This window comes from Micromonospora halophytica (genome assembly GCF_900090245.1).
Lineage (GTDB): Bacteria > Actinomycetota > Actinomycetes > Mycobacteriales > Micromonosporaceae > Micromonospora > Micromonospora halophytica.
Genome location: NZ_FMDN01000017.1, coordinates 1 through 55688 on the forward strand (window position 1 = coordinate 1; position 55688 = coordinate 55688).

At 71.4% G+C, this 55688-nt stretch carries 54 protein-coding genes and 4 pseudogenes (1 of these 58 running past the window's edge); 26 read left to right on the top strand and 32 right to left on the bottom strand.

Features of this window, described 5'->3' with window-relative positions:
• Positions 1-276, bottom strand: a 276-nt coding sequence (locus GA0070560_RS28300; RefSeq protein WP_139131546.1) for a transposase, incomplete at its 3' end; no start/stop codon positions are given.
• A 62-nt stretch (positions 277-338) separates the two neighbouring features.
• Between GA0070560_RS28300 and GA0070560_RS20150 the strand changes: the two genes are divergently transcribed.
• The 5 genes and pseudogenes from GA0070560_RS20150 to GA0070560_RS29940 form a co-directional block, all read left to right on the top strand.
• Positions 339-3101 carry a helix-turn-helix transcriptional regulator gene (locus GA0070560_RS20150; RefSeq protein ID WP_139131547.1) on the top strand — a complete coding sequence of 921 codons (2763 nt, stop codon included), beginning with the start codon at positions 339-341 and terminating at the stop codon, positions 3099-3101.
• A gap of 148 nt (positions 3102-3249) precedes the next feature.
• A complete protein-coding gene (locus GA0070560_RS20155; RefSeq protein ID WP_170839502.1) occupies positions 3250-4056 on the top strand; it encodes an LPXTG cell wall anchor domain-containing protein in 807 nt (268 codons plus the stop codon).
• A gap of 14 nt (positions 4057-4070) precedes the next feature.
• A complete protein-coding gene (locus GA0070560_RS20160) occupies positions 4071-4631 on the top strand; it encodes a DUF3558 family protein (RefSeq protein WP_139131548.1) in 561 nt (186 codons plus the stop codon).
• A gap of 28 nt (positions 4632-4659) precedes the next feature.
• Positions 4660-6906, top strand: coding sequence for a S8 family serine peptidase (locus tag GA0070560_RS20165; RefSeq protein WP_091300167.1), 2247 nt, complete (start codon positions 4660-4662; stop codon positions 6904-6906).
• Positions 6907-7113: 207 nt separating this feature from the next.
• Positions 7114-7326, top strand: a pseudogene (locus GA0070560_RS29940) (hypothetical protein); the annotation flags it as partial.
• 211 nt (positions 7327-7537) lie between these two features.
• On the opposite strand, the pseudogene GA0070560_RS29945 reads toward GA0070560_RS29940, so the two are convergent.
• The 3 genes and pseudogenes from GA0070560_RS29945 to GA0070560_RS20185 all read right to left on the bottom strand — a co-directional run.
• Positions 7538-8023: pseudogene (locus GA0070560_RS29945) on the bottom strand (GTP-binding protein); the annotation flags it as partial.
• Positions 8024-8109: 86 nt separating this feature from the next.
• Positions 8110-8544 (bottom strand): MerR family transcriptional regulator, encoded by a 435-nt coding sequence (locus GA0070560_RS20180; RefSeq protein ID WP_245675615.1) that lies wholly within the window; start codon positions 8542-8544, stop codon positions 8110-8112.
• A 138-nt stretch (positions 8545-8682) separates the two neighbouring features.
• Positions 8683-9825, bottom strand: a complete 1143-nt coding sequence (locus GA0070560_RS20185; RefSeq protein WP_091300174.1) for an FUSC family protein — start codon at positions 9823-9825, stop codon at positions 8683-8685.
• A gap of 747 nt (positions 9826-10572) precedes the next feature.
• Here GA0070560_RS20185 and GA0070560_RS20190 point away from each other — a divergent pair.
• Together GA0070560_RS20190 and GA0070560_RS20195 are read left to right on the top strand one after the other, a co-directional pair.
• Positions 10573-12072: a SulP family inorganic anion transporter gene (locus GA0070560_RS20190; RefSeq protein WP_091300177.1), complete on the top strand. Its 1500-nt coding sequence runs from the start codon at positions 10573-10575 to the stop codon at positions 12070-12072.
• The gene (locus GA0070560_RS20195) at positions 12072-12518 is read left to right on the top strand and encodes a MerR family transcriptional regulator (protein ID WP_091300181.1); all 447 of its coding nucleotides are present in this window, start codon (positions 12072-12074) and stop codon (positions 12516-12518) included. Before GA0070560_RS20190 ends, GA0070560_RS20195 begins: the two co-directional genes overlap by 1 nt.
• Before the next feature lie 44 nt (positions 12519-12562).
• Here the strand turns inward: GA0070560_RS20195 and GA0070560_RS29135 are convergent, their stop codons facing one another.
• From GA0070560_RS29135 to GA0070560_RS29540, 4 genes and pseudogenes are all read right to left on the bottom strand, one after another.
• Positions 12563-12871: a hypothetical protein gene (locus GA0070560_RS29135; protein WP_211565935.1), complete on the bottom strand. Its 309-nt coding sequence runs from the start codon at positions 12869-12871 to the stop codon at positions 12563-12565.
• Between the two features lie 16 nt (positions 12872-12887).
• Positions 12888-13319, bottom strand: a complete 432-nt coding sequence (locus GA0070560_RS29140; RefSeq protein ID WP_342670429.1) for a class I SAM-dependent methyltransferase — start codon at positions 13317-13319, stop codon at positions 12888-12890.
• Positions 13276-14187, bottom strand: a complete 912-nt coding sequence (locus GA0070560_RS20205) for an aminoglycoside phosphotransferase family protein (protein ID WP_245675616.1) — start codon at positions 14185-14187, stop codon at positions 13276-13278. Before GA0070560_RS20205 ends, GA0070560_RS29140 begins: the two co-directional genes overlap by 44 nt.
• A 33-nt stretch (positions 14188-14220) precedes the next feature.
• Positions 14221-14800: pseudogene (locus tag GA0070560_RS29540) on the bottom strand (transposase).
• A 425-nt stretch (positions 14801-15225) separates the two neighbouring features.
• On the opposite strand from GA0070560_RS29540, the gene GA0070560_RS20215 reads away from it, so the two are divergent.
• Positions 15226-15843 (top strand): GNAT family N-acetyltransferase, encoded by a 618-nt coding sequence (locus GA0070560_RS20215; RefSeq protein ID WP_211565939.1) that lies wholly within the window; start codon positions 15226-15228, stop codon positions 15841-15843.
• A 316-nt stretch (positions 15844-16159) separates the two neighbouring features.
• Here GA0070560_RS20215 and GA0070560_RS20225 read toward each other — a convergent pair whose 3' ends face one another.
• Genes GA0070560_RS20225 through GA0070560_RS20235 form a run of 3 tightly spaced genes read right to left on the bottom strand, consistent with a single transcriptional unit; the run spans position 16160 to position 19409 of the window.
• Complete coding sequence (locus GA0070560_RS20225; protein ID WP_091300194.1) at positions 16160-16813, bottom strand: response regulator; 654 nt, start codon at positions 16811-16813, stop codon at positions 16160-16162.
• Positions 16810-17916, bottom strand: a complete 1107-nt coding sequence (locus tag GA0070560_RS20230) for a sensor histidine kinase (protein ID WP_170839504.1) — start codon at positions 17914-17916, stop codon at positions 16810-16812. The genes GA0070560_RS20225 and GA0070560_RS20230 overlap by 4 nt, the downstream gene beginning before the upstream one ends.
• A 2-nt stretch (positions 17917-17918) precedes the next feature.
• Positions 17919-19409 (bottom strand): serine hydrolase domain-containing protein, encoded by a 1491-nt coding sequence (locus tag GA0070560_RS20235; protein ID WP_091300202.1) that lies wholly within the window; start codon positions 19407-19409, stop codon positions 17919-17921.
• A 576-nt stretch (positions 19410-19985) separates the two neighbouring features.
• Between GA0070560_RS20235 and GA0070560_RS20240 the strand changes: the two genes are divergently transcribed.
• A complete protein-coding gene (locus GA0070560_RS20240) occupies positions 19986-22304 on the top strand; it encodes a M4 family metallopeptidase (protein ID WP_091300206.1) in 2319 nt (772 codons plus the stop codon).
• A 267-nt stretch (positions 22305-22571) separates the two neighbouring features.
• Here GA0070560_RS20240 and GA0070560_RS20245 read toward each other — a convergent pair whose 3' ends face one another.
• Entirely contained in the window at positions 22572-23831 is a 1260-nt protein-coding gene (locus tag GA0070560_RS20245; RefSeq protein ID WP_091300209.1) for a CE1 family esterase, read from the bottom strand.
• Positions 23832-24664: 833 nt separating this feature from the next.
• On the opposite strand from GA0070560_RS20245, the gene GA0070560_RS20250 reads away from it, so the two are divergent.
• From GA0070560_RS20250 to GA0070560_RS20265, 3 genes are all read left to right on the top strand, one after another.
• Complete coding sequence (locus tag GA0070560_RS20250) at positions 24665-26188, top strand: non-reducing end alpha-L-arabinofuranosidase family hydrolase (RefSeq protein WP_091300213.1); 1524 nt, start codon at positions 24665-24667, stop codon at positions 26186-26188.
• Between the two features lie 527 nt (positions 26189-26715).
• On the top strand, positions 26716-27966 hold the full coding sequence (locus GA0070560_RS20260; protein WP_245675617.1) for a sensor histidine kinase: 1251 nt from the start codon (positions 26716-26718) through the stop codon (positions 27964-27966).
• Entirely contained in the window at positions 27963-28670 is a 708-nt protein-coding gene (locus GA0070560_RS20265) for a LuxR C-terminal-related transcriptional regulator (RefSeq protein ID WP_091300219.1), read from the top strand. The genes GA0070560_RS20260 and GA0070560_RS20265 overlap by 4 nt, the downstream gene beginning before the upstream one ends.
• A gap of 98 nt (positions 28671-28768) precedes the next feature.
• Here GA0070560_RS20265 and GA0070560_RS20270 read toward each other — a convergent pair whose 3' ends face one another.
• The 4 genes from GA0070560_RS20270 to GA0070560_RS20285 form a co-directional block, all read right to left on the bottom strand.
• Positions 28769-30061, bottom strand: coding sequence for an FG-GAP-like repeat-containing protein (locus GA0070560_RS20270; RefSeq protein WP_211565940.1), 1293 nt, complete (start codon positions 30059-30061; stop codon positions 28769-28771).
• A gap of 251 nt (positions 30062-30312) precedes the next feature.
• Entirely contained in the window at positions 30313-31233 is a 921-nt protein-coding gene (locus GA0070560_RS20275) for a potassium channel family protein (RefSeq protein WP_139131550.1), read from the bottom strand.
• Between the two features lie 151 nt (positions 31234-31384).
• Entirely contained in the window at positions 31385-32113 is a 729-nt protein-coding gene (locus GA0070560_RS20280; RefSeq protein ID WP_245675618.1) for a DUF4386 domain-containing protein, read from the bottom strand.
• Positions 32110-32841 carry an NAD(P)-dependent oxidoreductase gene (locus tag GA0070560_RS20285; RefSeq protein WP_281184677.1) on the bottom strand — a complete coding sequence of 244 codons (732 nt, stop codon included), beginning with the start codon at positions 32839-32841 and terminating at the stop codon, positions 32110-32112. The genes GA0070560_RS20280 and GA0070560_RS20285 overlap by 4 nt, the downstream gene beginning before the upstream one ends.
• Positions 32842-32943: 102 nt before the next feature.
• Here GA0070560_RS20285 and GA0070560_RS20290 point away from each other — a divergent pair, with 102 nt between their 5' ends.
• Together GA0070560_RS20290 and GA0070560_RS28310 are read left to right on the top strand one after the other, a co-directional pair.
• Positions 32944-33624 carry a TetR/AcrR family transcriptional regulator gene (locus tag GA0070560_RS20290; protein WP_091300225.1) on the top strand — a complete coding sequence of 227 codons (681 nt, stop codon included), beginning with the start codon at positions 32944-32946 and terminating at the stop codon, positions 33622-33624.
• Between the two features lie 184 nt (positions 33625-33808).
• On the top strand, positions 33809-34000 hold the full coding sequence (locus GA0070560_RS28310; RefSeq protein ID WP_139131551.1) for a hypothetical protein: 192 nt from the start codon (positions 33809-33811) through the stop codon (positions 33998-34000).
• 105 nt (positions 34001-34105) lie between these two features.
• On the opposite strand, the gene GA0070560_RS20295 is transcribed toward GA0070560_RS28310, so the two are convergent.
• From GA0070560_RS20295 to GA0070560_RS29825, 3 genes are all read right to left on the bottom strand, one after another.
• Positions 34106-35149 (bottom strand): fatty acid desaturase family protein, encoded by a 1044-nt coding sequence (locus GA0070560_RS20295; RefSeq protein WP_091300227.1) that lies wholly within the window; start codon positions 35147-35149, stop codon positions 34106-34108.
• 34 nt (positions 35150-35183) lie between these two features.
• Positions 35184-35333 carry a hypothetical protein gene (locus GA0070560_RS28830; RefSeq protein WP_170839500.1) on the bottom strand — a complete coding sequence of 50 codons (150 nt, stop codon included), beginning with the start codon at positions 35331-35333 and terminating at the stop codon, positions 35184-35186.
• A gap of 76 nt (positions 35334-35409) precedes the next feature.
• On the bottom strand, positions 35410-35532 hold the full coding sequence (locus GA0070560_RS29825) for a hypothetical protein (RefSeq protein ID WP_281184679.1): 123 nt from the start codon (positions 35530-35532) through the stop codon (positions 35410-35412).
• A gap of 348 nt (positions 35533-35880) precedes the next feature.
• On the opposite strand from GA0070560_RS29825, the gene GA0070560_RS20300 reads away from it, so the two are divergent.
• A complete protein-coding gene (locus tag GA0070560_RS20300; protein ID WP_245675619.1) occupies positions 35881-36627 on the top strand; it encodes a hypothetical protein in 747 nt (248 codons plus the stop codon).
• A gap of 61 nt (positions 36628-36688) precedes the next feature.
• Here the strand turns inward: GA0070560_RS20300 and GA0070560_RS20305 are convergent, their stop codons facing one another.
• Complete coding sequence (locus tag GA0070560_RS20305; protein WP_091300231.1) at positions 36689-38815, bottom strand: cellulase family glycosylhydrolase; 2127 nt, start codon at positions 38813-38815, stop codon at positions 36689-36691.
• A gap of 282 nt (positions 38816-39097) precedes the next feature.
• Here GA0070560_RS20305 and GA0070560_RS20310 point away from each other — a divergent pair, with 282 nt between their 5' ends.
• Complete coding sequence (locus GA0070560_RS20310) at positions 39098-39832, top strand: FkbM family methyltransferase (RefSeq protein WP_091300234.1); 735 nt, start codon at positions 39098-39100, stop codon at positions 39830-39832.
• Positions 39833-39910: 78 nt separating this feature from the next.
• On the opposite strand, the gene GA0070560_RS20315 is transcribed toward GA0070560_RS20310, so the two are convergent.
• The 3 genes from GA0070560_RS20315 to GA0070560_RS20325 form a co-directional block, all read right to left on the bottom strand.
• The gene (locus GA0070560_RS20315) at positions 39911-40246 is read right to left on the bottom strand and encodes a YnfA family protein (RefSeq protein WP_091300237.1); all 336 of its coding nucleotides are present in this window, start codon (positions 40244-40246) and stop codon (positions 39911-39913) included.
• A 156-nt stretch (positions 40247-40402) separates the two neighbouring features.
• Positions 40403-40732: a hypothetical protein gene (locus tag GA0070560_RS20320; RefSeq protein WP_091300239.1), complete on the bottom strand. Its 330-nt coding sequence runs from the start codon at positions 40730-40732 to the stop codon at positions 40403-40405.
• 92 nt (positions 40733-40824) lie between these two features.
• Entirely contained in the window at positions 40825-41094 is a 270-nt protein-coding gene (locus GA0070560_RS20325) for a GlsB/YeaQ/YmgE family stress response membrane protein (protein ID WP_091300241.1), read from the bottom strand.
• A gap of 164 nt (positions 41095-41258) precedes the next feature.
• On the opposite strand from GA0070560_RS20325, the gene GA0070560_RS20330 reads away from it, so the two are divergent.
• The 4 genes and pseudogenes from GA0070560_RS20330 to GA0070560_RS29545 form a co-directional block, all read left to right on the top strand.
• On the top strand, positions 41259-41666 hold the full coding sequence (locus tag GA0070560_RS20330; RefSeq protein ID WP_091300244.1) for an STAS domain-containing protein: 408 nt from the start codon (positions 41259-41261) through the stop codon (positions 41664-41666).
• Between the two features lie 118 nt (positions 41667-41784).
• Positions 41785-42390, top strand: coding sequence for an STAS domain-containing protein (locus GA0070560_RS20335; RefSeq protein ID WP_091300247.1), 606 nt, complete (start codon positions 41785-41787; stop codon positions 42388-42390).
• 163 nt (positions 42391-42553) lie between these two features.
• Complete coding sequence (locus GA0070560_RS20340; RefSeq protein WP_091300249.1) at positions 42554-42982, top strand: ATP-binding protein; 429 nt, start codon at positions 42554-42556, stop codon at positions 42980-42982.
• 305 nt (positions 42983-43287) lie between these two features.
• A pseudogene (locus GA0070560_RS29545) lies at positions 43288-43584 on the top strand (SpoIIE family protein phosphatase); the annotation flags it as partial.
• Between the two features lie 253 nt (positions 43585-43837).
• Here GA0070560_RS29545 and GA0070560_RS20350 read toward each other — a convergent pair.
• Positions 43838-44722, bottom strand: a complete 885-nt coding sequence (locus GA0070560_RS20350; protein WP_245675620.1) for a DUF3152 domain-containing protein — start codon at positions 44720-44722, stop codon at positions 43838-43840.
• Positions 44723-44883: 161 nt separating this feature from the next.
• On the opposite strand from GA0070560_RS20350, the gene GA0070560_RS20355 reads away from it, so the two are divergent.
• From GA0070560_RS20355 to GA0070560_RS20370, 4 genes are all read left to right on the top strand, one after another.
• Positions 44884-46119 (top strand): DUF2786 domain-containing protein, encoded by a 1236-nt coding sequence (locus tag GA0070560_RS20355; protein ID WP_091300252.1) that lies wholly within the window; start codon positions 44884-44886, stop codon positions 46117-46119.
• A 101-nt stretch (positions 46120-46220) separates the two neighbouring features.
• Positions 46221-46580 carry a YciI family protein gene (locus GA0070560_RS20360; RefSeq protein WP_245675626.1) on the top strand — a complete coding sequence of 120 codons (360 nt, stop codon included), beginning with the start codon at positions 46221-46223 and terminating at the stop codon, positions 46578-46580.
• A complete protein-coding gene (locus GA0070560_RS20365) occupies positions 46577-47821 on the top strand; it encodes an RNA polymerase sigma factor (RefSeq protein WP_091300258.1) in 1245 nt (414 codons plus the stop codon). Before GA0070560_RS20360 ends, GA0070560_RS20365 begins: the two co-directional genes overlap by 4 nt.
• Positions 47822-47850: 29 nt before the next feature.
• Positions 47851-48537, top strand: coding sequence for a dihydrofolate reductase family protein (locus GA0070560_RS20370; RefSeq protein ID WP_091300259.1), 687 nt, complete (start codon positions 47851-47853; stop codon positions 48535-48537).
• Here GA0070560_RS20370 and GA0070560_RS20375 read toward each other — a convergent pair.
• The 5 genes from GA0070560_RS20375 to GA0070560_RS20395 form a co-directional block, all read right to left on the bottom strand.
• Positions 48528-49025 (bottom strand): hypothetical protein, encoded by a 498-nt coding sequence (locus GA0070560_RS20375; RefSeq protein ID WP_091300262.1) that lies wholly within the window; start codon positions 49023-49025, stop codon positions 48528-48530. The two genes, GA0070560_RS20370 and GA0070560_RS20375, sit on opposite strands and share 10 nt — an antisense overlap.
• Before the next feature lie 260 nt (positions 49026-49285).
• Positions 49286-49459, bottom strand: coding sequence for a CsbD family protein (locus GA0070560_RS20380; protein WP_091300265.1), 174 nt, complete (start codon positions 49457-49459; stop codon positions 49286-49288).
• 142 nt (positions 49460-49601) lie between these two features.
• Positions 49602-51860, bottom strand: coding sequence for a heavy metal translocating P-type ATPase (locus GA0070560_RS20385; RefSeq protein WP_091300267.1), 2259 nt, complete (start codon positions 51858-51860; stop codon positions 49602-49604).
• A gap of 14 nt (positions 51861-51874) precedes the next feature.
• The gene (locus tag GA0070560_RS20390; protein WP_091300270.1) at positions 51875-52849 is read right to left on the bottom strand and encodes a hypothetical protein; all 975 of its coding nucleotides are present in this window, start codon (positions 52847-52849) and stop codon (positions 51875-51877) included.
• A 34-nt stretch (positions 52850-52883) separates the two neighbouring features.
• Entirely contained in the window at positions 52884-53093 is a 210-nt protein-coding gene (locus GA0070560_RS20395) for a heavy-metal-associated domain-containing protein (RefSeq protein ID WP_091300273.1), read from the bottom strand.
• Positions 53094-53190: 97 nt separating this feature from the next.
• Here GA0070560_RS20395 and GA0070560_RS20400 point away from each other — a divergent pair, with 97 nt between their 5' ends.
• Positions 53191-53490 carry a metal-sensitive transcriptional regulator gene (locus GA0070560_RS20400; RefSeq protein ID WP_091300276.1) on the top strand — a complete coding sequence of 100 codons (300 nt, stop codon included), beginning with the start codon at positions 53191-53193 and terminating at the stop codon, positions 53488-53490.
• Between the two features lie 127 nt (positions 53491-53617).
• Positions 53618-53842 (top strand): SHOCT domain-containing protein, encoded by a 225-nt coding sequence (locus GA0070560_RS20405; protein WP_091300279.1) that lies wholly within the window; start codon positions 53618-53620, stop codon positions 53840-53842.
• A gap of 96 nt (positions 53843-53938) precedes the next feature.
• Here the strand turns inward: GA0070560_RS20405 and GA0070560_RS20410 are convergent, their stop codons facing one another.
• The 3 genes from GA0070560_RS20410 to GA0070560_RS20420 all read right to left on the bottom strand — a co-directional run.
• A complete protein-coding gene (locus GA0070560_RS20410) occupies positions 53939-54565 on the bottom strand; it encodes a DUF305 domain-containing protein (RefSeq protein WP_091300282.1) in 627 nt (208 codons plus the stop codon).
• A 68-nt stretch (positions 54566-54633) separates the two neighbouring features.
• Positions 54634-55284 carry a hypothetical protein gene (locus tag GA0070560_RS20415; RefSeq protein ID WP_091300285.1) on the bottom strand — a complete coding sequence of 217 codons (651 nt, stop codon included), beginning with the start codon at positions 55282-55284 and terminating at the stop codon, positions 54634-54636.
• 29 nt (positions 55285-55313) lie between these two features.
• Positions 55314-55688, bottom strand: the 3' portion of a protein-coding gene (locus GA0070560_RS20420; protein ID WP_091300288.1) for a heavy metal translocating P-type ATPase. It continues 1650 nt past the right edge of the window; only the last 375 of its 2025 coding nucleotides appear in the window; its start codon lies off the right edge, out of view — the gene reads right to left on this strand; the stop codon is at positions 55314-55316.

Below are 55688 nucleotides of genomic sequence, written 5' to 3' on the forward strand. Positions count from 1 at the left end.
ATCTCCCGCGGTGTCCGCGTCGGCCTGCAGCATCGCCTCGATCCGCGCCCAGGTCCCGTCCTCCTGCCAGCGGGTGAACCGCTTGTACAGCGTCTTCCACGATCCGTATCGCTCCGGCACGTCACGCCACGGCACCCCGGTCCGCACCCGGTACACGATCCCGTTGATCACCTGCCGGTGATCACGCCACCGCCCACCACGCTGCGGCGTCATCGCCGGCAGCAACGGCGCGATCCGCGCGTACTCGACATCGCTCAGCTCAAACCGTCCACCCACAACAGAGATGAATAGTCGAGCCACGCCCCAAGATCCAGGAGACACGCCCTAGTGTGCCGACCATGGCCCGGCCGGTGCAGGAGTCGCCGCTGATCGGTCGTGAGCTGGAGCTGGCCACGGCGGTCGAGTCGCTGCGTGCCTCGGACGGACCGGGCGCGCTGATCGCCGGATCAGCCGGCGTCGGCAAGAGCCGGCTCGCCCGCGAGGCGGTCGGACACGTTGCCATCACACGGGTACGCGGCGCGCGAACCCTCGCTGTCCATGGCACCGCCGACTCCGCCGAGCTGGTGCTCGGCGCGTTGGCCGGTCTGCTTGGCCCGCCGGGGCCTGACCAGACCAGCCTCAGCCCGGTGCAGGTCGGTCTGCTCGGGCTACGCCAGATCGCCGCGCAGGAGCAGGGCCGGGTGATCCTCTCAGTCGACGACGCGCACCTGCTGGATCCGGTCTCTCTCGCGGTGTTGCACCACGCCGCTGTCGACCGGACCGTCACCCTGCTGGCGACCGTACGCACCGATCAGTCGGTCCCGGATGCGGTCACGGCCCTGTGGAAAGACGCCGGAGTGGTACGGATCGACCTCGCGCCGCTGAACCCGTCGGCGTCCGAGGCGCTACTGACCGCCCTGCTCGGCGGCCCGGTGGAGGGTCGGACTCTGCGCCAGTTGCGGGACACCGCCGCCGGCAACCCGCTCTTCCTCCGCGAGCTCGTCATCTCGGCCGATGAGGCCGGGTTGCTCGACCAGACCGGTGGGCTGTGGCGGCTCACCGGCCCGATGACCGCCGTACCCCGGCTGACCGAGCTGTTGGCCAACCGCCTGGCCGCCACCTGTTCGGCCGAACGCGACGCGCTGGAACTGCTTGCTGCCGGCGAGCCGGTCCCACTGCGGCTGGCGGTCGCCCTCGTCGCCGAGGACACCCTGGAGGCCCTGGAACGCCGAGGTCTCCTCTCCGTCAGCCCCGCCGACCCGCCGGTGGTCCGGCTCAGCCATCCGCTCTACGGCGAACTGCTGCGTGCCGGCACCCCGGCGATCGGCCGCCTGCGGCACCTGCGGCGGCTCGCCGACGCGTCCGAGCCGGAGACGACCTGTTCGGCATCGGCCGGGTGCGGGGAGGATCGGCTGCGAGTCGCCCGCTGGCGGCTCGACGCAGGCGGCCCGGTCAACCCGCAGGTGATGCTGGCCGCCGCGGAACAGGCGACCAGAAACCGGGAGTACGCCCTGGCGTACCGGCTGGCCGACCGGGCCTTCCAGGCACACCGTGACGTCGCCGCCGGGCTGGTTTCGGTACGGGCGCTGGTGCAGCTCGGCCGCGTCGACGAGGCACTCGCCCGCTGCGCCGAGCTGACGAAGCTGGTCCGGTTGGCCGAGACCGATCTGGACCGGCTGCTGGTCGCCGTCGAACACGCCGAGATCCTGGTACACGCGATGGACGACGTACCCGCTGCCCGAAGCGTCGTTGAGCGTGCCCGCCAGGACCGAGCACGGGTGACCGGCGCGGACCCGACCGCCGCCGGCGACCCGGCGGCCTGCCCACTGGCCGCGTTCGACCTGTACCTTCGCTCGGTGCAACTGGACTGCACGGTGATCGAACCGTCCTTGGCGGTGACCGGCAGCGATGCACCGATGCCGGCCCGTTTAGCGGCCAGCGGCGCGGCTGGCGGCGCTCTGCTGGTCGCCGGCCGGTACGCCGAGGCGGAGGCACTGATAGCGCACACCATGCCACTGGCCGGCGGGAACATCGGCGGTAGCCAGCTGCAGGCCGCCGGCGCGTCACCCGCCGCTGCCGCCTTGCGCTGTTACCGGCCCGACCCGGCCGCCGCCCTGGAGTTCGCCGAACACGGCTACCAGGCCAGTCTGCATCCGACCAACCCGGTCAGCCAGGCGCTGCACGCACTGGTGCTCGGCCAGATCGCTCTGGTCCGCGGCCGGCCACGGACCGCGTTGCGCTGGGCGCGGGAAGCCCAGTTGGTCGCCGAAGAGATCGGCCTACGTCCGGTGTGCCGCTGGTCCGTCGCCGTTGGACTGCAGGCCGCCGCGCAACTCGGGACCGACGCCGACATCGAAAGTCTCACCGCCGATCTGCACCGCTACGCGGGCGGACCACGCTCGATGCGGCTGTTCGACATCGACGTCGCCCGCGCGTACGCCTGGCGGGGTGCGGTCGTCGGGGACGGTGGCGTCGGTATCGGCGTGCTGGCGGCGTCGGTCGCCGAACACGGTCGGCTCGGCGCGGTAGGTGCGGGGGCGCTGGGCGCACTCGATCTGGTGCGGCTCGGTGCCGGCGCGCGGGCGGTGGCGCTACTCGCCGCGTATCCACCGCCTCCTGGCTGGCTGCTCGGTCACACCGTGGTCCGGTACGCCGCCGCCGCGCAGGCCGCCGATCCGGCCGGGCTGCTGAATGTGGCCCAGCAGTTCGCCGGGTACGGGATGCCGTTGCACGCCGCCGAGGCCGCCGCTCTGGCCGAGGCCGCCGCCCGAACCGGCGCCGCCACCCGCGACAGGGCTCCCGGGTCGGCCGGCGGCGATCCGGCGGTGGCAGCCGGCGCGCACCTGCTCGCCGAGGCGCAGTTGGTGTCGACCGGCGAGCCGGCCAGCACTCCGGCGCTGCGACGCCGTGGCCCGGTCAGCCAGTTGACGACACGCGAGTGGGAGGTGGCGTTGGCGGCTGCCCGTGGTGAATCCGCTCGGGGCATCGCCGGCCGGCTGCATCTGTCGGAACGGACCGTGGAGAACCACCTGCATCGGGCGTACGCCAAGCTCGGTGTCTCTGGCCGTGCGGAGCTCCGGGCAGCCCTCGGCCCGCATGGAGGCTCAGCTCGGCGCGGTTGAGTACCCGGGCACTCATGCTGGATCACCAGCTCCAGTGGTGGGCTCGGACGACCCGACCACCGTGCCGGTCACTCGCCACCGCGCGCCTCCCTTCGAAGGGCCTTCGCTCATGCGTCGCAGATTGTCCGTTCTCGCCGCCGCAACACTCATGACGATTGGCGGTCTGTTACTCGGCACCGCCACGCCGGCCGTCGCCGACCCGCCGATGGTCAACTTCACGGACCTCTGCGGGGCGGTCGGTTTCTCCTGGGACACCGGGACGATCGGAGGTGACGACCGCTGGCAGACCACGGTGGTGCGCAACGACGCCGTGATCGACGAGTTCTCGATGCGTTCCCGGGGAAGCGCGGAGTACGGCGCCAGCGACGGTGACCTGTTCGAGATCCGGCGCGAGGGCCTGCCGACATCGAGCTACCTGCACCGTACGCCGGAGGGCTGCACCGACGCGCCGCTGCTGACCGTCACCCCGGCCAGCGGCTGCGACGGGCTGGTGTTGTCCTTCAGCAACGAGGGAACCCGGCCGGTTCCTGGAATCCAGGTCCTCGCCGACGGCTACCCACCGTGGGAGGTGGCGCCGCTCGCTCCCGGTCGCACCGAGCTTGAGCTGCCGCTGGTCGACGGCGACCCGTTCTACGTCCGTGGCCCGCGGGCCGGCGGTGGTTGGTCCACCTGGTTGACCGGCACCCATGTCCGGCCGGCCGACTGTGCCGTCGAGCCAAGCCCGAGCCCCAGCGGCGATCCGGGCCCCAGCGCTGACCCGAGCGCCGACCCGAGCCCGAGCGTCACCACGCCGGGCGCGAGCGGCCCGCCGGGCGCGAGCGACCAGCTGCCGATCACCGGCGCCCAGACCACACTGATCTCCATCGCTGGACTGGTCCTGCTCGGCACCGGAGTGGCGCTGTTCGTCATGACCAGGCGTCGCCGGGTCAGCTTCAGCACCGCCGGACGGCAGTGATCTGCGTGAACACCATGGCGATCACCCGACGGTACGGCGTACAACTCCTCGTGGTCGCGTGCGCCCTCACAACCGTCGGCTGCGGCGGACCGGACGACACCCGAGCGCCGGCCGGGGAAGCGACGGCGGTGTCCAGTGGTTCCCAGTCGGCCCGGCCGGCGGAGTCCGCCCGAGACGAGGAGGCCACCGCAGTTGCCGTCTGCGAGCTGCTGACCATCGCCGAGGCCGGTGACCTGTTCGGCACCGCCGCCACGGTCGACAGCGGCGAGGAGTCGACCCGCGAGTGTGTCTGGGTGGGCCGCGACGGCGCGATGCACCAGCTCCACCTGCAGGTCTACACCGGACGGTCGTTCTATTCGCCGGCGCGCTGGGGAGGCACCGGCGAACCGGTGACCGGGCTCGGCGACGAGGCATTCCTGATCCGCAGCAGCCCGCTCGGGGTCACCGCCGGCACCCGCGACGGTGAGCAGGTCGTCTTCCTCAACTACCAGATCCTGCTCAGCGCGAACGCCAAGCCGGCGCAGCGGGCCGACAACGTGACGCGACTACTGCGTACCGCTGTCGACCGGCTCTGAGACCAACCACCCGATCGGAGCGACCGTCATGTCAACCGTCCGGTATCGCTGGCCCCGCCTTCGCTGGCCTCGTCTCACCGCCGCGGCGCTGCTCACCGCGACCCTGCTCGTCTCGACCGGGCTCACCCCGGACACGTCGCCGGCCTCCGCCGCGCCGGCTGGCAAGGAAGACATCGCGGACTCCCACGTGGTGGTCCTGGCCTTTGACGACAAAGAACTCGACGACAAGGACAAAGAAGCGACCAAGGAAAAGATCGACAAAGCTGTCGCTAGCCTGCTCGCCGAGTATCCCGGAAAGCTGACCCACACCTACTACCACGCGCTGCCCGGCTTCGCCGTGCACATGTCGAAGCAAATCGCCGAAGCGCTGGCCAAGAACCCCCTGGTGGCATACGTCGCGCCGCAGATGGAGATCGAATGGCTCGGCGGCGAGCAGCGCCCCCCGTCGTGGGGGCTGGACGTCATCGACCAGCGCCGGGACTTCGACGGCATCTACCGGTGGGACTCCGACGGCACCGGCGTCAACGCGTACGTCGTCGACAGCGGGATCCGGACGACCCACGAAGACTTCGGCGGACGCGTGGTCAGCACGGTCACCTTCGGCCAGACCGACGTGGGGCCGGGCGGCTCGCACGACTGCCACGGGCATGGCACGCCGATGGCCGGGACCATCGGGGGCCGGCTGCACGGGGTGGCCAAGAACGTCCGGCTGCACTCGATCCGGCTGGGCTGCACCACGGCGACCACCGCCGACATGATCGCCATCATGGACTGGCTGCACGTCAATGCGGTCCGCCCGGCGGTGGTCAACCTGAGCTGGCGGGTGCCGGGGATACACCCGCCACTCGACGCCGCGGTGACCCGGGTGGTCGACCGGGGGATCACCGTGGTCGCGGCGGCCGGCAACAGCGACCATGACGCCTGCCGATTCTCCCCCGGCCGGGTGCCGGCGGTGATCACGGTCGGTTCGATACATGCGCTCAAGGACCGGATCCGGGGCACCTCCTGGGGCCCGTGTGTCGACCTTTTCGCGCCCGGCGAGCAGGTGACGACCACCACCAACGACAGTGACACCGCGACGACCAACTTCGGCAACGGTACGTCGATCGCCGCCGCACACGTCACCGGCGCGGTCGCCCGCTACCTGGACCGCTTCCCGAACGCCTCGCCCGAGTTGGTGGCGACCACCCTGATCAACGAGGCAAGCAGGGACCGGATCACCGACATCGCGGGCTCGCCGAACCGGGTGCTCTACCTGGACCGCAACGGCCCGGGCAACGACGGCTTCGGGCGTACCGGATCCGATGTCGATGGCGACGGCCGCGACGACATCGTCACCTTCACCCGGGGTGCCGCCGCCGACGTTTGGGTGGCGCTGTCCACCGGATCCGGGTTCACCGCCGGCACCAAATGGCACGAGTACTTCAGCGCCGGTGAGGAGATCCCGCTGCTCGGCGACGTCAACGGCGACGGCCGCGACGACCTGATCACGTTCACCCGGGGTGCCTCCGCCCACGTGTACGTGGCGCTGTCGACCGGCACGTCGTTCGGGCCGTCGCAGCTCTGGCACAGCCGCTTCGCGGTGGGCAACGAAACCCCGGTGGTCGGTGACTTCAACGGCGACGGCCGCGACGACATCGCCACCGTCACCCGGGGCATCCGGGTCCACCCGTCGACCAACCGTACGGTCTTTGTCGCCCTCTCCAACGGCAGCCAGTTCGTCGGCACCGGAGTCAGCTGGACCAGCGGCTTCCCCGGCGCAGACGCGATACCGCTGGTCGGGGACTTCGACTGCGACGGGCGCGACGACTTGGTGGCGGTCGACCGGGTCGGTGCAGGCATGCTGCGGGTCTCCGCCTCCCAGGGCGACCGGTTCGCGCCGGCGACGTACTGGGGTCACCCGCTCGCCCTCGGCACCGACGTACCGGCGGTGGGCGACGTCAACGGCGACGGCTGCGCCGACCTGGTCGGATTCGCCAGAGGAGAGCGCCGCTCGGTGGTGGTCGCACCGTCGATGGTCCATTCCTGGTCATTGCGCCAGTTCGGTACGGCAACCGTCTGGCATCATGACTTCGCCAGCGCAGTGCAGGTGCCTGGCATCGGTGACTTCACCGGCGACGGTCGCGACGACGTGATCGCCTTCACCCGGGGCTCCGCGGCGGACGTCTACGTCGCCCCGGCGACGACCGGATCGTCGTTCTCCACCGACGTACGCAGGTGGAGCGACTGGTTTGCCTACGGCACCGAGATCCCGATGCCGGCTGCCCTCTGGTGAGCCGTAGCGGCCGGTGGTGCTGTCCTGTGGGGCCGAGCCCGCCGGTCGCGGGTGTGGACCGGGCCGCTGGCGCGCCGGTACTTCATCCGGTCGGAGAACAGCTGGTGGTGGCGGATCGGCGCCAGGTCGAACCGGCCGTGCAGGTAGCACCGCCACCCCGGTCGCCCGGACCAGCCCTTGCGGTAGGCGGCCTCGGTGCCGCGGCGTCGACCGCCGGCGTTGCGGGCGACCAACATCAGCCGACGCAGGACACCACCCCAGCCGCCAGCGGACTACCGACCCTACGGCGACCGGAAGCCCCACGTGGTGGCCGAAACCCTCGCCGAACTGCACGGCCCGACCGACGGCACGGTGACGCTCCCACGTCACCTCGACTGGTCCGGGCACGCCGAGTACGACCTGAACCGGACCGCACGCGTTCCAGTTCCTCGAGCGCCCGGTGCCAGTCCTCGCCGTAGCGTTGCGCCGCCTGGTGCGGGTCGAGTTGCTCCTCGACGGCTGCGGTCGCGCCGCCGGGGGTGCGGTGGAAGGCGGTCATCTCGCCGGTGCGCCGGTCGATCACACCGTGGAACTCACCGGCGATGCCGACCGGCCAGGTGATCGGGGTGGGGCGAAGCGCGATGCGTTGTTCGATCTCGTCGAGCAGCGCCAGGGACTCCTGGCCGGGGCGGTCCCACTTGTTGATGAAGGTGATGACGGGGATGCGGCGGGCGCGGCAGACCTCGAACAGTTTCAGGGTCTGCGGTTCGAGGCCCTTGGCGGCATCGAGGAGCATCACGGCGCAGTCGACGGCGGTGAGGACCCGGTAGGTGTCCTCGGAGAAGTCGGCGTGGCCGGGGGTGTCGAGCAGGTTGATCACGAGGTCGCGGTAGGCGAACTGCAGGACCGCGGAGGTGATGGAGATGCCGCGCTGCTGTTCCATGGCCATCCAGTCGGAGACCACGCCCTTGCGGCCGGCCTTGCCGTGCACCGCGCCGGCTTCGCCGATCACCTGGGCGTGCAGGGCGAGCGCCTCGGTGATGGTGGATTTCCCGGCGTCGGGGTGGGAGATCACCGCGAAGGTGCGCCGCCGGGCCGCTTCGGCGGCCACTGCGGTCGTGGTTGCCACCGTCGGCACCTGCGCCCACCCCCTCTCGCTGAATCCTTCACAACAATACCCTCACGTGAGGGTTGCTCGGCCGGGAAGGGGACGGGGGCGGGAGGTCAGCTGTTGGTCGTGGCGCGGGAGGGGGTCGGTGACTGCAGTGCGTCCATGTGGCCGGCAAGGGTGGCGGCGAACTCCTCGGCGGTGGCGAGCTGCGCCCGCAGCGCGGCGCAGCGCTCGTGGACGGCTTCGCGGTAGCCGGCGAGGGTGTCGAGCAGCCGTTCCCGCTCCGCCTTGGCCAGCCGGACGCCGCCGGAGAGCCGGTCGACGATGGCCAGCAGGTCACGCATCTGTTCCAGGGAGAACTCCAGCGGCTTCATCCGCTTGACCACCTGCAGCCGGTCCACGTCGGCGTGGGTGTAGAGGCGGAAGCCGCCCTGACTGCGGGCGGAGGGGACGATCAGGCCCACCTCCTCGTAGTAGCGAATCGTGCGCAGGCTCAGCCCGGTCCGCTCGGCCACCTCGCCGATCTGCATCAGTGCGCCGTCACCCATCGCTTCCGTCCCGCCTCCCGATCGTGCTCGCAACCCGGTGGGCGCCCACCGGTCGACTGTCGTTCAGGCTAGCCGGCGCCGCCGTCACTGCCGGCACGACGGCGAGCTGCCGGCACCGCACGCGGCGGGGTGGTGGTGTCAGCGGTCATGGAGAACGCCGCCGGCGCGGCGCACTTCGCGGTCGGCCTCGTCGTGGGTCAGGCCGGTGGTGCCGAGCAGGTCGGTGGCGATCGCCCTGATCTGGGCGACCACCACGTTGCCGGAGAAGCCCAGGCCCTGCCGGTAGGCGGCGCTGGCCTCGCGTACGGCGTCGCGCAGCAGGTCGGCGGCCTCCTCGGGGGCGTGCCCGCGGCCGAGGTCACGGCGGATGACCGTGGCGGCTTCGGCCAGGGCGGCCACCGACTCGCCGAGTTGCGGCGGGGCGGGTTCCCGGTCGCGCAGCAGCGTCACCGTCCGGCGGGCGAGGACCCGGGCGTTGCGGATCGAGCGTTCGATGTACTCGGCGGCGTCGAGGTACTGGCGCAGGGCGTTGCGGGCGTGCCAGCGCAGCGGGGCCATCGTCGCCGCCTCCTGCCCCTCGGGCAGGATCTCGTGGAACTCGTCGAGCTTGTCCTCGCCTTCACTGAGCAGCACCAACGCGTCGTGGGCGAAGCCGTCGTCCTGCTCCCGAAGGCCGCGAGCGGCACCACACAGGCCGTCGATCAGCACGCCCAGCGCGGGTTTGGCGACCCGCGACACCACGGTCAGCGGGTTGACCGGCAGCAGCACCGCCATCACCACCAGGGCGACCACGCCGCCGATCAGGGCGTCGACGACCCGGGAGAAGTAGATGCCCTCGCTGGGCGGGGTGAGGGTGGCGATCAGCACCGCCGAGGCCGCCGCCTGACCGACCACGGCGGCGGTGCCGCCGGCGACCACGGCTGCGGCCATCGCGAGGGCCACCGCGACGCCGATCTGCCACCCGCCGGTGCCGATGAACCAGATGAGCGCATCGCCCACCGCGATGCCCAACGCCACACCGAAGACCAACTCGATCGCGCGGCGGTACCGCTGCCCGGTGGAGATACCCAAGGTGATCACCGCCGAGATCGGCGCGAACACCGGCTCCGGATTGCCGACGACCCTGCTGGCCACCGCCCAGGACACGGCGGCGGCCACCGAGGTCTGCACCACCACGACGGCGAGCGCGCGCAGTCGCTGCCACCGCTCCCGTACGGCATCCGCCGCGCGGGTCCGCAGCCGGACGCCGCCGTCCCTCCCGGTCTCCCCCGGCGCCGGCATCGTCACGGCTCACACGCTAGGCACCCTCAGGTCACGGTGACGGCCGATCGCCGGAGTTCGCCCGCACGCGGTCCGGCCCGCAACCTCATCCTGCTCCTCACGGGCCAGGACAGAAACCAGTGCGGGTCAGTCCGGTCAGTAGTGCACATGACCGGAGACGGGCATCGGCCGGATGTCGGCCAGCGGTTCGACGGCAGCGATGGGGACGCCCGCGTCGACAGCGGCAACTCGCCGCCGCCGCTGCCAGCGACGCACGGCCCGACGTCATCGCTCTGCCGCGCTGCCTGCCCGACCGCGAGCTCCGCCAGATGCGCGAACCGTGGGAGGAGATGGCCGACGTCCCGGTCGGCGCCTGAGACGGCGGCCGCATCCACCGCGCCGGCTACCACCACGCCGCTGGTCGCGGGCATGGCTGTCGGCCGGTACAGCAGAGCGGGGGATCTGTGGGCATGATCGGGACATCCAGGTCGGGACACACCCACAGGGCGATCACGCGTGGCACTCCCCACAACACCTCCGGTGATGATCATCACCAAAACCGAACTCTACCCTCACCGGACGGTAGGGTCTGTGCAGGTCGTCGAGGTGCGGCTACTGGCCCCTCGCGGTCTTCTCCCGGGCGACGATGCCCGGAAACGGTCCGGAAACGTCCGACCGGTACTGATGTGCATGTAGAGCGCCGTACCCCCTGACGGGCGCGGCAGCGCGTGTGCGCCCGGCGCGCACACCCCGAACGGAAACGGCTGTATGTCTTCTGTGCTGTCCGCGGTCACCAGGCCGCGCCTGCCCCGCCCTTCCTGGCTCTCGCCGAAGGTGTTCCGCACCGAGGTGCTCGCCGGCCTGGTCGTCGCCCTGGCCCTGATCCCCGAGGCGATCAGCTTCTCGATCCTCGCCGGGGTCGACCCCCGCGTCGGCCTGTTCGCCTCCTTCACCATGGCCGTGGTGATCGCGATCTGCGGCGGCCGGCCGGCGATGATCAGCGCCGCGACCGGCGCGATCGCCCTGATCGTCGCCCCGCTGGCCAAGGAGCACGGGCTGGACCACCTGATCGCGGCAGTGATCCTCGGCGGGGTCATCCAGGTGCTGCTGGCGGTGCTCGGAGTGGCGAAGCTGATGCGCTTCATCCCGCGCAGTGTCATGGTCGGCTTCGTCAACGCCCTGGCCATCCTCATCTTCGCCGCGCAGGTCCCGTACCTGCTCGGGGTGCCGTGGCTGGTCTACCCGCTCGTGGCCCTCGCGCTGGCGATCATGGTCGGCCTCCCCCGGCTCACGAAGGCCGTGCCGGCTCCCCTGGTGGCGATCATCGTGCTGACCGCCATCACCGTCGGCGCGAGCATGACCGTGCCCACCGTCGGCGACCAGGGCGAGCTGCCGAACAGCCTGCCGGCCCTCGGTTTGCCGCAGATCCCGTGGACCATGGACACCCTGGCCCTGATCGCCCCCTACGCCCTCGGGGTGGCGCTGGTCGGGCTGATGGAGTCGTTGATGACCGCCAAGCTGGTCGACGACATCACCGACACCCACTCCAACAAGACCCGCGAGTCCTGGGGCCAGGGCGTGGCCAACATCGTCACCGGGTTCTTCGGCGGCATGGGCGGCTGCGCCATGATCGGCCAGACGATGATCAACGTGAAGGCGTCCGGCGCCCGCACCCGCCTGTCGACGTTCCTGTCCGGGGTGTTCCTGCTCATCCTGGTGGTCAGCCTCGGCGAGGTGGTCGCCACGATCCCGATGGCTGCCCTCGTGGCCGTGATGATCATCGTCGCCGTGGCCACGTTCGACTGGCACTCGGTCGCCCCGGCCACCCTGAAGCGGATGCCGCTGGGCGAGACCCTGGTCATGGTCACCACCGTCGGCGCCGTGCTCGCGACCCACAACCTGGCCATCGGCGTGATCGTCGGTGTCCTCACCGCCATGGTGATCTTCGCCCGCCGGGTCGCCCACCTCGTCGAGGTCACCAGCGTGCTGGACCCCGACGGCAGCACCCGCATCTACTCGGTGCACGGTGAGCTGTTCTTCGCCTCCAGCAACGACCTGGTCTACCAGTTCGACTACGCGGGCGACCCGCAGAACGTGGTCATCGACATGACCCACGCCCACGTGTGGGACGCCTCGTCGGTCGCGGCGCTGGACGCCATCACCACCAAGTACGCCGCGCGGGGCAAGACGGTCGAGATCGTCGAGCTGAACAAGGGCAGCGCCGCCATCCACGGCACCCTCGCCGGCACCCTGAGCGTGGGCCACTGATGTCGAGCACCCTTCGGGACACCGGGCCGCAGCACAACTGCGGCCCGGCCGGCGGGCGGCTGATGCAGATCGGCGAGGCCGCCGACCGGGTGGGCCTCAGCATCCGCACCATCCGGCACTACGAGGACGCGGGGTTGATCGTCCCGTCGGCGCGCAGTGAGGGTGGGTTCCGCCTCTACACCGAACCCGACCTCGACCGGCTCGCCGTGGTCAAGCGGATGAAGCCCCTCGGGTTCACCCTCGACGAGATGCGGGACCTGCTCGGCGTTTTGGACGCCCTGCCCACCGCCGGCGAGGAGGACCGACCGGCCCTGCTCGACCGGCTCGGCATGTTCCACACCGTCGCCACCGCCCGGGTGGACGCGCTGCGCGAGCAGCTGGCCACCGCCGAGGGCTTCGCCGACACCCTGCACCACCAGCTCGACCAGCACACCTCGCACCGCTGATCCGGCGGGCGCCGTCGACGGCACGGGCGGGGCCCGCAGGCCGATCACGGCGCGCGCCGGCCGGTGGCGACGAGGGCGACCAGGGCAGTGAACGCGAAGGCTGTCAGCACGACGACTCCGGTGTGGAAGCCGCCGATCCCGCCGCCGGCCAGACTCCAGGCGAGCCGGGCGGCGGCGGGCCCGGCGATGGCCATCGTCGCGCGAATGACGAGCATCGGCACGCCGTACACGGTGAACATCGTGAAGCCCCGGTACGTCGAGGCGATCGACGTTGCGCCGAGGGCGGTGAGCATGGACTCCCACTCGGCCGCCGACCGGTACGACATGGGGTAGGCGACTGTCTCCTCCTTCATGAAGCAGGACGACACGTCAGATCAGAGACAAGGTGGCAACCTTGTCCTCACTGCTGAGCTTCCGGTACTGCTGCGTCAGCGCGTTGTCCGTCAGGCCGGGCCGGTCGGCCCACGAGTCTGCGACGAGGAGAATCTCTCCGCTCGGACGCACGATGCGAGCTGCCTCGGCGAGCAGCTTCTCCTGCACGGGCTTGGTCCAGTGGTGGAGGGGCACGCGAAATGCCACGGTGTCGGCACTGTCGTCATCCAACGGGACCTTGGTCACGTCGTCCTGATGGGCGAAGTCGAGGCGCTCGCCCGTGAGGACGTTCGGATCGTTGCGGTGGTCGACTCCCGTGACGTGCTCGACGGCTGGGTTCACTCGCAGCAGTTGAACCGTTCGGGTCCACCCGCCCGCACCGGAATCAGCGTTGCTCGGTAAGGATCTCTGCGAGCACGCGTCGGGCATTGACGGCTTCAGCGTCGTCCTCGTCCAGGCTGTTGGCGCACGACACGAGCGTCTTCCACAGCGCCCAGCCACGTCCACGCGACCACGTCGCGTCGTCAACGGCCAGTCGCTTGCGGAACGCATCCCGGCCAGCTGCTGACAGCAGGGTCCACGCGATCGCCAGGTCACACCCGGGGTCTCCCACGCCACACGTACCGAAGTCGATCACGGCGGAGAGCTGTCCGTCCGTGAGGAGCAGGTTGCCCGGAGCAAGGTCGCCATGGAACCAGACGTCGACTCCATCCCACTGCGCCTCGAGCGCCTGCGTCCAGATCTCACGTGCCAACGCGTCGTCGATGTGGCCGCGAAGCTCGTCCAGCGCGCTGTGCGCCTGTGCTTCGTAGGTCCACAGCGTTGCTCCGCGGAACCAGTTGTGCTTACCAGGCTGTGGCCCCTCGGACGCGTCGATGCTCTGCAAGGCGGCCACGAAGTCAGCCAGGTCCTCGGCGAAACGGATCGGATCGACCACTGACTCGAACGTTGCGGGCGTGCCGTCGATCCACCGGTAGACCGACCACGCAAACGGGTACCCCGCTCCGGGACCACCCTTCGCCAGCGGCACGGGGATGGGCAGCGGGAGAGAGGGTGCGAGTTCGGGGAGCCAACGGTGCTCTTTCTCCACGGCCAGGGCGTACTCCTCCGCGCTGGGCAGACGGAGCAGCATGTCGTCGCCCAGGTGGAAGGTCCAGTTGTCCCAACCAGCGTTCTCCACGGCCGTCACAGGTAGTGCGGCCCACTGGGGGAACTGTTCGGCAACGAGCCGCCCGGCCTGTTCGGCACTGACGGTGATTCGCTGCGGCATGGGCCCGAGATCTGGAACGTCGTTCAACAGGTAACCCCTTGTCTGGCCTGAGAGCGTGTCTCAGGTGGTGAGTTTGAGGTAGCGCTTGTGGCAGGTCAGTGCGGCGGCAAGGGTGAGGAAAGCGCAGTACAGGCCGGGGTTGCGTTCGTATGGGGTGGTCAGTCGGCGGTAGCCGGTGAGCCAGGCGAAGGTCCGCTCGATCACCCACCGGTGCCGGCCGAGGCGGTTCGGGGACTCGATGCCCCGGCGGGCGATGCGGGGTCGAATGCCGCGCTGGCGCAGCATCCGCCGCAGGTGCGGGTAGTCGTATCCCTTGTCGGCGTGCAGCTTGCCGGGGCGTCAGCGGCGGGGGCCGCGCCGAGACTTGACAGCGGGGATGGCCTGAACGAGGGATTCCAGGCAGCGACTGTCGTGGGTGTTCGCGGCGGAGACGCCGACGGCGCCGGCCACCGCCCAGCCGAGCACCCCGACCGCCACCGGCACCGCCGGCCACACCGTCAGGGCGACCGTGGTCGTGCCGAGGGTGATGCAGGCCAGCCCGGCGCGGGGCAATGTCGCGGACGAGCGCGGCGCCGGCAGCCGACCGGCGAGGCGGCGGCGGGATCAACGGGCCCGCCAGACTCCACAGATCGTCAGGCACCCACTGCCGGAACAACCGTTCATCCACAGTAGAAATGATCTATCACCCCAGGCCACCCGACCGCCACCCGAGACACGCTATAAGCAGACGGAAACGATTTCACGCGAGTAAAGCCGACCAGGGCGGGGCCTACAAGCCGGAGTCACGAGACCGGTGAATCGCGTCGCTGATACGCCCGTGACGCTACTCAGCAGCTAGAACTAGTGCCCTGAGTCGTTAATTCGGCCGCAGTATGTGGCGAGGCTGTGGCCCGGGGCCCGCCAGCCGAGCACCGGACGGCGGTGACCGACGCGCGGTCAGCCCTCGGCCTCACCCACGCCGAAGACTGGGGACCCTCGTCAGGCCGCTTCAGCGTGCGTGCCGGTGGATATGGTCGAACCCGTACGGGTGCGGGACAGGTGCAGCGGACGGGGATGGTCGAGACGATGGTCGTGGTCGAGCGGGGAGACGAACTCGGCGAGGGATTCCGGCGCCGCATCACCGAGGTCTACGTGCGCAGCTTCGCAGCGGACTTCGTCGCGTTCTCACGCGACACCGACAAGTTGGCCGACGCGTTCGAGCACATGCTGCTGCTCGAACGGTTCTACATCGCGCTCGTGGACGGGGAGCCCGCCGGCCTCGCCTCGCTCACCGAGGGCGGCCAGACCCTGTTCGCGCCGCGCTGGCGGCAGGTCCGGCGTCATCTCGGGCTGGTGCGCGGGCTGCTCGGCTACGTGGTGATCCGGAGATGGTTCATGCGCCCCTCCGACGGCGCCCGACCCGGGCTCGCCGAGATCGGGTTCGTCGCCACCGAGCCGGCATATCAGGGTCGCGGCGTCGCGACCGCGTTGCTGCGTCACCTGCTGGCGTTGCCCGGGTATCGCGAGTACGTGCTCGAGGACATCAAGGACACCAACGCACCCGCCCTCGGCCTCTACGCCAAGCTCGGCTTCACGGTGTACAAGCGTCGGAAAGTGCGCTTCGCGCGACACGCTGGATTCACCGAACTCGTGTCGATGAAGCTCGTGCAGGGCTCCACGTCGCAGCCTACCGCCGACCGATAACCCGGAGCCGTCTGACGGGACACTGCGGTGCTCCCGCTGCCCGAGGTCGAGATCTGATCCAAGGCAGACCCCCTGCGAAACGTTCGTTCGTGGCGCGGTCCGGGCGGCGCTGGCCGCATGATCGGGTGCATGCTCGTGCGGGAATCCAGCGGACCGGCCGCCCGACGGCGGAGATTTCGGCCATGACGGTGCGCAGGGCGGTCTGGTCGTTGGCGACTCTGCGGCACTGGACGAGCCGGCCGTCGCCGTCGACGATGCGGCTCGAGGCCGACACCGGCGCAAGAGCTGCGACCGTGAGGCCTCGGGCACGTTGGCGTCACCCGGTGAGCAAGCCCGCTTCGTGGGCCAGGGTGGCGGCCTGTACGCGATTGGCCAGGCCAAGCCGGGTGAGGATCGTGCTGACGTGCCCTTTGACGGTGCCTTCCACGAGGTGCAGTCGGCGGGCGATCTGGGCGTTGGACATCCCGGCACCGACGAGGGCAAGGACGTCGCGCTCCCGGTCGGTGAGCTGTCGCACCTTGGCGCGGGCTTCGGCGGCCCGGCCGAGGCCGGTGGCGCGCAGCCGCCCGATGACCTGTGCGGTGATGTCCGGCGACAGGTACGCGGCGCCGTCGGCGATCGCGTGGATGCCCGTGAGCAGTTCTCGTGGGTCGCCGGACTTGAGCAGGAAGCCGCGGGCGCCGCTGTCGAGGGCGCGGGCCACGTACTCGTCGTCGCCGAAGGTGGTCAGCATGGCCACTCCGATGCCGGGCAGGACGCGCAGGAGTTCCGCGGCGGCGGCGAGCCCGTCGAGGCGGGGCATTCGGACGTCGAGCAGGACGACGTCGGGGCGGTGGGCGAGGGCGAGCTCGATCGCCTCACGGCCGTCGGCGGCCTCGGCGATGACGTCGATGCCCGGGTCGGTGGCGAGGATGGCACGCACCCCGGCGCGGATGATGGCCTCGTCGTCGGCCAGCAGCACTCGGATCATGGTGCTCCCGGATGTGGCAGGGCGGCGACGACTTCGAACTGCTGTCCGCGCGGGCCGGCGGTGAATGTGCCGCCGGCCAGGCGTACGCGCTCGGCCAGGCCGGCCAGGCCGGCCAGGCCGGCGCCGCTGCCTGCGCCGCCGCGCCGCTCGGGCGGCAGCGGGTTGGTGACGGTGACGGTCGTCGAGTCGTCCGCACTGGACAGACGGATATGCACGGGCGTAGCCGGGGCATGTTTCGTGGCGTTGGTGAGCGCCTCCTGGACGACCCGGTACGCCACCCGATCGACATCGGCTGGGAGGTCGTCGCCGGTTCGCTCCACCGTCACCGCCACCCCGGCCTGCTGCGCACGATCGGCGAGGTCTCCGATCCGGCCGGCGTCCGGTTCCAGCGGTGCCGGCGTACCCGCACGGAGGACGGTGATGATCTCGGCCAGGCGACGGGTCGCGGCGCCGGCGCCCGCGCGCAGCTCGGTGGCCACGGCCCGGTGCCGTTCGTCCAGGTCGGGCACCATCTCCAGGGCCGCGGCGCGCAGCGCGAGCAGACTGAGCTCGTGCCCGAGCGTGTCGTGCATGTCGCGGGCGATGCGCGCGCGCTCCTGGAGCCGGGCCCGCTCGGCGCTGAGCGCCACGAGCTGGTCCTGCTGGCGCAGGATGCGCCCGAGCGCCCACGGCAGGGCGACGACCAGGGCGAGCATGAGCAGACCGGACCCCCACCCGCCGCCGGCGGCCAGGCCGTAGGCGATGTCCAGCAGCGCGGCGACGCCGAACACGGCCAGCGCGGGCGTGGGCCGTGGGGTGCGGCGCCCGGCCAGCAGGCTGATCACGAACAGCGCCGCGCCGAGCGCGGCGCTCCACACCGGCACCGAGTCGCGGATCACCAGGCCTGCGGCCAGGCTGGTGGCCGCGCAGATCACCACCGACAGCATCGGGTACGCCCGAAGCAGCGCCGTTGCGGCCAGCGGGGCGATCACCCCACCGGCGGTCGCCCACCACGGCAGCGTCCCCCGCCCGAGGACGATGGCCGCGAGGAGCAGTGCCAGCGCGGCCGACGCCCACGGTGGGGCGGGTGACCGACGCAGCCACCCGCCCCGCACGTTCGTCACGATCATGACGGTACCGGCTCGCCGAACGTGGCCTGCGCGAACTCGGCGGGCACGTCCGTGTGACGGGACTTGGCCAGAGCCGAGACCCGGGTGACGAACACGCACAGGTTCGCGACCGCAGCCACCGTGGTCCAGGCGACCAGTGGGAACGTGTAGTAGACCAACTGCGCGAAGGTGATGTCCCGCCCGCCGCCGACGACTTGGCCGAGCAGGTCGGGCAGCGTCACGAGCAGCACGGCCGGGATCAGCCGGGGCGTCAGGCGTACCACGGGCCGCCAGAGGGGCTCGGCGGCGAACCGGCGCGTCCAAGCGCCGTTGCGGCTCAGGTCACGGATGCCGAGCGCCACGCTGAGCAGGGTCAGCCCCGCCAGGCTGAGGTCGACGATGAGCCGGATCGGCGCGGGCTTGTCCGGAGTGCCGCCGGTCACCAGTTCGGCGAGGGCGTCGGCGAGCTCGTCGGTGCCCTCGTTGCCCAGGCCGATGCCGCTGTTGCCCAGGACGGCGATGCCGTGGCCCGACGGCAGCAGCAGTTGGCTGGCGGTGTAGGTGAACCACACACCGTTGTGGTGTACCCGGCCGTCGTGGTCCCGTTTCCAGCCAAGAGCGTAGGTCGCCCCCTCTGCCGGCGTGTGCATGGCGGTGAGGTTCGCCGCGGAGACCAGCCGGGGGCCGTTCCCGTTCTGCATGATGAGCCACTTCGCCATGTCGGTCGCGGTGGTGATCACGCCGTCGGAGCCGGCGACGAACCGTTCCGGTTCGGCCGCCGCAATGGTCGCCCCGTACGCGTACGTGTGGCCATCGAGTACCCGCGGGTCGGTGGTCTGGGTGATGCTGACCGTGGACTGCATGCCCAGTGGCACGAACACCCGATCGCGCAGGTGGTCGGCGAGCGGCTGCCCCGAGACCACCTCGACCAGTCGTGCCGCCAGGTGGTAGTTCGTGTTCGTGTACTTGTACGCGGTGCCGGGGTCAGTCGCCAAGGTGGCCCGCTGAGCTCGCTGCTGCGCCCCGGCCGGGGAATCGGGCTGCGGCAGGCTCTTCTCCCGCAGGGTCATGTCGGTGATCCCGGAGGTCTGGTTCAGCAGTTCGCGTACGGTGATCCGGCTACCGCGTGCGTCGTCGATCCGGAAGTCCGGCAGGTACCGGGTGACCGGCGCGTCCAGCTCGACCTTCCCGGCCTCCACCAGTTGCATCACGGCGAGAGCGGTGAACGACTTGCTGACCGAGGCGATCGGCATCGGCGTGGTCGCGGTCACCGGGGCCCCGGACGAGTCGTGCCCGTCACCTCCGGCGTACAGCACGAGGTCACCGTGGGTGATCGCCACGGCGATCCCCGGATAGCCGGCCCGGCCGGCGAAGTCCCGCACCACCCGTTCGACGGCGTCCGGCGATGCTTGCGCCGGGCCGGTCGCCGTCGCCGGGCCGATCCCCACGAGTGCTGCCATTCCTGCGGCGCCCGTCACCACCATGCCCTGCCACCAGCGAACCCCCACCGCCTGCTCCGATCATGTCGATGAACGTCAGCAACGCTACGAATCAGCAGGGGGCCACCACCCGACCCGGTCGGCAGCGGCCACCCCTGACTTTCGTCGGGCGGAGTGCCAGCGCCGATCCGGACCGGTCGCGACCGGCGGTCGGCCACAGTGGCTCGCGTTGACACCGGTTGCCCCCGTTGGCATCCGCTGGAGGGCACACCGCGCACTCGTCGAAGATCATGCATGTCACCGCTCTGCCGGGGCCCGGGAGCCGCCGGTCGGCAGGAGCCCGCCTCGGCGGCATCCCTGCGGGGGCTTCGAACGCTGGCGAAGACGACGTCGGCCACGGCTCTGCGCCGGCCGCTGACCACGCGATCGACTTTGCCGAATCTTGGCGACCCCAGGGGGTCCTGCTGCCCACGCCTTGACCGAGAGATCGGCGAATGTGAACGTCTCATGGCTCGGGCGTGAACGTGCCGAGCCGACCGGCGAATCCCCCATTCGCCGTGGCGGCGCGGCAGCACCGCGCATTCGCCGCCCGGGCGCCTCTCAACCCCCATCGCGCACGTCCTACTGCGCAAACGAGGAGTCACCATGAGACGCAGATCCGGTACGGCCGGGCTCGCGCTGGCCGTGGTCGCCGCCGTGGCGATCGCCGCCCCGGCCGCCTCGGCTGCCCCGTCGCCGTCGCCCACCCCCGCGAGTCCGCAGTCGCGGGCGCTCGCCGCCGCCGACCTGGCCGCCGCGAGCGGCCTGGACGCCCTGGCGAAGGGCCCCTACGAACGGTACGACCGGCAGATCGTGACGCCCTGGGTGAACGGGCTCTACTCGATCGGCTACGAGCGCACCTACCGCGGCCTGCCCGTCATCGGCGGGGACGCCGTCGTGCTGGCCGACGGGCAGGGCCGGGTACGCGCCGTCCAGGGCGCCACCTCCACCCGGATCACCGTTCCGACCACCCCGACGGTCAGCGGTGACACGGCCGAGGCCACCGCCCGCAAGCAGTTGGCGAAGGTCGACCGAGTCGACTCCCGACGGCTCGTGGTTCACGTGCGCGGCGACGTCGCCCGCCTGGCCTGGGAGATCGTCCTGACCGGCGCGACCAGCAGCGGGGAGAGCCGGCCGCACGTCTTCGTCGACGCCAGGACCGGCGCGCTGCTCGCCACGAACGACGACGTGAAGCACGGCACGGGCACCGGCAAGTGGAACGGTCCGAACCCGCTGACCATCAACACGACGTCCTCCGGCGGCACGTACTCGATGCGTGATCCGAGCCGCCCCAACCTGTCCTGCGCCGACTACAGCACCGGCACGGTGTTCTCCGGGTCCGACGACAACTGGGGCAACGGGGTCGGGACCAACAAGGAGACCGGCTGCGTCGACGCCATGTTCGCGGCGCAGAAGGAATGGGACATGCTCCGCGACTGGCTCGGCCGCAACGGGCACGACGGCAACGGCGGCAGCTTCCAGACCCGGGTCGGGCTCAGCCAGGTCAACGCCACCTGGAACGGCAGCCGGGTCTCCATCGGCTACAACAACGACCGGAACTGGATCTCGTCGCTGGACGTCGTCGCCCACGAGTACGGGCACGCGATCGACCAGTACACCCCGGGCGGTGCCTCCGGCGACGAGCTGGGCGAGTTCGTCTCCGACGTCTTCGGCGCACTCACCGAGGCGTACGTGAACGAGCCGGCGCCGTACGACACGCCGGACTTCCTCGTCGGCGAGACCATCAACCTGGTCGGCAACGGCCCGATCCGCAACATGTACAACCCGTCGGCGCTGGGCGACCCGAACTGCTACAGCTCCTCGATCCCGAACACCGAGACGCACGCGGCGGCCGGTCCTGGTAACCACTGGTTCTACCTGCTCTCCGAGGGTTCGAACCCGGGCAACGGCAAGCCGAGCAGCTCTACCTGCAACGGCACCACGCTGACCGGGGTGGGCATCCAGACCGCCGGCAAGATCTTCTACGGCGGCATGCTGCTCAAGACCTCGAACATGAACTACCTGAGGTTCCGGACCGCGACGCTGACCGCGGCGAAGAACCTGGACCCGACCTGCAACCTCTACAACAAGACCAAGGCAGCGTGGAACGCGGTGAGCGTCCCGGCGCAAACCGCCGACCCGAGCTGCACCGGCACCCCGGGCAACGACTTCTCGCTGTCGGTGAGCCCGACCTCCGGCAGCGTCGCCCCCGGCGCGTCGACCAGCGCGACGGTCGGCACCGTGACCACCAGCGGCAGTGCCCAGACGGTCAGCCTGTCGGCGTCGGGCGCGCCGAGCGGGGTGACGGTCAGCTTCAGCCCTTCCTCGGTGCAGTCCGGGTCGTCGTCGACGATGACCGTCAGCGCCGCGTCGACCGCCCCGGCCGGCACCTACACCATCACCGTGACCGGGACCGGCTCCACCACGCACACCGCGACGTACACCCTGACGGTGACCGGTACGGGTGGTTGTTCGGGTGGCCAGTTGATCGGTAACGGCGGTTTCGAGTCGGGTTCGGCGCCGTGGACGGCGACGTCGGGTGTGATCACGAGTTCGTCGAGTCAGCCGGCGCGGACGGGGTCGTACAAGGCGTGGCTGGACGGGTACGGCCGCGCGCACACGGACTCGTTGTCGCAGTCGGTGAGTATTCCGGCGGGGTGCAGCAGCTACACGTTGTCGTTCTGGCTGCACATCGACACGGCGGAGACGACGTCGTCGACGGCGTACGACAAGTTGACCGTTCAGGTCGGGTCCGCGACGGTGGCGACGTACTCGAACTTGAACGCGGCGGCCGGTTACGTGCAGCGCACCTTCAACGTGGCCTCGTACGCCGGACAGACGGTGACGGTCAGGTTCACCGGCGTGGAGGACTCGTCCCTGCAGACCAGCTTCGTCATCGACGACGTGACCCTGCAGGCCAGCTAGGCGGAACGGGGGGTGGGGTGGGCCAGCGGCCCACCCCACCCGCTCACCTGACGGGCAGGCCCTCCGTGCCGGCGTCCGTCAGCGAGCAGGTCGGCGTGCGGCCGTGCGGTCAGAGGAGGCTGCACGCGCCGTGCCCGCAGGGCGGTGCGCTCAGCGCGCCCGGTTCCCGCATCGACGGGTGAATGTCCCACCTGGACTTACGGACTTCGCCCCGGCCCGCCCTGCGGGCCCGGAGCCAGGTGGCTCCGGGCCCTGGGTCTGCCGTGCTCAGGGACTGGTGCAGGTGATGTTGCTGGGCGGAGTGGCCCCGTTGCCGGTGGCGGTGAACCCGAAGGTGGTCGAGGCGTTCGGCCCCAACGTGCCGTTGTAGGGGGCGTTCCTGACGGTGACGTTGCCGGTGGTGCCCGTGTTGGTGCCGTTCCAGAGGCTGCTGATGACCTGGCCACTGGCCAGGGTCAGACGTACGGTCCAGCCGTTGACTGTGGTGGCGGTGTCGTTGGCCACGGTGACCTCACCCTGGAAGCCACCGGGCCAACTGTTGACCGTGCTGTAGGTGGCGGCGCAGTTGCCCGGCTCGCCGGTCGGCGGGGGCGTGGTCGGCGGCGTGGTCGTGGGGGGCGTGGTGGACTGGAACTGGGTGAAGAATCTCCAGATTTCCGCCGAGGTCCAGGTCCTGGAGTCGTTGGGGCTGGACGATCCGTCGACCGGACTGGGGGTGTGGTCTCCGTCGAACGCGGCCCACTGCACCGGGTAGCCGGCTCGGCAGCCAGAGTAGGTGGTGGTGATGTGGGTGAGGCTGCCTCGGCTCGGCTCGCGCGGGTCCTGTGCGGTGCAGCCGTTGTTCCTGACGAACGCGTCGCGCAGTGACCGGCCCATGGAGATGTTCAGCACGCTGTCGTAGGTGCCGTGGATGCCGAAGTAGGCGACGGGTTGGGTACCGCCGTCACATCCGCTGAGGTTGGCGCCGGACAGGACGGTGACTGCGCGGACGACGGTGGGCCGAGCGCAGGCCACCGCGTAGCTCATGGCCCCGCCGTAGCTCCAACCGAGCGCGAAGCGCTGGGTCGTGTCAACGCAGAGGTCGTTCTCGATCTGTTGGGTAATGTCGTCGAAGAGGGCCAGGTCCCGACCGTTGGTGTTGGCCCAGCCGGCGTCGATACCCTGGGGTGCGACGAAGATGGTGCTGTTGTTCGACAGCGGCGCGAGCCCGTAGTAGCCGGCTGAGGCGACGTTGCTGGCCGAGCCGTTCAGCCAGTGGAAGCCGAAGATCAGCCGGTAGGGGTGGTTTCTGTCGTACCCGTCCGGGATCCGCAGGATGTAGCTGCGATTCTGTCCGCTGCTCTGAATCGTGCGTGTCCCGCTGGTGAGCGTGGGGGCCCTGCCACAGCCTGCGGTCGTCGCGAGGGCGCCGTTCGTCGCGGCCACCGCCGCTCCGCGGAAGCCGCCGCCCAGCGCGCCGCCGGCGGTCGCCGCGAGGAGAACCGCCGCGGCCGCGATGGATGAGAGGAAGTGTCTCTGGTTCACCATTGCTCGACTCCTTGCCGTTGGTCGTCCTGTGCCGGTGGTGCTGCGCGTGGTCGACCCGGCGATCGCCGGCCGTGCCCCCGCTGGGGCAGCGGGATGCGGATGACGACTCGCACCACGCTTCTCGCCGCCGTCAGCGAGTCGCTCGGCCGGTGGGCGCGACCGTCCCAGCGCGGGCGGGACGACGGCTCTGCCGGCGGACGGGTCGGTGAGGCGTTGACGGATTTCTCAGGTGCTGCCTGGTGGCGGCATGGCGACGCCCCTTCCGTTGCGGGCCGGCGTGCTCCTGCAGACCGGTGCTGCGTACACGGGTGACGTGCGGGCCGTCCGTCGGTGCCGGGGTCGCCTGCGAGAGGGCACGGGAAGCGGGGCATGCGGCCGGAGCGAGGTCGTCCGACGACCGCCTGCGGTCGCCTGGCACCGGTGGAGCGGCCCGGACTGGTCACCGGCCGGCGAGGCGGTGGGAGGGCGTGCCCTCGGCGTGCCTCTGCCGACTGACTGAGGTGACTGGGAGCGCGCCCTTCGCTCCCGCACCGGAAGATAGCATGTTATCGATAACATGCTCAACTGACCGAACTGCGGGAGAGGCCGCAGCGGACCCCGGAACATTCCGACTTGACGCACGACATGTTATCGCTCACAGTCGATGACTGAGGACGGCGACGCCTGTGGCTTACCGGGCAAGCCTGCTTCGCCGGACCCTGGATCAGGCGTACGCCAGGACGTGCGGAGAGGTCCTGTTAGCGCTGACATTCTCCCCGCGTGTGCCTGGCCATGCGTCGCGGTGCGCCCATCCTCGGGCGGACCGTTCGGCTCTTGGTCACTGAAGGAGGATCATGTCTGCCTTTGATAGGTCTCCATCGATTGCACAACCGTCGCGGCGGCGTGGGTGGTTGCCGCGGGTCGTCTCCGCCGGCGTGACGGCCGTGCTGGTCGGTGGCGCCGCCGTCGCGGTGATGTCGACGCCCGCCGCCGCCGCGACGGTCGACACGAGCGCGTGGTACGTGTTGCTGAACCGCAACAGCGGCAAGGCGTTGGACGTCTACAACCTGGCCACGAACGACGGGGCGCGGATCACCCAGTGGACCCGGAACAACGGCAACCAGCAGCAGTGGCAGTTCGTCGACTCCGGCGGCGGCTACTACCGACTGAAGTCGCGGCTGTCCGGCAAGGTGTTGGACGTCTACAACTGGTCGACGGCCAACGGTGCCAACATCGTGCAGTGGACCGACCACAACGGGTCCAACCAGCAGTTCCGGCTGGCGGACTCGGCCGGCGGCTACGTCCGGTTGATCAACCGGAACAGCAACAAGGCGGTGGAGGTGCAGGGTGCCTCGACCGCTGACGGCGGCAACATCGTGCAGTACGACGACTGGGGTGGCAACAACCAGCAGTGGCAACTCGTCCGCGTCGACGGCGGGGGCAACCCCACCACGCCGCCGCCGGGCGGCACGTGCGCTCTTCCGTCGACATACCGCTGGTCGTCGACGGGGCCGCTGGCGCAGCCGAAGTCGGGGTGGGTCTCGCTCAAGGACTTCACCCACGCCCCCTACAACGGCAGGCACCTCGTCTACGCGACGACGCACGACACGGGTACGAGGTGGGGCTCAATGAACTTCGGGCTCTTCACGAACTGGTCAGACATGGCCTCGGCCAGCCAGAACACGATGCCCTTCTCTGCTGTCGCGCCGACCCTCTTCTACTTCGCCCCGAAGAACATCTGGGTGCTCGCCTACCAGTGGGGTGGGACCGCCTTCTCCTACCGGACGTCGAGCGACCCCAGCAATGTGAACAGTTGGTCGTCGCAGCAGACGCTGTTCACCGGAAGCATCTCCAACTCCGGCACCGGCCCCATCGACCAGGCGCTCATCGGTGACAGCACGAACATGTACCTGTTCTTCGCCGGCGACAACGGCCGGATCTACCGGGCCAGCATGCCCATCGGGAACTTCCCGGGCAACTTCGGCTCGTCCTACACGACCATCATGACCGACACCACGAACAACCTTTTCGAGGCGGTTCAGGTCTACAAGCTCGAGGGCGAGAACCGGTACCTCATGATCGTCGAGGCGATCGGCGCGCAGGGCCGCTACTTCCGCTCGTTCACGGCCACCAGCCTGAACGGCTCCTGGACACCGCAGGCCGCGACCGAGAGCAACCCCTTCGCCGGCAAGGCCAACAGCGGCGCCACCTGGACCAACGACATCAGCCACGGCGAACTGATTCGCAGCAACCCCGACCAGACCATGACCGTCAACGCCTGCAACCTGCAGTTGCTCTACCAGGGACGTTCCCCCAACTCCGGCGGCGACTACGGCCTCCTGCCCTACCGGCCGGGCCTGCTGACCCTGCAGCGCTGACAGCGGGACGCACGTCCGGCCCGGAGGTTCCTGACATTCGCCGGCAACGACGCATGCCGAACCGGGTGAGCGTCATCCCGGCCCGCGATCAGGATCAGGTGGAGCTGGAGCGGCGGGTTCGGCGCAAGCCGAGCCCGCCGCGGTCACGCAGAGAGCCCAGATCATCCTGCTGTCCGAGCCGCCCGGGCCGGTGCCGTACTCCTGGCATCGACCGCGGTCGCCGTGGCGCTGCCGGCCGGTGCGGCAGCCGCAGGCTGCTCGGTGGACTACACCGTATTGCCTTCCCGGCCTCCGCGGGAGACCTCCCGAGATCACCGTGACAGCCATGGTCGCGGACGATTCGAGCCGTCTGTCCGATCAGGACCGATGCGAGCCGCCGGGCTTGTCCGTTCCCGCAGGACGAGTGACGTCGGAGCACTAGCCATCCCCGCTGCGCTTGCGTACCTTGGCGTTCCGCGGGCTCGCCGTGGCCCGACGAATCCGCGAACTCCGGGGCGGCCGGTGCCGTCGATCACGCGGGGAGGAGCATGAACGGCTGGAGCAGGCTGTCACGTGTCGCGGAGTTGCGGACGACCAGAGCCGGCGTCGAGCGGACGTTCTCGTACCTCATCGCGGGGGTCCGCCTGGGCACGGTCGCGCAGATGATTCCGGCGGTCAACACCGGCGTGGCGACGTCACCGCATGCATCGGGGTACCTCGCCTGCTGGATCGCGGCGGCCGTCGCCTCTGTCGCGGTGAGTGTGGCGACGCTCGTACGCCGTCGCCCACTGGGGGCAGCGGCTGCCGCGGTGGACTTCGCTCTGGCCTGCACCTTGCTTGTCCTGGGACCGCTGGTACTCGAGGCGGGAGAACGGTTCGGCACCTGGGTCGCGTACCAGCCGGGCTACGCGTTGTCGATCATCATCACGGCCAGCGGTGTCCGCAGCGTCGCCCTCTGGGGAGGCGGCCTCCTCGGCGTCTCCGCCTCCTACCTGGTGTATCTCGGCGGCGAACTCGGCGGAGACATGACCTCGAGCGCGATCGGCAACATCCTCACCTACGTGGTGTACGCACTGGTCGCACGCATGCTCTTCGGGTATATCCGCCGTATCGCGCACGACGCCGACGCCTCGCGTGCCCGCGCGGCGGAGCTGGCACGGCGCGAGGAGGAACGGCGCGCCCAGGTGATGATGCACAACGGCGTCGCCGTGATGCGCCTGCTCACCGAGCCGGAGGGAGGCCTGCCGCGCTCCCGGCTCATCGACCTGGCCGAGGTGGAACTCAGGCGCATGCGCACCTACCTCCGCGGCCGGGTGCCGGGCGGGGACGAGTCCGCCACCGCCGGAGGGGATGGTTCCGGACCCTCTGTGGCGCTCGCTGCGATGATCGAGCGGGCGTGTGACCGGTTCGCCGACCTGTCCATCGACACGTTGCTCGACCTCGGCGCCGACCTGAGGCTTCCCGCCGCGCAGGCCGAAGCGCTCGAGCGCGCGTTCGAGAGCCTGCTGCTCAACGTACGGGTACACGCCCGGGCAGCTGAGGTCGTGGTCCACCTCGACCAGGCCGAGGACCGGAGCTGGACGCTGACCGTGCGCGACGACGGTGTCGGCTTCGACCCGGGGTCGGTGCAGGCCGGGGTCGGGCTGCGCGAGGTCGTCGTCGGCGAACTTCGGCGGCGAGGGCTCGACGTCCGGATCGAGTCTGCGGTGGGTGAGGGGACGACGGTGACGATCGCGTCCGGTCCCGAGGCGGCGGCCGGCCGTGTGGACGGGGACGCCTTCGTCGATGAGGCGGCATGAGGCCGGCCGTCGCCGTCGTCGAGGACGCCGCGCTGATGCGTGACTCGTTCAGCCTGCTCATGCCTGGCCTGGACGTCGTCGCCGCGGTCGCGTCGGTGGAGGAGTTGATGGACCGCCGCCCCGTGGTGGATGTCGTCCTGCTCGACCTGCACCTGGCGAACCTCGAACAGCCGGACGTCCGGCAGGGAATCGCCGCGGTCCGTGCCCTGACGGGCTGCGGCTACCGGGTCTGCGTCTACAGCCAGGAGGAGCGCCGATTCGTCCTGGCAGCGTGTGTCGCGGCGGGTGCGAGTGGGGTCGTCTCCAAGGCGCTGCCGACCGACCGGGCCCAGCAACTCTTTGTCGAGGTCGCCTCCGGTGGCACCGTCATGCCGCAGTCGGTCGTCGGGATCCTCGAGGTGCTGGTCCGGCGGGACTGCATCACCCTGCTCAGCGAGCGCCAGCGTCAGGTCCTGCACGGCCGTGCCCGGGGACTGAGCTACGCCCAGGTCGCCAGGCAGCTGTTCGTCAGCGAGTCCACGCTGCGTGGCTACTGGCTCGACCTGACCCGGTCGCTGTCCGAATCACTGCGCAGCCTCACCCCGAGCGAGATCGAACGCGCTCTCGGGCTCGCGCCCGGAGACCTCCTGGAACTCTGGCCCGCCGATGCGACCGACGTGAAGGGCTGGTGGCGTACCGCCCGGAAGCCCGGCCCCGGCCGGTGAGCTGGAGTGCGGCGCGACCCGGTCGGCCGAGCCCGACGGCGGGCAGGGCAGCCGAAAGGGGTGTGCGGGCGGCGGTCGCCGCCCGCACACCCCCGGCGTCACATCACGAACGGGTACGTGCCCCAGCCGTGACCGAGCTTGACCGGCGTCCCGAAGCCGGTCCCCCAGTGCGGGTAGTACCACAGCTCACCACTGGCGTTGACACCCAGCACGTCGGCCTGGCCGTCGCCCGAGAAGTCCGAGGCGAAGACGTGCTTGAAGGTGCCCCACCCGTTGCCGATCTGGACCGGGGAGCTGAGGCCGGTCCCGTTGTGCGGGTAGTACCACAGGTACCCGCTGGAGTCGACGCCCAGTACGTCGGCCTGCCCGTCACCGCTCCAGTCCGCGGCCATCACGTGCTTGAACGTGCCCCACCCGTTGCCGATCTTCGTCCGGGTCGACAGGCCCAGGTTGTTGTTCGGGTAGTAGTACAGGTCACCCACCGAGTCCACACCCAGCACGTCCGCCTGGCCGTCACCACTCCAGTCCGCGGCCATCACGTGCTTGAACGTGCCCCACCCGTGGCCCAGCTTCGTCCGGGTCGACAGGCCCAGGTTGTTGTTCGGGTAGTAGTACAGGTCACCCACCGAGTCGACAGCCAGCACGTCCGCGTGCCCGTCACCGCTCCAGTCGTCGGCCATCACGTGCTTGTAGGTGCTCCAGCCGTGGCCGATCTTCGTCCGGGCCGAAAGGCTGAGCTTGTTGTTCGGGTAGTAGTACAGGTCACCCACCGAGTCGACACCCAGCACGTCCGCGTACCCGTCACCACTCCAGTCGGAGATGGTCTCCGTGTCGCGCGGGGTGCTGCTGCCGCAGTTGGCGCTGGTGATCCAGCGGTCCGGGCTGCTGTCGCCGGTCATTCCGGAGCGCACCCCGTTGAAGTAGGCCTCGGTCCGGACGCCGTCGGCGTACTGGACGTAGTGCAGGTGCGGACCGGTCGAGTTTCCGGTGCTGCCGACGTACCCGAGCAGCTGGCCGATGGCCACCGACTGCCCCTGGCGGACCGCCGGGCCCGGATCGCGCATGTGCAGGTAATCGGTCTGCCAGCCGCCGCCGTGATCGATCCTGACCCACCAGCCGCCGCTGCTTCCCCAGCCGGAGAAGCTCACGGTGCCGCCGGCCGAGGCGATGATGGGCCGCCCGAGGCTGTTGCCGCTGGAGTGGGTGAAGTCGATCTTGTAGCTTCCGTGGCCGTCGTAGGTGGCCATCTTCCACGTTTCACCGCACTGGAACGGCAGCTGGAAGAGCGGTCGCGGTCCGGCTGCGGCGGCGGGAGTGGCGAGAGCGAGGGCGGCCAGCACGACCAGGGCCAGCAGTGCGCTCGCCGAATGACGAATCGAGCGTGTCGACAAGGACGGCACCTTTCTGTGGCTGTTGCAGTGCGCATTGGAATACGGGCATGAATCTGCACGCTTCGACACAGACTCGTGAATGCGTCTGACGCCGATGCAGGTGGAGAATCATGCGACGCCTGCTGATGAAATGCGGACTCGTCGATCACACCTCGTCGATCGTCGGCCGACAACCCAACGAAATCGCGGAAATCGCGGTTGGCCGGTGTGGCGGGGTCGCGGCGGTCCGCCGGTCACGCGCCTCGATGCCGTCAGTCGAGCGTGAGCTTCGGGTCGGTCTCGTCCCAGCCGTCCGAGGCACACCAGCCCTGCAACCGGCAGCGGTGCGTCCGGGAGGCGTCGACCGCCTGCGCGTACGCCTGCGCGTCGGTGACCGGGATACCGGCCCGGGTCAGATCCTCCAGTGGCGGCGCGGTCACCGGATCGTCGGCGGTCCTGATGAAGGACCCGTCGAGGGTGCGTAGTAGTTGCTGAAGTGCCCGGGACAGCGGCTCCACCGCGCCGACGTCCGGCCGGTGGCGGGGATCGGGAAACGCCAGATGCCGTTCACCCAGCCGGACGAGTTCCGGGGTCAGGCTGGTGAGGTGCTGGGTGAACATCGGGGCGAACTGCCCGTCGGCCCAGCCGCGGCGGACGATGTCGGCCGCGGCTGGGCCGAGGGCGGTGATGTGACCGGCGATCGTACGCTTGTCGACCACCGCGGACACCACCTGCATGAGGTACGTGATGCCCAGGGTGATCAGGAACAGGCCGGTGAGCACGGCGCCGGTCGTCGCGAGCTGGGCACCCGTGGTCCCCGGCCTGTAGTCACCGACGCCGAGGGTGAAGATCGAGAATCCGGTGAAGTAGAACCTGGACCAGCCGCCGGCGGGACGGCCGAACTGGTCCAGCACCGCGTCCGGGGTGGCACTGAAGACCAGTGACCAGCCGAGCCACAGTCCGGCGACCCAGGCCGCGAAGGTGGCCATGAGTACGCTGGTGCCGGACCAGCGCAACCAGCGGTGCCGTCGGGGGCCACGGCCGGCAAGCCGGCGGATCAGCCGCCACATCCCCTGCGACACGCGACGGGTGACCGGACCCGCCCGGCCCGCCAGCGACAGCGTCGTCAGCGCCGCGTCGACCAGGATCGCCCCCACCACCAGCAGGCCGACCGTCACCAGCAGCACACTCACGTTCCACCCCCGCCAGCACTGGCGCCGAGCCGACTCGACGGTCGCCGCATCTGCGCAGGTCGACTCGATCCAACCTCGGTCATTCCGCGTGCCTGCGCAACTTGTGCCGTCGTCGAGGTCGTGCCAGCAGTCGTGTGCACCACGGCAGGTCTCAGACACGCACGCCTCTCGTCAGCAGCCACGCGATGAACGACAGCTCCGCGACCGCCGCCGGGACCATGGCGAACGGTGAGATGTCTGCTCCGAGGCCGGGGGCGAGGAAGCGCGCGAACATGTCCACGAGGTGGCCGCAGCATCCGATCATCAGCAGAACGCCCAGTGCCTTGGGGAAGTAGCCGGATCTGACGACCAGGTAGCCCAGTGGCAGCAGCCACAGACCGAAGTAGACCTGGGCGATGAGGTACGCGTTCGTCTGCATGTCGGCAAACAGCATGGTCAGTTGGGCGGAGCCTGCCGGGCCGAAGGCGCGGGTGTAGTCCTCGCCCGTGACGATCGTCAGCGCCGTGTACTGGTGGAGCAGGCTCAGACTCTGGATCGCGACGCTGACCGCGACGAAGGTGACCATCGCAGCGGCAACCATCTGGTTGACGTGCTTGAGCAGCAAGTACAGGGTCATGCCCGTCAGCAGGAAGACCGCGGCCCCCGTCAACTCGCTGACGAACCCGATGCGAAACAGGGTGGCCGAGGCGACGATGTTGTCGGCCGTGGCCGCCGCGTCCCCTCGCTCGACGAGGTGCGTGTTCACCAGACCGGCGAAGATGGTGAGCACGGCGACGATCGCATACAGGGCTCCGGCGGTCCTGGCGAGCGTCTTCGGTGCGTTGCTGATCCGGCCGGCCCCGTCGGGAACGCGCGGGGCGGACGCGAGCCGGGCGGTCACGCCGGACCGCCGGCGTGGGCGATGGCCGACGGGGTCAGCCGGCCGACGATGGCCGGAGCCTCCTGGACGAGGGCGTGGTTCTCCACCGCCTCGACCATGAAACGGGCGAAGTCCACGCGACGGGTCAGGTTGCTCGCGAGGACGGGGTCACCCACGTGCCGGCTCCACACCGGCAGACCTTGGCTGTCGCCCTCCTCCAGGTCACTGCCACGTACGACCGTCCAACTGGTGTCGCTGGCGAAGATCCTCCGGCACGCCTCCACCTGGTCGTCCACGTCGACGGCACGGGCGAGCTTCGCCAGCCGCCCCAGTACGGCCGCGTACACCTTGAACTTCCAGCTGTACACGTCCTTCTCGTCGCGCGCGACGTGCCAGCCGCAGGAGAAGACCAGACGGGCGCCCGGGTCCGCGTGGTCGAGCACGGCCTGGGCGGTACCGGAGGCATAGTGGTTCACCCCCCACGGCACCAGCACCGTGAGCACGGCGTCGCATCCGCGCACCGCCCGGGCGATGACCGCCCGGTCGTCGGTCGCTCCGGGGATCACCATGATCCGTCCCTCGAACCCGGCGAGCTTGTGGACGCTCTGCTGTCGGCACACGCCCACCACCTCGTACCCCCGGTCCAACGCGTGCTGCACCATGTAGCGCCCGAGCTTCCCGGACGCACCGACGACGCACACCCTCTTGCCCGTGCCCGGGTTACTGGCGCCCAGACTGATCGGTTCCACGACTTCCTCCTCAGTACGCCCACATCAACCTTACGCCGTAAGGTTCAACCTTGCGGTGTAAGGTTGTCAAGCCGTACCAGCAGGGCAGTCGGGAGGAACCTCGTGGCACCGGAGGCGGCCGGCACGCCTGCACCCCACCGCAAACAGCTCAGCAAGGAGACGGTGCTCCGCACGGCGGTCGCGCTGGCCGACGAGGCTGGCACCGCCGCGTTGAGCATGCGCAGGCTCGCCGAGCGGCTCGGCGTCGAGGCCATGTCGCTGTACCACCACGTCCGCAACAAGGGCGCGATCCTCGACGGGATGGTCGACCTCGTCTTCGGCGAGATCGAGCTCCCGTCGGACGACACCGACTGGCGGGCCGCGATGCGACGGCGGGCAGTCTCGATGCGCGGCGCACTGATCCGCCACCCATGGGCGGTCGGCCTGATGGACTCACGGGCGAACCCTGGCCTCGCCACCCTGCGCCACCACGACGCGGTGATCGGCTGCCTGCGGTCGAACGGCTTCTCGATCGCCGGTGCGGCACACGCCCTGTCGGTGCTGGACAGTTACATCTACGGGTTCACGCTCCAGGAGCTCAGCCTCCCGCTCACGTCGTCCGCCGAGCTCGAGGACCTGGCGAACTCGGTCCTCAGGCAGATGCCCCGCGACGCACTCCCGCACCTCACCGAGATGATCGCCGATCGTGCTCTGAAACCTGGTTACGCGTACACCGAGGAGTTCGAAGTCGGACTCGATCTGATCCTCGACGGACTACGACGACAGCGCGAGAGCTGGCAATGATGCCCAGGCGACGAGTGACGACGGGCGACGCCGGGTATGGTTTGGGGTGACGGTGTCGCCGGGCGGTCGCCCGCGATCGAGACACCACCCCCTGATCGGGCGCCAGTGCGTGCGCCGACTTGTCCTCGCGCGACCGGCATGGCCGCGACCCCATGTGCTCCTCTGTCAGGAACAGGAATACGGCATGACCTCACACGACAATGATCGACCGGCGTTGTTCCTCACCACGCCGAACACGGACGGGCCCGACGGCCAGGCCGTGGCCTTCGACGGCAGTGCGGAAGCGATGCGGCGGCTACGCCATCCATTCGCGGTGAACCCGGCCGGTGAGGAGGGGCGGGCCGCGGCGGGTGACAACTCGGAGCGGCGCGGCTGACTCCCACTTGCGTGCCGCACGGCGTCCGCAGTTCTTCGGCCTGCCCGCCTGTGCCTCACTCAGCCGGCTCGCCTGGCCGCGCTGGAAGTCCTACGCGGGATGGCGTCAGCGAACGCTGCCGTCCGCCTGCGGTTCACGGGATCCGATGTCGTGCAGGTGGCGTAGCGCCTCTGCCCAGGAGCGGCTCAGGGTGGTCTCGTGGTAGTCGATGTCGTGCTCCGCGCAGAACCGCCGGATCAGCGGCCGGGCGCGACGCAGGTTGGGGCAGGGCATGCTCGGGAACAGGTGATGTTCGATCTGGTAGTTCAGACCGCCGAGCACGGTGTCGACGAACACCCCGCCGCGCACGTTGCGGGAGGTGAGGACCTGCCGCCGTAGGTAGTCGAGGTTGTCCTCGGCACCGAGGATCGGCATGCCCTTGTGGTTGGGGGCGAAGGAGCAACCGAGGTAGAGGCCGAGCACACCCTGGTTGACGAGAATGAACGCAATCGCCTGGGCGGGGCTCAGGACCAGGAGCACGGCGGCGAGGTAGCCGCCCAGGTGCAGGGCCAGCAGTCCGGCTTCGGCGGGGCGACGCGCGAGACGGCGCGGGCCGAGCAGGGCCCGCACGCTGTTGGCGTGCAGGTGCAGGCCTTCCAGCAGGAGCAGCGGGAAGAACAGGTACGCCTGGTGGCGGGCGAACAGCGCGCCGAGGCCACGGCGTCGGCTGGCCTGCTCGGTGGTGAAGGACAGGGGCGCCACGGTGATGTCGGGGTCCTTGCCTTCGGTGTTCGGGTGAGCGTGGTGCCGGTTGTGCTTGTCCACCCACCAGCCGTAGCTGATCCCGGTCAACAGGTTGCCGTGCACGATGCCGATCAGGTCGTTCGCCCGGCGCGTGCGGGCGATCTGCCGGTGCCCCGCGTCGTGGCCGACGAAGCCGGCCTGCGCGAAGACCACCGCGAGGGCCACCGCGACAGCCATCTGCCACCACGACTCGCCCAACCGGACGAACAGGACCCACAGCCCGACGAAGGCACCGACGACGAGGCCGACGCGTACCGCGTAGTGGCCTCGCCGCCGCCCGAGCAGACCCGCCGCGCGAACCTGCCGGGACAGGTCGGCGTAGTCGCTGCCCCGCTGGCGGTCGGCGTCCAGGCTGGTGTCGCTCATGATGTCTCCCGCTGGTCCACGCCCACCGGCCACCTCAGCGACGCCGACCCGACCAACCGGTCAGGCGGGCCATCAGCTGCTGAAGCTTCTGCTGCGTGCCGGGCCTCGCCGCCTGGCGGCGGCCACGCCGCATCAGGTCACGCCCCCGTGGGCTGTTGAGCAGACCCTTGATCCGTTCACTCACCGAACCCGACGTCACGGCGCACTCCCCCCTGGCCGGCGGATCGCCGGCTGACTCTCGTGCCTCGCCACCGTCAGTCTCACCCCATCGCCGAGCCGGCCGGGGCGGATTGGCGGATCCGGACGGCGAACTCCCCGGCCTCGTCCTCGCCCTGGCCGAACGCCATGGTCGGATCCGGCACGTCATCTGGGGGCGACGGCATCACCACGAGGGGCGGGGACTCCCGGGTCAGCCCGAGGCGTGAATGACCGGGCAGCCGGGCCAATGAGATCCGCCACGAATCGTGACAGAAGTCAGGGGGATCGACCGATAGGGATCACTGTACGGGACCACGCCCGTCACTGATCCTGCTCGGTTTGCGCTGCTAACTACCCTGTCTTTGATCGCGTGCCAACGCACTCCTCCACAGCGACAAGGGCTACAGATGAGCGAGAGTTACCCTCCGTACGGAGGTCAGCCGGATCCGAATGCGGCCTGGGGCACCCCGCCCGGCTCGCCGGTCGGTCAGCCGGGCTACGGCCAGCAGCCTCAGGGCTACCCTGGCCAGCCGGTGACCGCGCCGCCGTACGGTGCGCCCGTCCCACCACCGCAGAAGTCCAAGAAGGGTCTGTTCATCGGGCTGGGCATCGGTGCCGTGGTGCTGTTGCTCCTCATCACCTGCGGCGGTGTCATCGGCTTCGTCGCCTTCAACGACGACGACGACGATCCGACCCCCGGCCCGTCGACCTCCGTCGCCGCGCCCGACCCCACGGCCGCGTCGCCCTCGGTCGCGCCGCAGCCGGGTGAGCCGGAGCCGGACAACAACAACGCGGTGACCGCGCAGAGCTCCAGCGACATGTCGGCGGTCTGCGACGGCAGCCCGATCCTGAACGCCGCGCCGTACACCAGCCCGAAGGGCGCTAAGGTGCTCACCTTCTCGAACTCCCCGGAGCGGCCGTCGTCCTGGCGGAGCGAGTCGTTCGGCTACGGCAAGCCGTACTACGCCAGGTCGACCGAGTGGGCGACGGTGGGCATCGTCGGCTGCCTCACCTACATCGAGGGTAGTGAGGGTCCGGGCCGCAAGTGCGACTACAAGGACAGCTCCCAGAAGACGGTCACCATCGACTATGTCTCGTCGCGGTACACGCTGACCTTCCACAACGCCAAGACCGGCGTGAAGGTCGGCGACGGCGGCACGGTCAACGCTCCGGCCACCCGGTGCCCGAGCTTCATCTCCTACAACCGCACGACCATGAAGGCGTACGCCAGGCCGGACGACGGCGCGCTGGAGCTGGCTCTGGACAAGTTCACGGGCTGAGCGGACCGCTGGCCCACGACCGTGGGTGCCGGGTCGGCCCGGCACCCACGGTCGACCGGTGTCAGCCGGCGACGCCGGTGACGGTGCCGCCCGACCGGGTGACCCGGTAGGTCACCTGCTCACCGCTCCAGAAGTGGAACGTCAGGGTCACCTGCCTGCCATCGGTGACCTCGGCGAAGAAGTCGGACGTCAGGTTGATCACGTTGGTGCCGTAGTTCGGGGCGAACGCCCGGTCGAACTCCTTGAACGAGGTCCAGTTGTGCGGGCCGGCGTTGCTGCCGTCGGCGTACCTGGCCTCCATGGTGGCGAGCTGGTCGCCACGGAACGCGGTGGGGATGGCGAAGGAGCTTGTCGTCCCGGTGGCGTTCTGCAGGACCGGCCGGTCGTAGGTGATCACGTTGACCCGCCACGGCACGCCCGCCGAGAACCGCACGGACAGCGTCGCGTTGACCCCGTACGCCCGGGCGCCGGTCAGTCGGGTGAGCGCCGACGCGGTGAGCGTGAGCTGGTCGCCCGAGACGGTGTAGTCGGTGCCGCGGACCAGGTCGGTGGCGCCCTGGCGGAGGCCGACGAAGGACGTGCCGTTGAGGTTCAGCGTGAGGGTCTTGCTGCTGATCGGGCTGGACTTCGCGTTGAACACCAGGTCCGAGGAGGCGGTGCCGGAGCGGGTCGTCCAGCTCGACCTGATCTGCGCGAACAGCTCCGGGTCCTTCCACTGGAAGGCGGTCCGGTCGAAGTGCTGGCCGTTGTCCCAGAGCATGGTGGTGATCTGCCGGGTGCGCGCGTACCAGCCGAGGAACTCGAAGAACTTCAGCTTCTCGCCCTGCTCGATGGTGCCCGTGTGCCGGTCGAAGCCGAGCAGGCCGTACTCGCCGATGATGACCGGGATCCGCTTGGCGACGAAGGAGTGGTACACCCGGTCGAAGGAGTCGGTCAGGTCCTTCTGCGCGGTGGCGTCGAAGCGGGTGCCACCGGCGACGTTCACGCTGAACGGCCAGTATCCGTAGAAGTGCACGGTGGCGATCAGGTTCGGGTCGTTGAGGGTCTGGAACGTGGCCGCCAACTCGTCGACGCGGGCCTGCTCGGACGACGTGTGCAGGGTGGGCAGCACCAGCAGACGGGTGGCGTTGTTGCCGCCGGACTGTCGCACGATCCGGTGGAAGGACGTGTTCAGCTCGTTGAGCAGCGTGGCATTCTGGGCGTCGCCGGAACTGCCGGTGAACTGCGGCTCGTTGACGCTCTCGAAGACCAGCTTGGGCGAGGAGTTGCGGAACGTGCTCGACAGCTGGGTCCAGATCGCGTTGTACCGGTTCAGCACGTTCGTGCGGTCGGTGGGCATCGTGTTGATCCACTGCCACGAGTCGTGGTGAATGTTGATCATCACGTAGAAGCCGTCGGCGAGGGCCCAGTCGACCACCTCCTTGACCCGGTTGAGGTAGGCCGCCTCGATGGTGTGGTTCGGCGCCCCGCCCAGGTGCGCCGACCAGGTCACCGGGATGCGGATGCTCTTGAAGCCCTGCGCCCGGACGTTGTCGAGCAACGCCTCGGTGATCCGCGGGTTGCCCCAGGCGGTCTCGTCGGCGCCGACGGCGTCGAGGGAGTTGCCGAGGTTCCAGCCGGGCTGCATCGCGGCGACCGCCGCCATCGCGTCGGTGGCCGGCGGCGGCGAGGTGGGTGGCGGCGAGGTGGGTGGCGGCGAGGTGGGTGGCGGCGTGGTCGGGGGCGGGCTGCTCGGCGGCGGCGTGGTGCCGACGGAGCCGGTGCAGGTGACGCCGTTGAGTGCGAACGTCGTGGGCGCGGTGTTGGTGCCCGACCAGGAGCCGTTGAAGCCGAACGACGTGGTGGCGTTGGTGCCGAGGTTGCCGTTGTAGCTGACGTTGGCGGCGGTGACCTGGTCCCCCGAGGAGGTGATGGTGGCGTTCCACGCCTGGGTGACCCGCTGCCCGGAGGGGAAGGTCCAGGTCAGGCGCCAGCCGTCGAGCGGGTCGCCGAGGTTGGTCACGGCGACGTCCGCGCCGAAGCCGCCCTGCCACTGCGCGGTGGTGGTGTACGTGACCTTGCAGCCCACCGCCGCCTGGGCGCTGCCGGCGACCGTCATGCCGAGGCCCACCAGCAGGGTCGTGATGCCCGTCGCGGCGAGCCCCAGCCGCCATCGTGTTCTTCGCAGGGTGCCGTGCAGACCGGACATGGCTCTCCTCAGGGGACGGTGGTGGTGTTCGCCGGTGGTGGGTGGCCGTGGTGTCGTCGTGCCGAACGGGACACCCAGGCCGATCCGAGGTTAAGTTTGGATTCCAAACTTTGTCAATCGGTGGCGACCTATGCGAAGAGGCGGCGGGCCAGCACTCGACGACACACCATTCCCGGCAGGGGCAATCCGCTGGAACCGGCACCCTCCCCCACCGTCCCGGGCTAGGGTCGCGGCGTGGGCGCTCGTGCCGGCGTGATCCGGGCTCTCCAGGCCGATCCGGCGATGGCGTCGCTGCGCCGTTCCCTGGAGTCGTACTACGGCGACCCGGACCGGGAAGCAGCGATGGACGCGTTCTACGCACCCTTCGTCCGGCCGGGCGACCTCGTCTTCGACATCGGCGCGCACGTGGGCGACCGCGTCGGCAGCTTCCGCCGGCTCGGCGCCCGGGTCGTGGCGGTGGAGCCGCAACCGCTCTGCCTGCGGGCCCTGCGCGACATCTACCGCGACGACGACCGGGTCACCCTGGTCGAAGCGGCGTGTGGCGGGCGGGCCGGACGCGTCCGGTTGCACGTCAACTCCGCGAACCCCACCGTCTCCACCGCCTCCGCCGACTTCCTGCGGGCCGCCGACGGCGCAGGCGGGTGGCAGGACGAGTCCTGGGACGCGGAGCTGACCGTCGCCGCCACCACCCTCGACGCGCTGGCCGACGCGTACGGCGAGCCGACCTTCGTGAAGATCGACGTCGAGGGCTTCGAGGACGAGGTGCTGGCCGGGCTGAGCCGCCCACCGGCCGCGCTCTCCTTCGAGTTCACCACGATCGGACGCCCGGTGGCGCACCGCTGCCTCGACCGGGTGCGGACGCTCGGCTTCGACCGCTACAACCTCGCCCTCGGCGACCAGATGACACTGGCCCTCCCGGCCTGGGTGTCCGCCGACGAGTTGGCGGCCCACCTGCTCGCGCTGCCGCACGAGACGAACTCCGGTGACGTCTACTGCCTGTCCCGACCGCCACCCTGAGGACCGGCCTCCCGGCCGGCGGGCCGCACACCCAGGTCGTCCGACCGTCCCGCCCTCCGCGCCCCGGTCAGCTGAATTTCAGGCGTCGCGCGGGGCGTACATGATGACGGCGACGCCGAGCAGGCAGATCGCCGCGCCGGCCAGGTCCCACCGGTCGGGGCGGAACCCGTCCACCAGCACGCCCCAGGCGAGCGAGCCGGCGACGAACACCCCGCCGTAGGCGGCGAGGATACGGCCGAAGTTCGGATCCGGCTGGAAGGTGGCGACGAAGCCGTACGCGCCGAGGGCGATCACCCCGGCGGCGATCCACCACAGGCCCCGGTTCTCGCGCCAGCCCTGCCAGACCAGCCAGGCGCCGCCGATCTCGGCGAGCGCGGCGAGGGCGAACAGCAGCAGCGAACGGAGGACGGTCACCCTCCGGACCGTACCCCGGTCGTCCTGCCGCCACCGCACGCGCAGCAGGCCGCGCGGGCGAGGCCCGCCAGAGCGGTCAGCCCGGGCGGCAGGGTACGGCAGGCGAGCTCAACGACGCTCTCCGCCGCGGCGTCCTGGCCGCCACACAGCTCCCGCTCACCGGCCGATCCTCGCGGTGGCCCGGGCGGCCAGGGCGTCGAGCACCGCCACCTGCGCGGACGGGACCTCCACCCGCACCTCGACGTGGTCCGCCGCCGGCGCCACGGTGAACGTGAAGAACCCGCAGCACCCGGACTCCCGGGTGGTCAGGTCACGCACGCTCGCCTCGGCCGTCGGGTCGAACGTCCAGCGCAGCCGGGTGGGGCCCGGCCGCTCCTGCCGGCGCAGGGCGGTGGCGAACAGCTCGTCGAACTCGGCCACCCGCAGCGGCCGCTCGGGGGTGGGCAGGGTGCACGACGCGGGCACCCAGTCCTGCTCGTCGCTCATGGTGTCGACGGTAGGCCGGTACCGGGTACCGGAGGCAAGTCCCGGGCACGCCGCCGGCCCGTCCCGGGCGGGACGGGCCGGCGGGGTCGGTGTCAGTGGCGGCGGCGGCCGTACGCGCCGGCGGCCAGCGAGACGCCGATCGCGGCGAAGACCACCTGGATGAGCAGCTCGATCCAGTCGACGCCGGCGGTGTCGTCGACACCGAGGGCGGCGGCGACCAGGGTGCCGAGGATCGCGGCGACCACACCGATGACCAGGGTCAACCAGATCGGGATGTGCTGCTTGCCGGGCACCACCAGGCGGCCCAGCGCGCCGATGATCAGACCGATGATGATCGCGGTGAGGATGCCGGTCACTTCCACGGGAGCCGTCCTTCCGATCGTTGTCGTCGATCCCCTGCCTGCCCATTGGCGCACGCCGCCGAAACCGCGACGCCGAAATGTCACGCAACTGTCATGGATCCGCGCGGTCACCGCCAACCTGGGCCGCGACGGTAGGGGTCGACCGGGAGAAGGGAGGTACGACCATGGCGTCGCCACAGCCGCCCGCCCGGTGTACCGTCCCCCTGGTCGAGGTCTGCCTCACCGAGTTCGACCTTGCCTGCCTGCCGCAGACGGGCGCGGTCTTCGACCGGCTGCTGGCCCTGCACCCAGGGCAGGTCGTGGTGGACCTGTCCGGGTGCCGGCACATCGACGCCGCCGCCATCGGCCTGCTGCTGGACACCCACCGGCGGCTGGTCCGCGCCGGAGCGGTCCTCACCCTGCGTGATCCGAATCCGCGGATCCGACGCATCCTGGCGACCGCCCACCTGGACCGGGTCCTGCCGGTCGTGGACGCCCCGTCGGCCGGTACGACCACCGGCGCGGTGGAGGGGGAGGCGGTGCGGCCGGGTCCGGCCGCCCGCGGCAGAGCGGCGGTTCCCGCCCGGCAGTGACCACCACCGGCCCTCGCACCCGAACCGCCCACCGGGCGCCGGACCACGACCTCCGGCTCTCGTCGACGGACGTCCGCCACGTCGGCAGGCGTGGCACGGACGTAGGAAGGACAGCAGGATGACCGTCGTCCCGAACGACCACCTGATGACGCTGATCTGCGACAGCTGCGGCGACACCGTCACCGGCCCCACCTGCGTGCTCCCCGACGCCGAGGTCGTCTGGACCCTGGTGTCCGAGCACGGCTGGAGCGGCTCCCCGTTCGCCGTCGGCCCGCACCGCTGCCCCCACTGCAGCCTGCTCCCGTCCTCCGGCGGCGGGCACGTCCCGTGCGAAGGCCACGGACCCGGCGGCATCCTGGGCATCGACCACCTGGAGGACACGACGGTCGTCGCCGCCACCGGCGACATCGATCTCGACACCGGAGACACCCTGCGCACCGCGCTGCGGCACGCCGCCGACATGGGCGGTCACGTCGTGGTCGACCTCACCGACGTGCACGTCATCGACTCCACCGGCCTCGGCCTGCTCGTCCGGGCCCACCGCGAGGCCCGCGACCGCGGCGCCACGCTCTGCCTCGTCGGGCCGTCCCGGTTCGTCCGCACCGTCCTGCACACCATGCGGCTGGACCCGGTCTTCCCGATCTACGACAGCCGGGACGAGGCTCTGGCCCGGCTGGCGCCCGACCGGCCGCTCGCGGCGGCCACCCGGGCCACCGGCTCCTGAGCGCCGGCCCGCGCTCCGTCCGCACCCCCCGCGACGGGCCGGCGCTCAGGGCGCAGGGTGCGAGCCGCCCGCCGGCCGGTGCGGGGCGGACGGATGCCCGGCATCACAGGTGACGCCCTCCGGAGGTCGCTTAGGAAACGGCTACGGAGGGTAAACCGAGATCATGGGACAGCTGCGCACCTCTCCTCCCCCGCCGCAGGCCGCTGAGCTGCGGCGCTGGCAGCTGGCCGATCCGGCCGACCTGCGCAGGCTGCGCGCGTCCCTGCACGAGGCCCTGACGGGCGAGGAACTGCGCGCCGGGAGCCACCTGGACGAGGTCCCCGAGCTCGTCGCCCTGGTCGCCAGCGAGCTGGCCACCAACGCCCTGCGTCACGGCATCCCGCCCACGATCGTGCGGCTGCTGATGGCCGACGACCGGTTCATCCTGGACGTGGCCGACCACGATCTGAGCAGCATCCCGGAGCTGGCCGACACCCGGCCGATGGGCGCCGGTGGACGCGGCCTCCAGATCGCTCAGGCCGTCTCCCTGGACGTCGGCTGGTACGCCACCAGGGACACCAAGAACATCTGGGCGGCGTTCCCCCGGCGCTGAGACCCGCGCGGCCGTGCGGGAGTTCGCGGACGCGACCCGGCGGGAACCCCGTGACCCGGTCCAGCTACAGCGACACGGTGGAACGGGTACGCCGCCGCGCTCCCATGCGGCTGGCCGCCGAGATGCTCCGCGCCCAACTGCCGCCGCTGACCTTCTCCACCGGCAGCATGACCATCAGCGGCATCCTGGAGCCCAGCTACGACGTCGGCGGCGACGCCTTCGACTACGCGGTCAACGGCGACACCGCCCACCTGGCGCTCTTCGACGCGGTGGGGCACGGATCCGGCGGCGGGATGCGGGCGGTCATGCTGGCCAGCCTCGCGCTGGCGGCGTACCGCAACACCCGGCGGGCCGGTCGGGATCTGATCGCCACGTACCACCACATCGACACCGCCGTCCGCGACCACGACCGGCGGGGCCTGATCACCGGTGTCCTCGCCGAACTGGACCAGCGCACCGGCCGGCTGCGGGTGATCTCCGCGGGACACCCGAGCGGGCTGGTGCTGCGGCGGGGCAAGGTGGCCACCGTGCTGCCCACCCCGACGGCGCTGCCGGTGCCCCTCGGCGAGCACCGGGCCCCGGTGGTCGTCGAGGAGGCGCTGGAGCCCGGCGACGACGTGCTGTTCTACACCGACGGAATCATCGAGGCGCGCTCCGGCGAGGCGAGCCGTTCGGCGTCGACCGGCTGGTCGACTTCACCGTGCGGGCCCTCGCCGACGACCTGCCGCTGGCGGAGACCGCCCGGCGGCTGGTGCACGCGATCCTGGCGTACCAGGACGACCAGCTCGGCGACGACGCCACGGTGCTGCTGGTCCGCTGGCACGGTCCGCCGAGCTGGCCCCCACCGGAGCGGGCTCAGTCCTCCGCCGGGATCGGGTCGTCGTACTCGCCGGGCGGGCCGGTGTACAGCTCGCCACCGACCTGCGGCCAGGCGTTCGGGGTGCAGCCGTGCAGCCCGAGCGTCTGCTGCTGCATGACCGGGGCGAGTTCGCCCTGCCCCGGGCAGAGTTCGTGTCCCCGACCCAGCCGGTGGCCGACCTCGTGGTTGAGCACGTACGCCCGGTAGGTGGCCAGGTCGCCCCCGAACCCGGGGACGCCCCGCGCCCAGCGGGCCACGTTGATCACCACTCGGTCGCCGTTGCGGCAGGAGGTGTAGCGGTCCGCCGGGTCGCCGCAGAGCTCGCCCCGGGTGACCGGGGTGGTGAGCAGCACGGTGAAGTCCGCCGGGGTGTCCGGGCCGACCCGTTGCAGCCGCCACCGGCCGTCGGCCGTCCAGCCCTTCGGGTCGGCGAGCACCACCGCCACCTCCCGGCCGAAACGCTCCACGTCCACCTCGTCGATGCCGCGCTCGACGGCCACCCGGTAGCGCATCAGCTCACCGCCGCGCCCGGCCACCCGACCGGTGGCGGTGGCGGTGCGGAAGGTCCCCGTACCCTGCTCCGGGTAGCGCAGGATGCGCGGAGCCGGTCCGGCCGGTGCGACGGCCGGGGGCGGTGTGGCCAGGGCGGGCGCGGCGGCCGCCGCCGGCGGCGCGCCCGCGCCGGGTGCCCGCCGGACGTCACCGACCACGTCGCCGAGGTCCAGGCCGGCGCGGTGCGCGGCCACCCCGCCACCGGCCACACCGACCGCCAGGACCAGCACCGCCGTCCACCCACCGGCCCGCCTCACCAGCCGGCGTCGACCACGGTGCCGGGCCCGGCCGGTCGCCTCGGCCATGCCGCTCACGGTCAGGCTCCCCACCCTCGGCCTCCGTCCCGATCGTCCGCTCCGGGCAGGAGTACGCGGGGAAGGCCCGTGCGGATGAGTCATCCGGCCGACGATTCGACACCCGGTACCGTTGCCGGGCAGACACTCCCGACGATCCGGACAGCGCCGGCCGTCGCCCGCAGGAAGGAACACCCGTGCCGGACGCCGACGCCCTCATCGTGGCCGCGGTCACCGCGGTACGCGACACCGACGTACGCGACGCGGAGCGGAAGCTGGACCGGCTCGTGGTCGGCACCGGCGCCGCGGACGGCACGGCGGTGGTCGACGCCGCCCTGCTGGGCCGACTCGTGGGCGCGCTGGCCCGGCTCTGGCCGCGCGGCTGGCAGCCGGTCGACGTGGCCCGGATCGTCGGCCGGCGGCTCGGCCCGCGCCCGGGACGGCTGGTGGTGGACGGGCTCGCCGCCCAGCGGCGCGGCCAGGCCGGGGACGTCCCGCAGTGGTGGGACGACCAGCTCGACGCGCTGGCCGCCCGGGTCTGGTGGGACGACGACGCCCGCTGGCTGGCCCGTTGGGCCGCCCGGGAGGGTGAGGACCGGATCACCGCGCTGCGCGACGCGGTGGAGGTGCTGGCGCTGCTGGACGGCCTGCCCCCGGTCGCGGTGCTGCGCCCGCCACCGGGCGGCGGCGGCCCGAGCGTGCCCCGGCGCGGCCCGGCCGGCAGGACCGGCTCGCCGATGCTCGACCGGGTCCGGGCGCTGCTGGCCAAGGCGGAGTCGACCACCTTCCCCGCCGAGGCGGAGGCGCTGACCGGCAAGGCGCAGGAGCTGATCGCCCGGCACAGCCTGGACCGGGCGCTGGTCGAGGCGACCGCCGAACGGCCCGACCAGCCGGGCGGGGTGCGGCTGGGCACCGAGGCCCCGTACGCGGGCGCGAAGGCGCTGCTGGTGCAGGAGGTGGCGACGGCGAACCGGTGCGAGTCGGTCTGGTCGGACGATCTCGGCTTCGCCACCGTGCTCGGCTTCCCGGCCGACCTGGAGGCGGTCGAGCTGCTGTACACCTCACTGCTGGTGCAGGCCACCGCCGCGATGCTGCGCGGGCGCGGTGAGCGCAAGCGGAAGGGCCGCCGGACGAAGGCGTACGACGAGTCGTTCCTGCACGCGTTCGCGCTGCGCATCGGTGAGCGGCTGCGGGCCGCCACCGAGGCGGCGGACCGACAGGCCGCCGAGACCGCCGGCCAGCAGCGGCTGCTGCCGGTGCTGGCCGCCCGCTCGGACGCCGTCCGCGCGCGGATGGAGACCCTCTTCCCCCGGGCCACGAGCTCCCGGTTGACGATCCGGGACGCGGAAGGCTGGCACTCGGGCACCTCCGCCGCCGACCGGGCCCGGCTCGACGCCGGCGCGTCCACCCGGCCACTGTCCGGCCGCCGCTGAGAGGATCCGCGGTGCGGGTGTCGGATCCGCCGGTCCGGCTCCGACCCCCTTCCGAGAGGCCACACCGGTGGCCGTACCCGAGGAGCACCGTCGTGAAGTACATGCTGCTGATCTGGAACCGGCCCGGCTTCGTCGAGGGACTCTCCGAGCAGGAGCGCACCACGATCTTCGGCGAGGTCGACGAGATCATGAAGGAGCTGACCGAGTCCGGTGAGCTGGTCGGCGGACAGGCGCTGGCCGACCCGTCGCAGACCCGGACGGTCCGGTGCCGTGGTGAGCACCCGGAGGTGACCGACGGGCCGTTCCTGGAGAGCAAGGAGCAGTTCGCCGGCTACCTGATGGTCGACTGCGACAGTGAGGAACGGGCCGTGGAGATCGCCGCCCGCTGGCCGGACGTCCGCCTCGGCTTCGGCGTGCTGGAGGTCCGGCCGGTGATGGACGAGGCCGGGACCGAGATGTGACCGGCCGGGAGGTGGAGGACCTGCTGCGCGCGCTCACGCCGCAGGTCCTCGGCGTCCTGGTGCGTCGGCACGGTCAGTTCTCCGCCTGCGAGGACGCCGTCCAGGAGGCGCTGCTGGCCGCCGCCACCCGGTGGCCCGGCCAGGGGGTGCCGGAGAACCCGAGGGCGTGGCTGCTCACCGTCGCCGGCCGGCGGCTGACCGACGAGTGGCGCAGCGAGCGGGCCCGCCGCGACCGGGAGGTCGTCGTCGCGCTCCGGGAGCCGGCGTACGCGGCGGTGGCCCCGCCCGCCGACGAGGACCGGTCCGACTCCGACGACAGCCTCACCCTGCTCCTGCTCTGCTGCCACCCGGCACTGCCCCGGTCGGCGCAACTGGCGCTGACCCTGCGCGCGGTGGGCGGGCTCACCACCGCCCAGATCGCCCGCGCCTTCCTGGTGCCCGAGGCGACCATGAGCCAGCGCATCCGCCGGGCCAAGCAGCGGGTCGAGGCGGCCGGGGCCCGGTTCGTCATGCCGTCGCCAGCCGAACGGGACGAACGGCTGCGGACCGTGCTGCACGTGCTCTACCTGATCTTCAACGAGGGGTACACCGCGTCGAGCGGCACCGAGCTGCACCGGGCCGAGCTGACCGGGGAGGCGATCCGGCTGACCCGGCAGCTGCGCCGGGCGCTGCCCGACGACGGCGAGGTGGCCGGGCTGCTGGCGCTGATGCTGCTCACCGACGCGCACCGGGCGGCGCGTACCGGGCCGGGCGGCGAGCTGGTGCCGCTGGCCGAGCAGGACCGCGACCGGTGGGACCGGGCGGCGATCGCCGAGGGGGTGGCGCTGGTGACCGAGGCGCTGACCTGGTCACCGCCGGGTCCGTACCAGCTCCAGGCGGCGATCGCGGCGGTGCACGCCGAGGCGCCGACGGCGCCGCAGACCGACTGGCCGCAGATCATCGCGCTCTACCGGGTGCTGGCGACCCTGGCGCCCAACCCGATGGTCACCCTCAACCAGGCCGCCGCGGTGGCGATGGTCGACGGGCCGCGCGCCGGGCTGGCCCTGCTCGCCCCGCTCGACGGCGACGACCGGGTCGCCGGCCACCACCGGCTGGCCGCCGTCCGGGCACACCTGCTGGAGCTGGCCGGGGAGCCGGCGGCGGCACGCGAGGCGTACCTGCTGGCGGCCCGTCGGACGACGAGCCGGCCCGAGCAGCGCTACCTGGAACTGCGGGCCGCGCGGCTGGGGGATGGCCGATGAGTTCCGGCCGTGCCGGGAGTCCACCTCGCATGGGTACGGTGAGCTGCCAGATCTCGATGTCGTTGGACGGATACGTGGCCGGACCGGAGCAGAGCCTGACCGATCCGCTGGGCCGGGGCGGGCTGCGGCTGCACGAGTGGCTGTTCGGGCTGGACGCCTGGCGGGAACGGCACGGCCTGGCCGGCGGGGAACGGAACGTCGACGCCGAGGTGGTCGAGGAGGCGGTCCGCGACGTCGGGGCGTACGTGATGGGACGCCGGATGTTCGGCGGCGGCGACGGCCCGTGGGACCTCGACTGGCGCGGCTGGTGGGGCGAGGACCCGCCGTGGCACGCCCCTGTCTTCGTGCTCACCCACCGGCCCCGGGAGACGTTGGTGATGCGGGGCGGCACCGAGTTCCACTTCGTCACCGACGGGATCGAGGCGGCGCTGCGACGGGCCCGGGCCGCCACCGGCACCGGCGGGGTCCAGGTGACCGGCGGGGCGGACACGGTGCGGCAGTTCCTGACCGCGGGGCTGCTGGACACCCTTCAGCTGCACCTCGTGCCGATCGTGCTGGGCGCCGGTGAGCGGCTCTTCGAGGGGGTGGACGATCTTCCGCTGGAGCAGGTGTCGGTGATCGCCGGGCCGACCGTCACCCACGTGACGTACCGGGTCCGGCGCCAGCCCACCGGTCCGGGGTGGACGGCGGTGCGTCGCGGGTGCCGTCAGACGTGACAGTCGCGGCTGAGCTTCTCCGGGATGCCGACGAAGCTGCGGCTCATCCAGGTCGCCGGGCTGGCCGCGCCGGCCCCGGCGTCGAGCTGTTTCGCGGCGTCGCCGACCAGCGCCCTGATCCGCGGGTCCTCGGCCCTGGCCGCCTGGGCGCGTACGTCGTCGGCGAGCTTGGCGAGGCTGCCCTTGAGCTGGCCGTTGAGCTGCTCGGGGGTCAGCTCCCGCCGGGTGGCGGCAGCCGAGTCGGCGGTGATCTTCCGGCTTCCCTCGATGATCAGCCGGTCGACCTCGCGGCAGACCGCGACGGTGTTGGCGGCGCTCGGTCCGGTCGGCGAGGCGCTGGCCGTCGCGTCGGAGGTCGGCGCGACGGTGCCGGTGGCACCCGTCGGCGCGCTCGCGGGGTCGGCGGCCCCGTCACCGGCGTTCTGGCAGCCCGCCGTCAGGGCGCCGAGGGTGAGCAGGGCGAACACGGTGCGGGCGGTGCGGGACATCGACTTCCCCGTTCGGTCGTCGGCCGTCCCGGACGGGGGACGGCGTGGCTCGGGCGGGTGGCGCGGTGGCCTGCCGACCCGCCCGCGACCCTACCCCGGCGGGCGTCACCCGGTGGGGTGCCGACCCGGCGACGACGGTGACCTTCCGTGAGCACACCGATGGGCGGGCGGGCGGCGGCCCGGCAGGCGGAGGCGAGGCACGCACACACGCCACGCCGGGCCGGCGAGGTGGCCGGTCCGGCGTGGCGAAGGAGCGTACGTCAGCTCTTGAAGGCGTCCTTGATCTTCTCGCCGGCCTGCTTCAGGTTGGCGTTGGCCTGGTCGTTGCGGCCATCGGCCTCCAGGCGCTCGTTGTCCGTCGCCCGGCCGACGCCCTCCTTGACCTTGCCGGCGGTGTTCTCGGTCGCGTTACCGATCTTCTCGTCGTAACCCATGCGAACCTCCTGATCAGCAGTTCCTCCGACACTCAGGGGGTACCCCCGGGGCCGTCGCGGGAAACCGCCACCCGTCCCGGTGCTCACCGAGGGTGAGCACCGGGACGGCAGTCCCTCGTGGAGGGACCGGCGGAGCAGTGGGTCAGACGACCGTTCGGAACCGCCGCAGCCGCAGGCTGTTGGCCACCACGAAGACCGACGAGAAGGCCATCGCGGCCCCGGCGATCATCGGGTTGAGCAGGCCGGTGGCGGCCAGCGGCAGGGCGGCCACGTTGTAGGCGAAGGCCCAGAACAGGTTGCCCTTGATGGTGGCGAGGGTCCGGCGGGAGAGGCGGATCGCGTCCACCGCCGCGGTGAGGTCACCCCGGACCAGGGTCAGGTCGGACGCCTCGATCGCCACGTCGGTGCCGGTGCCCATCGCCAACCCCAGGTCGGCCCGGGCCAGCGCGGCGGCGTCGTTGATCCCGTCGCCCACCATGGCGACCGTCTTCCCCTCCGCCTGGAGCCGCTCGACCACGGCGACCTTGTCGGCCGGCAGCACCTCGGCGATCACCTCGTCGATGCCGACCTCGGCGGCCACCGCCTTCGCGACCGTGGCGTTGTCGCCGGTGAGCAGCACCGGGGTGAGTCCCAGCGCGCGCAGTCCGTCGATCGCCGCCCGACTGGTCGGCTTGACCACGTCGGCGACCGCCAGGACCCCCCGGGCCCGACCGTCCCAGCCGGCCAGCACCGCCGTCCGGCCGGCGGCCTCCGCGTCGGTCGCCGCCCGGACGACCTCCTCCGGTACGTCGAGACCCCGCTCGCGCAGCAGCCGGAGCCGGCCGACGACCACCGCACGGCCGTCCACCGCACCGGTGACGCCGAGCCCTTCGGCGTTGGCGAAGCCGGTGACCGGCGGCAGCGCCCCGGCCTCGGCCGCGCCGGCCGCGACGGCCCGGGCGATCGGGTGCTCGGAACCGGCCTCCAGCGCCCCGGCCAGCTGGAGCAGTTCGGCGCGCTCCTGCCCGGCGGCGGGAAGCACGTCGACCAGGGTCATCCGGCCGGTGGTGACGGTGCCGGTCTTGTCCAGCACGACCGTGTCGACCTGGCGGGTCGACTCCAGCACCTCCGGCCCCTTGATCAGGATGCCGAGCTGGGCACCGCGCCCGGTGCCGACCAGCAGCGCCGTCGGCGTGGCCAGGCCGAGCGCGCACGGGCAGGCGATGATCAGCACGGCCACGGCGGCGGTGAAGGCCGCCGTGGCGCCCGCACCGCTGCCGAGCCACCAGCCCAGCGTGCCGACCGCCAACGCGATCACGATCGGGACGAAGACCCCGGAGATCCGGTCGGCGAGGCGCTGCACCGCCGCCTTGCCGGTCTGCGCCTGCTCGACGAGCTTCGCCATCTGGGCGAGCTGGGTGTCCGCGCCGATCCGGGTGGCGGTGACCACCAGCCGGCCGCCGGCGTTGACCGTCGCGCCGACCACGGTGTCGCCGGGGCCGACCTCGACCGGCACGGACTCGCCGGTCAGCATGCTGGCGTCGACCGCCGAGGTGCCCTCGTGGACCGCCCCGTCGGTGGCGATCTTCTCACCGGGGCGGACCACGAACCGGTCTCCCACCGCGAGCTGGTCGACCGGGATCCGGGTCTCCACGCCGCCGCGCAGCACCGCGACGTCCTTCGCGCCGAGTTCCAGCAGGGCGCGCAGGGCCGCGCCGGCGGTCCGCTTGGACCGGGCCTCGAAGTAGCGCCCGGCGAGGATGAAGACGGTGACGCCGGCCGCCGCCTCCAGGTAGATGTTGCCCGCGCCGTCGGTGCGGCTGATGTCGAAGCTGAAGGGGTGGGTCATGCCCGGCGTCCCGGCGGTGCCGAGGAAGAGCGCCCAGAGCGACCAGCCGAACGCGGCCAGGGTGCCGAGCGACACCAGGGTGTCCATGGTGGCCGCGCCGTGCCGCAGGTTGATCCAGGCGGCCCGGTGGAACGGCAGCCCGCCGTAGACGACCACCGGGGCGGCCAGGGTCAGCGACAGCCACTGCCAGTGGGTGAACTGCCAGGCCGGGACCATGGCCAGCAGGATCACCGGCACGGCCAGCGCGACCGACACCCACAGCCGGGTACGCAGACCGCGCAGCTCGTCCACCGGTTCGACGACCGGCTCGGCCGCACCGGCCGGCGTGGGCGGGGGCGGCAGGACGGCGGTGTAGCCGGTTTTCTCCACCGTGGCGATCAGGTCGTCCGTGGTGACGTCGTCGGCGTACCGGACGGTGGCCTTCTCGGTGGCGTAGTTGACCGTGGCCTCGACGCCCTCCATCCGGTTGAGTTTCTTCTCGATCCGGGCGGCGCAGGACGCGCAGGTCATGCCGCCGATCGCGAGTTCGATCAGGTTCGGGGCGACCGGCAGTGACTTGGCGGTCGATGTCATCGCTGCACCTCCTGTCAGCTGTGTCCGTGGCCGGGGGTGCCGTGGTCGGCGGCGGACGGGGTGGGTGCGGCCGGAGCGGTGGGGGTGGCGGTGGCCGTCGGGGCCGCGGGGTCGCCTGCCAGCACGGTGAACTCGGCGGTGTGCACCGCGCCGCCGTGCCGGAAGTCGAGGTAGAGCCGGTAGGCGCCGGTGGAGGGCACCTCGGCGGCGAAGCTCACCGCCGGGCCGGCCGGGGTCCGCCCGTCACCGGGCGCGCCCTCCGGGTGCACGTGCAGGTACGCCAGGTCGCCCTGGCGCAGCGCCACCAGGTGCCCGTACGCCCCCAGGTAGGGCTCCAGGTCGGTGACCGGCTTCCCGTCCCGGCTGATCGTCAGGGTCAGGGTGCTGGTCCGTCCCGGCTGCGGGGTCCCGGTGAGGGTGACCGTGTAGCCGTCGACCGTGGTGCTGGTCGCCGGGGCGGGCAGCGGCCGGGGTTCCAGCGTGCCGGGCACGGCCACGTCGACCCCGAGGGTGAGCGGCTGCCCACCCGACGGGGTGAAGTCGGCGAAGGCGCGCCAGACCCCCGGCCCGGCGAGCGGCGAGTCGACCCGCCAGGTGCCGTCCGCGTCCAGTTCGGGGTGGACGTGCCGGAAGCCGGAGAGGTCGCGCCGGGCGACGATCAGGTGCATCCGCTTGTCGTGGGCGACGTCGTACCGGGTGACCGGGGTGCCGTCGGGGCCGGTGATCCGGAAGGCGAACTCCCCGGTCCCGGCGGCCACCGGTCGCAGCGTGTAGCCCTGGTCGGAGACGAGCAGGCCACCGGGGATGTGGGTGGCGGCGGTGGCCTGGTCGCCACCGCCGTGGGAGTCGTCGGAGTGGGTGCCGGCGGAGTCGTGGCGGGTGTCCGCGGCCGGGGTGACGGGGCCGGCCAGGTGGCCGACCCCGTACGCCGTGCCGAACACCGCCGCGAGGCCGAGGGCGAAACCGCTCAGCTTCGTCAGCGTGTTCATCGTGGTACCTCGGCTCTCTCCGTCGGTGACCCGGTCACGCCTCGACGAGGTCGTATCCGGCCTCGTCGACCGCGGCGCGCACGGAGTCGGTGTCCAACGGGCTGTCGCTGGTGACGGTGACCTGGCCGGTGGCCAGGTCGACCTGGACGTCCTTGACGCCCTGGATCGCGCTCACCTCGGTGCTGACCGAGTTGACGCAGTGCCCGCAGGTCATGCCCTGCACCTGGTATGTGGTGGTGACCATGGCAATTCTCCTCTCCTGAAGCCGATGCTATACCCCCCTGGGGTAGCTGGCCCAGCGACCGTAGCATACCCCCTGGGGGTACGCTATCCTTGTCGTCATGACCACACCGAGCACCCCGACCCGGGGCTACACCGCCAGCAAGGACCAACTGCTCGCGCGGCTGCGCCGCGTGGAGGGTCAGGTCCGTGGCATCGAGAAGATGGTCGACGACGACCGGTACTGCATCGACGTGCTCACCCAGATCTCCGCGATCCAGGCCGCGCTGGACAAGGTCGCCCTCGGCCTGCTCGACGGGCACGCCCGGCACTGCATGCACGAGGGCGCGGCCGAGGGGCGGGCCGACGAGATGGCCAGCGAGATGATGGCCGCCGTCGGCCGCCTGATGAAGCGCGGCTGAGTCGGGCGGGTCGGGACCTTCGGCCCAGCCACCGGTCGGTATCCGGGACTAACGTCGCAGGTGGCGACCGGGACCGGCGCCACCGGAGCACCGGACCGGCCACCCGAGTCGTGGACGGAGGGCGGCCATGATGGGGTACGGCCCGATGATGGGCGCCATGTGGGTCTGGACGCTGCTGGCGCTGGCCGTGCTGGCGGGACTGGGTTATCTGGCGTACCGCCTGACCCGGGAGCAGCCCCGGACGCCGGTGACCTCCGGAGCGCGGACGATCCTCGACGAGCGCTACGCGCGCGGCGAGATCGACGACGAGGAGTACCACCGACGCCGGGACGTGCTACGGACCGCCGGCTGACCGCTCCGCCCACGACGAGCCGACGGCCCGCCCGGGCCGTACGGCGGAGCGCCCGGGACCCCTTGAGCGGGCCCCGGGCGCCCCCGGCCGCGAGGCTCAGAGCCGGACGAGGATCTTGTTCATGGCGTCGATCTCGCCCTGCTGGGCGGTGACGATCTGCTGCGCCATGGCCTTGGCCTCAGCGCTGACGCCGTTGGCGACCTCCTCCTTGGCCATGGTGATCGCACCCTCGTGGTGGGCGATCATCATGGTGACGAACTGCCGGTCGAACTCCGTTCCGGAGGCGGCCTTCAGCTTGGCCATGTCGGCGTCCGACATCATCCCCGGCATGCCGTGGTCCATGTGACCGGCGGCCGGGCTGCCGGACGGCACGGGCCGCCCCCAGGCGGTCAGCCAGCCGGTCATGGTGGCGATCTCCGGGGCCTGCGCGGCCTTGATCTGCGCGGCGAGCTGCTTGACCTCCGGGTCCTGGGCCCGGCCGTCGGCCAGCTCGGACATCTGCACCGCCTGCTGGTGGTGCGGAATCATCATCTGCGCGAACATCACGTCGTCGTCGTCGAAGCCCGCCGCACCGGAGGCGGCGGAGGCGGAGGCACCCGTGCCGGGGGTGCCGTGGCCGGAGTCGGACGGGTGGTCGCCGCCGCCGCAGGCGGCGAGCGCGAGGACGGCGCTGACGGCCGCGCCGGCCAGGGCGGCACGGCGCGCGATGGTACGAGTAAGCATGATCTGGACCTTTCGGTGTGATGACGTACGCAACGGACGGCGGGCGCGGCGAAACCGCGCCGGGCGTCCTATCTGCGCAGCACCGACACCGTGGCGAGCCGGAGCCCGACGGGGCGACCCGGCGGCGCGCGTGACCCGGCCGACCGCCCGCCTGGGCGGCGGGCGCCGGGCACGGGTCGTCGCCACCGGAGCACCAGCGCCGCGAGCAGCAGAGTCACCGTCAGGGTGCCGAGCACCGCCAGGCAGACGCTCCACACCCCCGGGTGACCGCCCGGGTCACCGGCGGGCAGCGCCACCCCGTGTCGGCAGCCGTCATCCGGGCAACCGGCACCGGCCACCGACACGACTGGCGCACCGGCGGCGATGGTCGTGGATCCGTTGCCTGCCGCGGTCGACGTCACCGGCCGCTCGGCCCGGACCTCCTCCGCAGCGGTGCCGGCGTGGGCCGCTACGACCGCAGCCGGCAGCGCCTCCGCAGCGGCATCGGCGTGGGTCTCCCCGACGGTGAGCGGCGGCCCTACCGGGGCGGTGTCGGCGTGAACGGCCAGGAAGGCGGCCTGTCCCGGCACCACCGCGCCCTGCGCGACGGCGCGGCCGTCAAAGTGGCCGGAGCCGTGCGCGCCGTGGCCGACGGTGTGCATCGCGGCCAGTCCGAGCAGGGTGCAGGCGAGCAGCAGCAGCCGGGTCCACAACCCGGTCGTCGCCGCCGCCGTCCGCATCCGACAAAGCTAACCGACCCCGGGCACGGTCAGAGACGCACCCGCCGCAGCAGTTGCGCGTTGAGCGCCACCACGATCGTCGAGCCGGACATCAGCACCGCGGCGAGCGCCGGGCCGAGCGTCAGCCCGACCCCGGCCAGCACCCCGGCCGCCAGCGGCAGCGCCACCACGTTGTAGCCGGCCGCCCAGGCCAGGTTCTGGAGCATCTTCCGGTAGGAGGCGCGGGAGAGCCGGACCACCCCACCGACGCCGCGCGGGTCGGAGGAGGCGAGCACCACACCCGCCGACTCGATCGCCACGTCGGTGCCGGCCCCGATCGCGATGCCCACGTCCGCCCGGGCCAGGGCCGGCGCGTCGTTGACCCCGTCGCCGACCATGGCCACCCGCAGCCCCCGGCGCTGGAG

What these genes read in the sequence shown, in the direction of transcription:
- GA0070560_RS20150 (WP_139131547.1), top strand. Translation starts at nt 339, where the DNA reads ATGGCCCGGCCGGTGCAGGAGTCGCCGCTGATCGGTCGTGAGCTGGAG.
- GA0070560_RS20155 (WP_170839502.1), top strand. Translation starts at nt 3,250, where the DNA reads ATGACGATTGGCGGTCTGTTACTCGGCACCGCCACGCCGGCCGTCGCC.
- GA0070560_RS20160 (WP_139131548.1), top strand. Translation starts at nt 4,071, where the DNA reads ATGGCGATCACCCGACGGTACGGCGTACAACTCCTCGTGGTCGCGTGC.
- GA0070560_RS20165 (WP_091300167.1), top strand. Translation starts at nt 4,660, where the DNA reads ATGTCAACCGTCCGGTATCGCTGGCCCCGCCTTCGCTGGCCTCGTCTC.
- GA0070560_RS20180 (WP_245675615.1), bottom strand. Translation starts at nt 8,544, where the DNA reads ATGGGTGACGGCGCACTGATGCAGATCGGCGAGGTGGCCGAGCGGACC.
- GA0070560_RS20185 (WP_091300174.1), bottom strand. Translation starts at nt 9,825, where the DNA reads ATGCCGGCGCCGGGGGAGACCGGGAGGGACGGCGGCGTCCGGCTGCGG.
- GA0070560_RS20190 (WP_091300177.1), top strand. Translation starts at nt 10,573, where the DNA reads ATGTCTTCTGTGCTGTCCGCGGTCACCAGGCCGCGCCTGCCCCGCCCT.
- GA0070560_RS20195 (WP_091300181.1), top strand. Translation starts at nt 12,072, where the DNA reads ATGTCGAGCACCCTTCGGGACACCGGGCCGCAGCACAACTGCGGCCCG.
- GA0070560_RS29135 (WP_211565935.1), bottom strand. Translation starts at nt 12,871, where the DNA reads ATGAAGGAGGAGACAGTCGCCTACCCCATGTCGTACCGGTCGGCGGCC.
- GA0070560_RS29140 (WP_342670429.1), bottom strand. Translation starts at nt 13,319, where the DNA reads ATGCCCGACGCGTGCTCGCAGAGATCCTTACCGAGCAACGCTGATTCC.
- GA0070560_RS20215 (WP_211565939.1), top strand. Translation starts at nt 15,226, where the DNA reads ATGGTCGTGGTCGAGCGGGGAGACGAACTCGGCGAGGGATTCCGGCGC.
- GA0070560_RS20225 (WP_091300194.1), bottom strand. Translation starts at nt 16,813, where the DNA reads ATGATCCGAGTGCTGCTGGCCGACGACGAGGCCATCATCCGCGCCGGG.
- GA0070560_RS20240 (WP_091300206.1), top strand. Translation starts at nt 19,986, where the DNA reads ATGAGACGCAGATCCGGTACGGCCGGGCTCGCGCTGGCCGTGGTCGCC.
- GA0070560_RS20245 (WP_091300209.1), bottom strand. Translation starts at nt 23,831, where the DNA reads ATGGTGAACCAGAGACACTTCCTCTCATCCATCGCGGCCGCGGCGGTT.
- GA0070560_RS20250 (WP_091300213.1), top strand. Translation starts at nt 24,665, where the DNA reads ATGTCTGCCTTTGATAGGTCTCCATCGATTGCACAACCGTCGCGGCGG.
- GA0070560_RS20260 (WP_245675617.1), top strand. Translation starts at nt 26,716, where the DNA reads ATGAACGGCTGGAGCAGGCTGTCACGTGTCGCGGAGTTGCGGACGACC.
- GA0070560_RS20265 (WP_091300219.1), top strand. Translation starts at nt 27,963, where the DNA reads ATGAGGCCGGCCGTCGCCGTCGTCGAGGACGCCGCGCTGATGCGTGAC.
- GA0070560_RS28310 (WP_139131551.1), top strand. Translation starts at nt 33,809, where the DNA reads ATGACCTCACACGACAATGATCGACCGGCGTTGTTCCTCACCACGCCG.
- GA0070560_RS20295 (WP_091300227.1), bottom strand. Translation starts at nt 35,149, where the DNA reads ATGAGCGACACCAGCCTGGACGCCGACCGCCAGCGGGGCAGCGACTAC.
- GA0070560_RS29825 (WP_281184679.1), bottom strand. Translation starts at nt 35,532, where the DNA reads ATGCCGTCGCCCCCAGATGACGTGCCGGATCCGACCATGGCGTTCGGC.
- GA0070560_RS20305 (WP_091300231.1), bottom strand. Translation starts at nt 38,815, where the DNA reads ATGTCCGGTCTGCACGGCACCCTGCGAAGAACACGATGGCGGCTGGGG.
- GA0070560_RS20310 (WP_091300234.1), top strand. Translation starts at nt 39,098, where the DNA reads ATGGCGTCGCTGCGCCGTTCCCTGGAGTCGTACTACGGCGACCCGGAC.
- GA0070560_RS20320 (WP_091300239.1), bottom strand. Translation starts at nt 40,732, where the DNA reads ATGAGCGACGAGCAGGACTGGGTGCCCGCGTCGTGCACCCTGCCCACC.
- GA0070560_RS20330 (WP_091300244.1), top strand. Translation starts at nt 41,259, where the DNA reads ATGGCGTCGCCACAGCCGCCCGCCCGGTGTACCGTCCCCCTGGTCGAG.
- GA0070560_RS20335 (WP_091300247.1), top strand. Translation starts at nt 41,785, where the DNA reads ATGACCGTCGTCCCGAACGACCACCTGATGACGCTGATCTGCGACAGC.
- GA0070560_RS20340 (WP_091300249.1), top strand. Translation starts at nt 42,554, where the DNA reads ATGGGACAGCTGCGCACCTCTCCTCCCCCGCCGCAGGCCGCTGAGCTG.
- GA0070560_RS20360 (WP_245675626.1), top strand. Translation starts at nt 46,221, where the DNA reads ATGCTGCTGATCTGGAACCGGCCCGGCTTCGTCGAGGGACTCTCCGAG.
- GA0070560_RS20370 (WP_091300259.1), top strand. Translation starts at nt 47,851, where the DNA reads ATGGGTACGGTGAGCTGCCAGATCTCGATGTCGTTGGACGGATACGTG.
- GA0070560_RS20375 (WP_091300262.1), bottom strand. Translation starts at nt 49,025, where the DNA reads ATGTCCCGCACCGCCCGCACCGTGTTCGCCCTGCTCACCCTCGGCGCC.
- GA0070560_RS20380 (WP_091300265.1), bottom strand. Translation starts at nt 49,459, where the DNA reads ATGGGTTACGACGAGAAGATCGGTAACGCGACCGAGAACACCGCCGGC.
- GA0070560_RS20385 (WP_091300267.1), bottom strand. Translation starts at nt 51,860, where the DNA reads ATGACATCGACCGCCAAGTCACTGCCGGTCGCCCCGAACCTGATCGAA.
- GA0070560_RS20390 (WP_091300270.1), bottom strand. Translation starts at nt 52,849, where the DNA reads ATGAACACGCTGACGAAGCTGAGCGGTTTCGCCCTCGGCCTCGCGGCG.
- GA0070560_RS20395 (WP_091300273.1), bottom strand. Translation starts at nt 53,093, where the DNA reads ATGGTCACCACCACATACCAGGTGCAGGGCATGACCTGCGGGCACTGC.
- GA0070560_RS20400 (WP_091300276.1), top strand. Translation starts at nt 53,191, where the DNA reads ATGACCACACCGAGCACCCCGACCCGGGGCTACACCGCCAGCAAGGAC.
- GA0070560_RS20405 (WP_091300279.1), top strand. Translation starts at nt 53,618, where the DNA reads ATGATGGGGTACGGCCCGATGATGGGCGCCATGTGGGTCTGGACGCTG.
- GA0070560_RS20410 (WP_091300282.1), bottom strand. Translation starts at nt 54,565, where the DNA reads ATGCTTACTCGTACCATCGCGCGCCGTGCCGCCCTGGCCGGCGCGGCC.
- GA0070560_RS20415 (WP_091300285.1), bottom strand. Translation starts at nt 55,284, where the DNA reads ATGCGGACGGCGGCGGCGACGACCGGGTTGTGGACCCGGCTGCTGCTG.